Here is a 57671-nt window from a genome sequence, read left to right as displayed (position 1 = left end):
GCCGGCCGGCCAGCGGCTCCAGTCCGAGCCGTGCACCTCCGCCAGCGCGCACCAGGTCGCGTGGTCCTCCAGGGCCTCGCCGCCCTCGGCGAGGTAGTCGGCGTAGGCGGCGCGACGGCCGGGTCCCAGGGGGACCTCGCGGACGAGTTCGAGTGCCTCCCGCTTCAGCTCCCACACCGCGTCCCGGTCGATCAACGCGCCCTTCTCCAGCACCGCTTCACGCAGCCGCTCGGCCCGCTCGCGCAGGGCCCGCAGCCGGTCGGGGTCCGCGACCTGGGCGTACTCGGGGATGTCCTCGATCCGCAGGTGCACCGGGTCGGGGAAGCGGCGCGAGGACGGCCGGTAGGGGGACGGGTCGGTGGGGGCGCCGGGTACCGCCGCGTGCAGCGGGTTGACCTGGACGAAGCCGGCGCCGAGGGCGCGTCCCGCCCAGGAGGTCAGTTCGGCGAGGTCGCCGAGGTCGCCCATGCCCCAGGAGCGGTGCGAGAGCAGGGAGTAGAGCTGGACGAGCAGGCCGTACGACCGCCCGGGCGGCGCCGGCAGCCGGGGCGGGGCCACGATCAGGTGGGCGTCTGCGGTACGGCCGTCGGGAGCGGTGGCGGTCAGCCGGTGGACGCCGGGCGGGAGTTGGTCGGCGGCGGAGCGGGTCTCGCCCTGCTCGGTCGCGATACGCAGCCGGGTGCCCTCGGGCAGGTCGGCCACGAAGGCGGGCGGGCTGCCGCTCCAGCACACCACCGTCGGCGGCAGCAGGCGCTCACGCAGCTCACGCTCACGGGTGGCGAGCGCGGCGGCCGGGTCGCCCGCGTCGACGCCGAGGGCGGCCAGGGCCAGCGTGACGGCGGTGGCGGAGGCGGCGACCGTACGGTCCGGGGAGGGCTGGTAGGAGGTGGCGACGCCGTACGACTCGGCGAGGCGGGACAGCTCCGGACCGGGGGGCGCCGTCATCTACGGCTCCATGAATGCGTCGGACTCGCTGATCAGGTGGGCGGCGTCGGCGAGCGGCGGTTCGCTGGTGAGGGGCTCGGCGTCGGGCAGGGGCGGTTCGCTGGTGAGCGGGGTCTCTGTGCAGGCGCCCTCGGCGCTGAAGACACAGAAGTGTTCAGCGGGCGCCTCGGGTTTGGACAGGGCCGAGAGCAGAAGGTGTGCCGATGCGGCCACGGGGGCCTCCTTGTCGAGTACGACGACGGGGGTTACCGCAGGCCTACCCACAGGACGCGACGGCAGACGTACCGGAGGGGAGAACGTGCTTTTCATCATGGTGTGCTGATCACTATTCACTCAATACATATACGTGATGCATACTGATCGCCATGAGCACCCGCCACATCCTGCTGGGGCTGCTCGCCGGAGGGCCGAGCCATGGCTACGACCTCAAGCGACGCCACGACGACCGTTTTCCCGAGGCCCGTCCACTGGCCTACGGGCAGGTCTACACGACCCTGCAGCGCCTGGTCCGGGACGGCCTCGCGGAGGTCGACGGCACCGACTCGGACGGCGGCCCGGAGCGCACCAGGTACCGCTCGACCGAGGCGGGGACGCGTGAACTGGACCGGTGGGCCGGGCAGATCGCCCCGCCCGCGCCCTTCGTGACCAACGAGATCTTCGCCAAGGTCGTCGTCTCGATCCTGGCCGGCGGCGACCCGGAGGCCTATCTCCGGGCCCAGCGCGCCGCACACATGGCCCGGATGCGGGAGCTCACGGCGGTCAAGACCGCCCACGGGGCCGACCTCGCGACCGTGCTCTCGGCGGACTACGCCCTCAACCACCTTGACGCCGACCTCCGCTGGATGAACACGACGGCGGCCCGGCTCACCACTTTGACCGCGGAGGTCGACTCAGCATGAACACAACGGGGGACAACCCGGAGCCGCTCCTCGCGGCCCGCGACCTCGTCAAGGCGTACGGCAGGTCCGAGGCCCTGCGGGGCGCCTCGGTCGGGCTGGCCGCCGGCGAGATCCTCGCCGTCACCGGCACCAGCGGCAGCGGGAAGTCGACGCTGCTGCACTGCCTGGCCGGGATCGTGCGGCCGGACGCCGGTTCGGTGTCCTACGGCGGTGAGCGCCTCGACGAGCTGCCCGAGAAGCGGCTGAGCGAGCTGCGCCGCACGGAGTTCGGCGTGGTGTTCCAGTTCGGGCAGCTCATCCCCGAGCTGACGGCGGTCGACAACGTGGCGCTGCCGCTGCTGCTCGCGGGCCTCTCCCGCGCCGACGCCCACACCCGGGCCGGTGAGTGGCTGGAGCGGTTCGGAGTGCGCGGCCAGGCGGGTCTCCGGCCCGGCGAGATGAGCGGCGGCCAGGCCCAGCGGACCGCGCTGGCCCGCGCCCTGATCACCGGGCCGAAGGTCGTCTTCGCGGACGAGCCGACCGGCGCACTGGACTCCCTGGCGACCGAGCAGGTCATGACGGCCCTGGTCCACACGGCCCGCGAGTCCGGCACGGCGGTCCTGCTGATCACCCATGACGCCCAGGTGGCGGCGTACGCGGACCGCGAGGTGCGGATGGCCGACGGAGCCGTGGCCCCGGCGGGGGTGACGGCATGACGACCGCCCTCGATGCACGGACCGGCAGCCCCCTGGCCGCCGATCTCCGCCTGGCCTGGCTGCTCACCCGCGGTTCCGACCGGCGGGAGTGGTGGCGTATCGGGCTCACGGCTGTCGGGGCGGCGCTCACGACGGGGATCGGGCTGGCGGTCGCCGCGCTGAACTCCCTGGACGGGTACTACTCCGTGTCCTTCGGGGCCGGACTGCTCGACTCCGCGAGCGACCGGCGGAACGTGAGTCTCGTCATGGCGCTGTTGCTCGTCCCGGTGCTCGGGTTCCTCGGGCAGTGCGCGCGCATCGGCGCGGTGCACCGGGACCGGCGGCTGGCCGCGCTGCGGCTGGCGGGGGCCGGTGCGTGGCAGGTCCGGCGGATCGCGGCGCTGGAGTCGGGGCCGGCCTGCCTGGCGGGTTCGCTGACGGCCACGGCCGGGTTCGTACCGCTGCTGCTGCACCTGTGGGCGCGGCCCACCGCGCTCGCCTGGACCGGTATCGCCCTGGTCGCCGTGGCCGTACCGGTGCTGGGCGCGGCCGTGAGCGCGCTGTCGCTGCGGCGCGTGGTGGCCTCACCGCTGGGCTGGGTCCGGCGGGTACGGCCCGTGTGGGGTCCGGGGCGGACCCTGCGGGCGGTGATCGTCCCGCTCGGGGTCATGGCGCTGTTCCTCGGCCTGTCGTCGGTCACCGGCGGCCCGGTGCGTCTCGCCCAGGGCCCGCTCGCGCTGTTCGCCGTCGTCCTGGTCGTCGGGGCCGCGACGGTGTCGCTGGCCGGTACGGCGGCCCGGCGGCTGGGCGGGGTCCTCGCGGCCCGCGCCCAGAGCCCCGCGGTACTGATCGCGGCGGAACGGCTGCGGGACGACCCGTGGGCCGCGGCCCGCACGCACGCCGCGGTGCTGCTGGTGACGGTCGTGGGGGCCGGATTCGTGGGCGTGCGTCAGGTGCTGCTGACGATCCTGGACACCATGCACCGCGAGGGGACGCTGGGGACGGACATGGCGTACTACACGACCGGCATCGACCTGACGGCCGCCGCGATCCTCGTCGCCCTCGCACTGACCGTCACGGGGCTGGCCGTCGGCACCGTCGAGTCCCTCGCCACCCGGCGCCGGGGCCTGGCCGCCCAGGTCGCCGCCGGGGTGCCGTACCGGGTGCTGGCCAGGGCGCTGCTCCTGGAGACCGCGCTGCCGCTGGCCCCCGCGGTCGCGGTGGCGGGCGTGGGCGGTACGGCGATCGGCGCCTGGTACGCCTCGCTGACCACGCACCACTCGGACACGGGCCTGCCGTACGCGGCTCTCCTGGTCCCCGTCGCGGTGTACGCGGCCTGCCTCCTGGCCGCCGCCACCTCACTGCCGCTGCTGCGCCGCTCGGTACGCCCGGCGGAACTCAGGCAGACGTGACCAGGTGATACTCCGGTCCCGGAGGTACGGGGGGCCTCCGGGACCGGTAGCCGCGTGCGGCAACACAAAGGCCCGGATCGTCGTCAGGCAGAGATGCCGTCGATCCGGGCCATGGCGTCCTCGGCGCCGTACGGTTGCAAGTACGGCAACCAGCGTGGGTCCCTGTGCCCGGTGCCGATGATGCGCCAGGCGAGACCGGTGGGCGGGGCGGGTTTGTGGCGCAGCCGCCAGCCGATCTCGAACAGATGTCGGTCGGCCTTCACGTGGTTGCAGCGCCGGCAGGACGCCACCACGTTGTCCCAGACGTGCTTGCCCCCGCGGCTGCGCGGGATGACGTGGTCGACGCTGGTTGCGACGCCACCGCAGTACATGCACCGGCCCCCGTCGCGGGCGAAGAGCGCCCTGCGGGTGAGAGGAACGGGCCCCCGATAGGGAACCCGGACGAATCGCTTGAGCCGGACCACGCTGGGTACGGGGACTGTGACGGTCGCGCTGTGCATGAAGGCGCCGGATTCCTCGAGGGAGACCGCCTTGTTCTCCAGGACGAGGACGAGCGCGCGACGAAGCGGTACGACGCCGAGGGGCTCGTACGACGCGTTGAGTACCAGGACATGCGGCACGGATGCCTCCTTGGGCGTCGGCGGCACGTGGCTCGCGCCGGGACGAACTGAGGTCAGTCTCCCCTCTCAGCCGGGAGAAACGCCACCATGTGCCGGTAACGGGCTGGGAGTGTTTTCGACCACACCTTTCTTCATCCCCAGGTGAGAGCCGTCTCTCCCCCGAACATTGCAACGATCCACACACGATGCACCGTTAGTGTGGTGAGCCTGCTTTACCGGTGACCTTTTCGTGACCTTGACCGCCGTACCGGAAGGCAGACGCAGCACCTGGAGGTACCTGCCGTGTCCTTGTCCGCCGTCCTACTGGCCGCGAGTCCGTCGCCGTCGCCGTCCCCCTCGGACACCTCGACGCCGGCCGTGCCGAGTCTCCAGGACGCCCAGGAGAGCGCGACCAACGCCGCGAGCTGGGTCGAGCAGAACTGGTCGACCTGGCTCGCGATCAGCCTGCGGGTCCTGCTGATCCTGGTGATCGCCGGGGTGCTGAGACTGGTCGTGCGGCGGGCCATCACCAAGCTCATAGACCGGATGAACCGCACCGCCCAGGCGGTCGACGGCACCGCGATCGGCGGTCTGCTCGTCAACAACGAGCGCCGCCGGCAGCGCTCACAGGCCATCGGCTCGGTGCTGCGCTCGGTGGCGAGCTTCATCATCATGGGCACCGCCGCCCTGATGGTCCTGGGCGCCTTCGAGATCAACCTGGCCCCGCTGCTCGCGTCGGCCGGTGTCGCGGGTGTGGCGATCGGTTTCGGCGCCCGCAACCTCGTCACAGACTTCCTCTCCGGGGTGTTCATGATCCTGGAGGACCAGTACGGCGTCGGCGACACCATCGACGCGGGCGTGGCCTCCGGCGAGGTCATCGAGGTCGGCCTCAGGGTGACCAAGCTGCGCGGCGACAACGGCGAGATCTGGTACGTCCGCAACGGCGAGGTCAAGCGCATCGGCAACCTCTCCCAGGGCTGGGCGACGGCCGGCGTGGACGTGACCGTCCGGGCCTCCGAGGACCTCGACAAGGTGAAGCGGGTGCTGAGCGAGGTCGCCGAGAAGATGAGCAAGGAGGAGCCCTGGAACGAGCTCCTGTGGAGCCCGATCGAGGTGCTCGGCCTGGACAGCGTCCTGCTGGACTCCATGGTCGTGCGGGTCTCCGCCAAGACGATGCCCGGCAAGTCCCTCACGGTCGAGCGTGAGCTGCGCTGGCGCATCAAGCGTGCCTTCGACGCGGCGGACATCCGCATCGTCGGCGGCGCGGCCGTCGCCACCGACGAGGAGGCCGCGGACCCGACCGCGGCGGTCGCGGCCCCGTCGGTCTTCGCCAACTCCGAGTCCCCGCAGGCCGCGGCGGCCTCCCCGCTCTCGTCGGCACCGGCTCAGCGTCCGGCGGCGAAGTGACGACCGGCGGTGCTGCGGCGAACTCTCACCGTCTTCACGTGAACTCCACACTCCGGCCGCGGATGTGATCATCTAGCGTCGCCCCCACAGCGGGCCCTTGTTCTGGAGCGCAACGCCCAGGGGCCCGCTTCGAATGTGGGGAAACGCATGAGAAAGCTCGCCATAGGCATCGCCGCGTCCGGCGCCCTGGCACTGACCGGCCTGGTCGCGCCCGCCGCGTCCGCGGACACCTCGCCCGACCTGGTCTTCTCCGCCGTCACGGTCAACAGCGGCAAGGCCATCGTCGTCGGCACCGCCACCGTGAACGTGCCGGTGACGTACACCCTCACCCGCCCCTCCGACCTGACGGTCGACTACAAGACCAAATTCTCGGGCGTCATGCTCTACCGGGGCACGCTCAGCAGGATGGCGAACGAGATCGACCCCGAGGACGCGCCCACCTGCACCACGACCGCGACGACGGACACCACCGTCACCGAGTCGTGCAAGGAGACCCTGGCGTTCGAACCGGGCTACCTGTACACGGCCTCGGACGCCACCACCTGGAAGGCGGCCGGCGTCTACAGCAAGCTCGACCAGGACGACGACGACTCGGACGGTCACATCAGCTTCACTTCCAGCTACGACGCCTGGGGCCCCCTCGGCAGCGGAGCCCGGATCAAGCGCGCCGCCAGGCTCACCGTCAACGCGTCGCCCGAGCCGGTGAAGAAGGGCGGGACCGTCACGGTCACCGGCAAGCTGACCCGGGCGAACTGGGAGACCGGCACGTACACGGGTTACATCTCCCAGAACGCCACCCTTCAGTTCCGCGCCAAGGGCTCCAACAGCTACACCACCGTCAAGACGGTGATCTCCGGGACCGGCGGCGCGCTGAAGACGACGACGAAGGCCACCGAGGACGGCTACTACCGCTACGTCTTCGCGGGGACGACCACCACCGGCTCGGCGACGGCCGCCGGCGACTACATCGACGTCCAGTAGGCGCTCACTCCGGCCCTCGCGACCGCCCCCGCAGGTAACGACTCCGTTTCCTGCGGGGGCGGTTTGTCGTTCCCCCCTTGACGGACAGGTGGTCCAGACCTATGTTCCGTGCATCCGATAGGAAACCTTCCTAACAGTCGCTGGACAGTAAAGTCGTCCGGCAGTCACGGAGAGGGGCACCCATGGCAGGCACACCACGCACACTCCGCGCCATGAACGACCGTGCCGCGCTCGACCTCCTGCTGGAGCACGGTCCCCTCTCCCGTACGCGGATCGGCAAGCTCACCGGCCTCTCCAAGCCGACCGCGTCCCAGCTCCTGGCCCGCCTGGAGGCGTCGGGCCTCGTCCTCGCCACCGGTACCACCGAGGGCAGGCCAGGTCCCAACGCCCAGCTGTACGAGGTCGACCCGACCGCCGCGTACGCCGCCGGGCTCGACGTCACCCCCGAACGCATCCTCGCCGCGGTCGCCGACATCACCGGCCGCACGGTCGGCTCCTTCGAACTGCCGACCCCGGGACGCAGACCCGCCCAGCCCGTCGTCCGGCAGGTCACCGACGCCCTCGACGGCGCGGTCAAGGCGGCGGGACTCGCCCGCGGTGACGTCCACCGGCTCGTGATCGGCACCCCGGGCGCCTTCGACCCGGGCACGGGCCGGCTGCGCTACGCCTCCCACCTGCCGGGCTGGCACACCCCCGCCCTCCTCGGCGAACTCGCCGCCGCCCTGCCCATGCCGGTCGAGTACGAGAACGACGTCAACCTCGTGGCCGTGGCCGAACAACGGCTCGGTGCGGCCCGCGGGCACGAGGACTTCGTGCTGCTGTGGAACGAGGGCGGTCTCGGTGCCGCCCTGGTCCTCGGCGGACGGCTGCACCGCGGCTGGACCGGCGGCGCGGGAGAGGTAGGTTTCCTGCCGGTTCCCGGAGCACCGCTGGTGCGGCAGGTGAGGAAAGCCAACAGTGGTGGCTATCAGGAGCTGGCGGGCTCCCAGGCCATCCCCCACCTCGCCCGTGAGCTCGGCATGACGGACATCCCCTCGGGGCCGTACGCCGAGGTCGCCGCCGCCCTCGTCGAGCGGGCCGCCACCGAGGACACCGTCCTGAACCGGCTGCTCCTGGAGACCTACGCCACCCGGCTGGCCACCGGTCTCGCCTCCCTCGTCTCCGTCCTCGACCCCGAACTCGTCGTCCTCAGCGGCGCCTCGCTCACCGCCGGCGGCGACACCCTGCGCGCCCTCGTCCAGGCCGAGCTGGAGGAACTGGCAGCCTCCCGCCCCCGGCTGGTCGTCGGCGACGTCCATGAACACCCCGTGCTGCGCGGCGCGCTGGAGAGCGCGCTCGCGGCCACCCGCGACGAGGTCTTCGACACCTCGCGCTGAACCCCCGTACCCACCCCCCTCTTCCACGCCGTCCCGTCCCTGGGAGACCCCGTCATGCGCACAGCCATACCCTCAGTCGCCCGAAAAGCGGCCTTTGCCCTGACCGTGTCCGCGGTGCTCGTCACCACCGCCTGTACCGGCCAGTCCTCCTCCGGCGCCGAGGACGACGCCTCGAAGGAGACGACCATCAACTTCTGGCACGCCTGGAGCGCGGACTCCGAGGTCAAGGCCGTGAAGACGCTGGTCGCCGGTTTCGAGAAGGCGCACCCCAACATCCACGTCAACGTCGTCGGCAACATGACCGACGACAAGATCAACCAGGCGCTGCGCACGGGCGGCGGCAAGGCCCCGGACGTCATCTCGTCGTTCACCACGAACAACGTGGGCAAGTTCTGCTCCTCGGGTGCGCTGGTCGACCTCAACCCGTTCTTCAAGAAGTCGGGCGTCGACCCGGAGAAGACCTTCCCGGCCGCGATGAACGAGTACACGCAGTTCAACGGCGACCGCTGTGCCGTGCCGCTGCTGGGCGACGCGTACGGGCTCTACTACAACAAGACCGCGTTCGAGAAGGCCGGCATCACCTCGCCGCCCAAGACCTGGTCCGAGTTCGAGGCCGACGCCAAGAAGCTGACGATCACGCAGGGCAGCACGTACAAGCAGCTCGGCTTCATGCCGAACTACCACGGCTGGGAGACGACGACCGAGCACTACCTGGGCCAGTTCTCGCCGACGTACTTCGACTCCAGCGGCAAGTCCAACGTCGCCAAGGACCCCGCGTTCAAGGCGGCGTTCACCCTCCAGAAGAAGCTCGTCGGTGACCTCGGCGGTTATCAGAAGCTGGAGAAGTTCCGCGCCACGCTGGGCGACGAGTGGGGCCCCAAGCACCCCTTCCAGACCGGCCAGGTCGCCATGCAGCTCGACGGTGAGTGGCGGCTGGGCATGGCCCTGGACGCCAAGCCCGGCTTCGAGATCGGTGTCGCCCCGCTGCCCGTCCCCGACGACCAGGCGGACCAGTACGGCAAGGGCTACATCACCGGCACGATCGCCGGCATCGCCGCGAACAGCACCAAGCAGAACGCGGCCTGGGAGTTCGTCAAGTACATCACCACGGACACGGACGCGGTCGTCGGCTTCTCGAACGACATCCACAACGTGCCGTCCACGCTGGCCGCCCTCAAGTCGCCGAAGCTGAAGTACGACCCGCGCTTCAAGACGTTCCTGGACATCGCGGCGAACCCGAACTCGTCCTCGTCCCCGGCGTCGATCAACGGCGGTGTCTACCTCGCCACGATCCAGAATTTCGGCTACGACTACGAGAGCGGCAAGGCCACCGACCTGGACAAGGGCCTCGCCGACACGGCCCAGCAGATCGACACGGACATCGCGCAGGCGAAGTAGCGATGAGCACCGTCACGCTGGCGTCGAAGCGCCGCAGGTCGGCGCTTCGTACGGCCGCCTTCATGTCGCCCTGGTTGATCGGCTTCACGGTCTTCTTCGCCTATCCGCTGCTCTCGACCGTCTACTTCTCGTTCATGCACTACGACGGCTTCAAGCCGCCGACCTGGAGCGGGACGAAGAACTGGACCTACGTCTTCGAGCACTACCCCTTCTTCTGGCCGGCCCTGCGCAACACCCTGTGGCTGGTCGTGGTGATGGTCTCCCTCCGGGTCGTCTTCGGCCTGGGGGTCGGTCTGCTCATCACGAAGATCAAGACAGGTACGGGGGTCTTCCGGACGCTCTTCTACCTGCCGTATCTGGCCCCGCCCGTCGCGGCCACCATGGCCTTCGCGTTCCTCCTCAACCCCGGTACGGGACCGGTCAACTCGGTCCTGGAGAAGGTCGGCATCCCGGCCCCCGGCTGGTTCAACGACCCCACCTGGTCGAAACCGGCCCTGACCCTGCTCGCCCTGTGGGGCATCGGCGACCTGATGGTCATCTTCATGGCCGCGCTGCTCGACGTGCCGCAGGAGCAGTACGAGGCCGCGGAGCTGGACGGGGCGTCGGCGTGGCAGCGGTTCCGGTTCGTCACCCTTCCCAACATCTCGCCGATCGTGATGTTCGCCGTGGTCACCGGCGTGATCCAGACGATGCAGTACTACACACAGCCACTCATCGCCGGAAAGGTCGCCTCGGGTGTGATCCAGGGCGCGGGCACGCAGTTCGAGCCCGGCTATCCGGAGAAGTCCACGCTGACCCTTCCCCAGCTCGTCTACAACCTCGGCTTCCAGCGCTTCGACTACGGCTCCGCGTGTGTCGTCGCCCTCGTCCTCTTCGCCCTGTCGATGGTGTTCACCGCGTTCCTGATGCGGCGCCGGGGCGGTCTCATCCAGGCAGGTGACTGACCATGACCCAAGTACTGGACCGGCCGGTGGAGTTGAAGACCCCGGCCTCGCCCGCCGAGCGCACCGCCCGACGCAAGGCCGCCCTGGAGTGGATCGCGATCCACTCCCTCGGCCTGGCCGCGGCCCTCTTCTTCACGCTGCCCTTCGTCTTCGTGTTCCTGACCTCGCTGATGAGCGACTCCCAGGCCCTCAGCCGCGATCTGATCCCGCACACCTGGGAATGGGGCAACTACCAGCGGGTCTTCGACACCCCGGGCTTTCTGACCTGGTGGCGCAACACGCTGATCTACGCGGGACTGGGAACAGTCCTTACGGTCGTGTCGTCGATCCCGGTGGCGTACGCGCTCGCCAAGTTCCGCTTCCGGGGCCGCAATCTCTCCCTGATGCTGGTGATCTCGATGATGATGCTGCCGCCACAGGTCGTCATCATCCCGATGTACCTCTTCTGGGCGAAGCAGCTGGACCTGTCGGGCACCCTGTGGCCGCTGATCATCCCGATGGCGTTCGGTGACGCGTTCTCGATCTTCCTGCTCCGGCAGTTTTTGATGACGATCCCGAACGAGTACGTGGACGCGGCGAAGGTCGACGGCTGCGGTGACTTCCGCACCCTGGTACGGGTCGTGATCCCCATGGCGAGGCCCGGGATCGCCGCGGTGGCCCTCTTCCAGTTCTTCTACGCCTGGAACGACTACTTCGGCCCGCAGATCTACGCCTCGGAGAACCAGAACGCCTGGACGCTGAGTTACGGCCTGGAGTCCTTCAAGGGCATGCACCACACCGACTGGAACCTCACCATGGCCGCGACCGTGCTGGTCATGGCCCCCGTGATCCTCGTGTTCTTCTTCGCGCAGAAGGCGTTCGTCGAGGGCGTCACGCTGACCGGAGTGAAGGGTTAACCACGCATGCTGCATCTCCCCGGGGGCCAACCCCCGGACCCCCGGCCGACCGACGCCGTCCCCGGCACCCGGAAGCGAGGGAACCTCCAGTGAAACTCACCGTGGTCGGCGGAGGCTCGACCTACACCCCCGAACTCATCGACGGTTTCGCGCGCCTGCGGGACACCCTGCCCGTCGAGGAACTCGTCCTGGTCGACCCGGCCGCCGAGCGTCTGGAGCTGGTCGGCGGGCTCGCCCGGCGCATCTTCGCCAAGCAGGGCCACCCCGGCCGGATCACGACGACGGACGACCTGGACGCGGGCGTGGACGGCGCCGACGCGGTGCTCCTGCAGCTCCGCGTCGGCGGCCAGGCCGCCCGCGAGCGGGACGAGACGTGGCCCCTGGAGTGCGGCTGCGTCGGCCAGGAGACGACCGGCGCGGGCGGCCTCGCCAAGGCGCTGCGCACGGTCCCGGTGGTCCTCGACATCGCCGAAAGGGTCCGCCGCACCAACCCGGACGCCTGGATCATCGACTTCACCAACCCGGTCGGGATCGTCACCCGCGCCCTCCTCCAGGCCGGGCACAAGGCGGTCGGGCTGTGCAACGTGGCGATCGGCTTCCAGCGGAAGTTCGCCCGGCTCCTCGGCGTCACCCCCACCGACATCCACCTCGACCACGTGGGCCTCAACCACCTCACCTGGGAGACCGCGGTACGGCTCGGCGGCCCCGAGGGCGAGGACGCCCTGCCCGAGCTGCTCACCGAGCACGGCGACACCATCGCCGGCGACCTGCACCTGCCGCGCCCCCTACTGGACCGGCTCGGCGTGGTCCCGTCGTACTACCTGCGCTACTTCTACGCACACGACGAGGTCGTGCGGGAACTCGGCAACAAGCCGTCCCGTGCCGCCGAAGTGGCGGAGATGGAACGGCAGTTGCTCACGATGTACGGCGACCCGGCCCTGGACGAGAAACCGGAGCTGCTCGCCAAGCGGGGCGGTGCCTACTACTCGGAGGCGGCCGTCGACCTGGCCGCCGGGCTGCTCGGCGGGGGCGGCAGCCCCTACCAGGTGGTCAACACCCTCAACCGGGGCACGCTGCCGTTCCTGCCCGACGACGCGGTGATCGAGGTCCAGGCGGCGGTGGGCCCGAAGGGGCCGACCCCGCTGGCGGTGCCCGCCGTGGACCCGCTGTACGCGGGCCTGATGGCGAACGTGACGGCGTACGAGGACCTGGCGCTGACGGCGGCCCTGCGCGGTGGCCGGGACCGGGTCTTCAGGGCGCTGCTGGCACACCCCCTCGTCGGCCAGTACGCGTACGCCGAGGGCCTCACCGACCGACTGATCGCACACAACCGGGAGCATCTCGCGTGGGCCTGACCGCATGTGTCCTCGCCGTCGACGCGGGCAACAGCAAGACCGACGTCGCGGTCGTCGCGGCCGACGGCAGTGTCCTCGCCACGGCCCGCGGCGGTGGGTTCCGGCCGCCGGTGGTGGGCGTCGAGGCGGCGGTGGACGTGATCGCCGACGCGGTGGGACAGGCGTTCACCGCCGCCGGGGTCGGGTCGGTGGACCATGTCTCGGCCTGTCTGGCCAACGCCGACTTCCCCGTCGAGGAGCAGCAGTTGGCGGCCGCCCTGCACGCGCGCGCGTGGGGCGCGGAGGTGGAGGTCCGCAACGACACCTTCGCGATCCTGCGGGCCGGTGTCACCGAACCGCGCGGGGTCGCCGTGGTGTGCGGCGCGGGCATCAACTGCGTCGGCATGCGCCCCGACGGACGTACCGCCCGCTTCCCCGCGCTCGGCCGGATCTCCGGCGACTGGGGCGGCGGCTGGGGCCTCGCGGAGGAGGCCCTGTGGCACGCGGCCCGCGCGGAGGACGGGCGGGGCGTCGACACCGACCTCGCGCGCGTGCTCCCGCGGCACTTCGGGCTGCCGTCCATGTACGCCCTCATCGAGGCCCTGCACCTGGAGGACATCGCCCCCGCCCGCCGCCACGAGCTGACGCCGGTGCTCTTCGCCACGGCCGCCGCCGGGGACCCGGTGGCCCGCTCGCTCGTCGACCGCCTGGCCGACGAGGTGGTGTCCATGGCGACGGTGGCCCTGACCCGTCTCGACCTCCTCGACGAGGAGACGCCGGTGCTGCTCGGCGGCAGTGTCCTGGCCGCCCGGCACCCCCGGCTGGACGACGGCGTGCGGGAACTCCTGGCCGTGCGCGCCCCGAAGGCCGTACCCCGGGTGGTGACGGCGAGTCCGGTCCTGGGCGCCGCACTCCTCGGCCTCGACCGGGCCGGGGCGTCCGCGGAGGTACAGGCGCGGACGCGGGCCTACTACGAGGCCTGAGCGAGCACCGCGTCGGCCACCCCGGAGACGGACATGTCCTTCCCGACGCCGACGCGGGCCAGCCCCAGCCGGTCCACGTCCTCCACCATCAGCGACTGGTAACGCACGCTGCGGGCCAGGAACTTGTCCATCAGGAACCGTTCCTGCTCCGTGGCCGCGTCGTAGCGCCCGGCCGCACGGATCCGGGCGCGTACGACGTCCTCGTCGGCGGTGAGCCATACGGCGGCCGTGTGCGGCACGTCCAGCGTCGCGACCCGTTCCGGCCAGAGCGCCGAGCCCTCCAGGACCAGGCCCGGTCCACCGGCGTGCGTCCTGACCAGTTCCTCGATGCGGGGCCAGAGCCGCTCGTAGTGGGCGAGGACCGAGTCGATCAACTCGTCGACGGCGAGCGTCCCGTAGTGCTCGGCGACATGCGGCGGCACCTCACGCTCCGGCGTGCGCCAGGGCCGCCCCGGGTGTCTCGCCAGCAGGTCCGTCGACCGGTGCTCGAAGCCGAGCCGGTCGGCCAGCGCCCCCGCGACCGTGGACTTGCCGGTATGGGACGTTCCGCCGATCATCACCACTCGCACCCCGCGCACGAGGGCGACCCTACGCGCCCCCGGGGGAACCGAACCGATTCCGGTGGCGTATTCATGGGCAAGGGGTGGTGCGGGGGCACGACCGAGCCGTCGCAGGCGATCCGCTGCGGTTCGATCAAGATCCAGTGAAGCCCGGTGCGGATGTCGGTCCCGGCAGCGATACTTGCGGCGAGGGATGACCATGGGGGAGGTCAAACAGTGACACACCCGCCGAAGAGCAGCGCGGCACCACCGGATTCCGGTGTGCCCACGATGCCGGCCGTACCACCGCAGCCGGGACCCCCGGCCCAGCCGGCCCCGCCCGCCCCGGTGTTGCCCGCGGCGCCCGCCCGTCGTACGGCCTTCGCGGAAGGTCTCGACCAGGTGCGCGCGGCCGCCACCACCGAACCGGGCCGGCTGCGCATCATCGGCGCGGCGCTCGCCCTGCTCGTCGTCCTCTTCGGCGCGGTGACCGCCTGGCAGACCAACGACCGGGCCGCCGCCGCGGACGACGTGCTGCACAAGAGCCAGCCGCTCAGCAGCGCCGCCGCCGACATCTACCGCTACCTGGCCGACGCCAACACCGCGGCCTCCAGCGGCTTCCTCGCCGGCGGCCAGGAGACGGCGGACTCCCGCGAGCGGTACGAGGAGGACATCGACCTGGCCGCGGCCGGTCTGGTCAGGGCGGCCTCGAACTCCGACCCGGACTCCCCCGCCGCGAAGACCGTGGCCGAGCTCAACACCCTGCTGCCGGAGTACAAGGGTCTGGTGGAGCGGGCCCGTACGTACAACCGCCAGGGCTTCCCGGTCGGCGGCGCCTATCTGCGGTACGCCAACGAGAAGATGCAGGAGGAGATGCTCCCGAAGGCGCAGAACCTCTACACCAGCGAGAACCAGCGGCTGCGCGCCGACTACGCCGACGCCACGCCCTACCCGTGGGCCGCGATCGGCCTCGGCGTCCTGGCCCTCGCCGGGCTCGCCTGGGCCCAGCACCGCAACTACCGGCGCACCAACCGGGTACTCAACCACGGCCTGGTCGCGGCCACCGCGACGGCGACCGTGGTGCTGCTGTGGCTGGTCGTCGGCCACACCGTCGCGCGCGCGGGGCTCAACGACTCCTACGACCACGGAGTGCGCTCGCTCAACGTGCTGCACGACGCCCGGATCGCCTCCCTCAAGGCCCGCGGCAACGAGAACCTCACCCTCGTGGCCCGCGGCGCCGAGACGGTCACCAAGAAGAACGCCCAGGGCGTGGACGTCACCTACGACGCCTACGACTTCGACTTCGACAAGGACATGGACACCCTCGGCAAGGGCCTCGCCGAGGCGTCGAAGCTCGCCGACGACAGCAGCGGCAAGACGCCGGTGACCGCCGCCGAGGGCAACATGACGGTGTGGAAGCAGCGCCACACCGCGGCCCGCGCGCAGGACGACAACGGCAACTACGAAGAGGCGCTGAACCGGGTCATAGGACCCAAGGGGGCGACGGGAGAGTGCTTCGACAGCGTCGACGCCAACCTCGCCAAGGCCCTGGTCCACGAGGAGGCCGAGTTCGAGCGCTCGGCCGGTGACGGTCTCGGCGCCATGACCGGCCTGTCGGCGGGCGCCGCCGTGCTGGCCGTCCTGGGAGCGGCGGGCGCGGTGCTCGGCATCGGGCGCAGGCTGTCGGAGTACCGGTGAGAGGGGGCGTGACGATGCGGATGCGTGGACGTGTACGGGCCGGTCTCAGGGGCTGGGGCGGTGTCGGGGCGATGGCGGTCGTCTGCGGCCTGGTACTCGCCTTCGCACTCCTGCTGCCGGTGGCCCAGTCGCGCGGCGACGGCAGCACGGGCACCGGCGGGCCGGGTGTGACCCGAGCCGATCAGGTGGCGGACGACGGCCCCTGTACGAATCCGGCGATCAAGGCGGCCCCGGAGAAGCAGACGCTGTCCCCCTCGGGTGCCGACGGCCCGACCATAGACAAGATCAAGGCCCGGCAGGGCGAGAAGCGCAAGCTGATCGTCGGCGTCGACCAGAACAGCTACCGCTGGGGCTACCGCAACCCCAACGGCGGCCCGACGGCCGACCTGGAGGGTTTCGACATCGACCTGGTGCACCGGATCGCGCAGGACATCCTCGGTGACCCGAACGCCGTGCAGTTCAAGGCGATCCCCACCAACCAGCGCATCCCGGCGATCCAGAAAGGCCGGGTCGACATGGTGGTGCGCACGATGACGATCAACTGCAAGCGCCTGGCCGACGTGGCGTTCTCCGCGCCGTACTTCAAGACGGGGCAGCAGGTCCTCGCCCCCAAGTCCTCGGGCATCAAGGGCTACAACGGCACGCTGGCGAAACAGAAGATCTGCACGGCGGAGGGTTCGACCGCCTTCAGCCAGCTGGACGAGGACAGGAAGTCGGGGAAGCTCGTCGCCTCCGCGGACATCAGGACCACCGTCCCCAACCAACTCGACTGTCTCGTCAGGCTCCAGCTCGGCGAGGTCGACGCCGTGGTCACCGACGGCGCCCTCGCCGCCAGCCAGGCCGCCCAGGACCCCACGGTCGAACTGAAGGGCTCCCCCTTCACCACCGAGTACTACGGCGTGGCGATGAAGAAGGACGCCGACGATCTGGTACGCCGGGTCAACCAGATTCTGGTGGACTACCGCAAGGACACCACCGACGGCTGGCAGGCGTCGTACAACAGGTGGCTGTCGGCCACACTGGACAAGGACTCGGCGAAGTCGGAGCCGCCCGCACCGCAGTACCTGCGCAAGAGCTGACGACCGCCGACAACAGTGTTCACAACCACGCAGCAACCCTTCAGCAGCGAGAGGTGATCGATGGGCGTCACGGGACCCCCCGGGCCGGTGATGGACCGGGACGAGGTGGACCGTGCGCTGGCGCGGCTCGGCGCGGAGCACGAGGCGATAGAGACCTCGCTCCTCGCCCTGCAGGACCACGCGGGCCGCAGGCTCCTGGAGGGCGCCGAACTCACCGGTGTCACCAAGGAGCGCTGGACGTCCGCCGACGCCTCGATCACCCTGCTGTGGGCGTACTTCGACGCGTACTCGGACGCGTTGCGCTCGGCCCGCGACATCCGCTCCCGCCGCCGCTGGTCCAGCCGCGAGGACCTGGTGGAGCTGACCGAGCTGCTGCGCGGCGAGTCGGTCACCGTCGCGGGCTCGGCGACCGCCACGGCCAACGCGCCCACCCTGCACGGCAATTCGGGCAAGCTGAGCGAGCGGTTCTCGCTGGTGACGCTCGTCGAGCGGATGAACGACCTGTACGCGTCGAGCCTGGACATGGTCGTCGCCGCCGACGCGGTGTGGTCGGCGCTGCCCGCGCGGATAGATCTACTGGCCGCCGAACTCCAGCGCACCCGCCGGCTCGCGCACTCAGTCGGCGTGCGCCCCGGGGAACACCCGGCCGGCGACGACCTGGAGCGCATCACCGGCGCGCTCACCTCACTGCGCGAGCGGGTGATCTCCGATCCGCTCGCCTTCTGGCGGCAGGCGCAGGGCAGTTCGGCGCCCGGCGGCGGAAAGCCGGACACCACGGCGTACGACCGTGAGGCGCGCGCCCTGGAGGACGTGCGCCGGGAGATCGACGCCGTGCTCACCGTCCGGCAGGACGCGGAGGCCCGGCTGGTCAAGCTGCGGGACGTGCTCTCCCGCGCGGACCGTACGCTCGCCGAGGCCCGCACCGCGCGCGGCGAGGTCCTCGCGAAGATCGCCGCCACGGAGGTGCCGGTCGTCAGCGGACCGCCGACCGTGCTGCAGGAGCAGCTGGCGACGGCCGCCGAGTACCGCAGACACGCCCAGTGGCACCGCCTGTCACCGCTCCTGGAGTCCCTGGAGGAGAAGGCGGAGGACGAACTGCTGCGCGCCCGCGAGTCGTTGACCGCGGTCACCGCGCCGCTGGCGGTCCGCGCGGAGCTGCGCGGCCGTCTCGACGCGTACAAGGCGAAGGTCGCACGGCACGGCCTGGCCGAGGACCCGTTCTTGATCGAGCGCTACGACGCGGCCCGGCGGATGCTGTGGAGCGCGCCCTGCGACCTGCGGGTCGCCGAACAGGCCGTGCTGCGCTACCAGCACGCGGCCGCCGAACTGCTGGGAGCCCCGCGAGTACCGCAGCAGAGCGGTCCCGAAGACCGTGGGGGCCCGGAACGTGAGTGACCAAGGGGGTGCGGCGACGTCATGAGTCAGGAACAGCAGCCCTGCCAGCGGCCCGGCTGCGACGGTACGTACGAGGACATGGGCGGCGGCGAGCTGTACTGCGACACGTGCGGCCTCGCGCCGGTCGTCCCGGCCGGGGAAGGCCGGGCCGGTTCGGCGTCCACGGGCAGGGGCTCGCAGGGCAGCAGCGGCACTTCGCGCGCCACCGGCCGCGCTTCCTCGCGTACGTCCTCGCAGTCGTCGAAGTCCCGGCGCTCGGTGTCGGGACGGCTGTCGCGCTCGGTCTCGGGGAAGTCCACGGGCCGCTCGGTGTCGGTGCGCAGCTCCGGCTCCGGCACCGGCTCGAGCGGGCGCGGCCGGCTCGGAGCGGGCCTCGTCGAGGTGCCCGGGGTGCCGCGGCCCGACCCGCGCGAGATGGTCCTGGAGAACCCCGAGGTGCCCGAGCGCAAGCGGTTCTGCTCGCGCTCCGACTGCGGGGCCCCGGTGGGGCGTTCGCGCGGGGAGAAGTCCGGGCGCACGGAAGGCTTCTGCACGAAGTGCGGCCACCCCTACTCGTTCGTGCCGAAGCTGAAGTCCGGTGACATCGTGCACGGCCAGTACGAGGTCGCGGGCTGTCTCGCGCACGGCGGCCTCGGCTGGGTCTACCTCGCCGTGGACCGCGCGGTGTCCGACCGCTGGGTGGTCCTCAAGGGTCTGCTGGACACCGGCGACCAGGACGCGATGGCCGCCGCGATCTCCGAGCGGCGCTTCCTCGCGGAGATCGAGCACGCCAACATCGTGCGGATCTACAACTTCGTGGAGCACCTCGACCAGCGCACCGGCTCGCTCGACGGCTACATCGTCATGGAGTACGTCGGCGGCAAGTCGCTCAAGGAGATCGCCAACGGCCGCCGCTCGGCGGCCGGGAAGCGGGACCCGCTGCCGGTCGAGCAGGCGTGCGCGTACGGCATCGAGGCCCTGGAGGCGCTCGGCCACCTCCACAGCCGCAACCTCCTGTACTGCGACTTCAAGGTCGACAACGCCATCCAGACCGAGGACCAGCTCAAGCTCATCGACATGGGCGCGGTGCGCAGGATGGACGACGAGGAGTCGGCCATCTACGGCACGGTGGGCTACCAGGCCCCGGAGGTCGCGGAGGTGGGCCCGTCGGTCGCCTCCGACCTGTACACGGTCGCCCGCACCCTGGCGGTGCTGACCTTCGACTTCCAGGGCTACACCAACGTCTTCGTCGACTCGCTGCCCGACCCCGACCACATCGAGGTCTTCCGCCAGTACGAGTCGTTCTACCGGTTGCTGGTCCGGGCGACCGATCCGGATCCGGCCCGCCGTTTCGCCTCGGCGCAGGAGATGTCGGAACAGCTGACCGGGGTCCTGCGCGAGGTCGTCTCCCTGCAGACGGGCCGTGCCAGGCCCTCCCTGTCGACGCTCTTCGGCCCCGAAGTCCGCGTCACCGACACGGAGTTGTTCCCGAAGCTGGACGGGGAGGTGTCACGGCTGGGGACTCGGGTGCCTCCGGCGGGGCGGCGGATTCTCAAGGCTGCCGCCCCCGCATCCGCTGTTCTACCGGTCGGCACCCCGGGTCCCGAGCGGCTCGGTGGCGGAGCCGTCAAGGCCGTCGTCAAGTCGGCCGACGCCCCCGCCGCCGCACTGGCGCTGCCCGTCCCCCACGTCGACCCCTCCGACCCCAACGCCGGTTTCCTCGCCGGGCTCATGACCACCGCGCCCGGCGAGCTGCTCGGCGCCCTCGCGGCCGCGCCGGCGGCATCCGCGGAGACCCGCCTGCGGCAGGTGCGGGCCTGGCTGGAGAACGGCGACGCGCACACCGCGGACGAGTCGTTGCGGCGGCTGGAGGAGGAACGGCCCGACGACTGGCGGGTGGTGTGGTACCGGGGCGTCGCCGCCCTGGTGACCGGCGACCACGAGGCCGCCGCGCTCGCCTTCGACGCGATCTACGACGCCTTCCCCGGCGAACCCGCCCCCAAGCTCGCCCTCGGCCTGTGCGCGGAGGTGCTCGGACAGCTCGACAACGCCGCCGAGTACTACCGCCTGGTCTGGTCGACCGACCCCAGCTATGTGAGTTCCGCGTTCGGCCTCGCGCGCGTGCAGCTCGCGACCGGGGACCACCGTGGCGCGGTGAACACGCTGGAGTCGGTGCCGGAGTCCTCCATCCACTACACCGCCGCCCGCGTGGCCGCCGTCCGCGCGCGGCTGCGTGGACGCACCGCGACCGCGGGCGACGTACCCTTCCTGGACGACCTGACCGCCGCCGCCGGTCAGGTCGAGGCGCTGGACGCGTACGGTCTGGATCCGGCGCGCCGCGAGCAGCTGTCGGCGGAGGTGCTGGGCGCGGCCCTGGACTGGATACTCTCCGGTGGCCAGGACTCCGTCGCCCCCGCCGCCGCGGGACGGGCGCTGCTCGGCAGCGGACTGGACGAGCGAGGACTGCGCTTCGGCCTGGAGCGTTCGTACCGCACGCTGGCCCGGCTCGCGCAGGGCGGCGAGGAGAGGATCGACCTGGTGGAACGAGCCAACCGTTACCGCCCCCGGACGTGGGTGTAGTTGATGTCGCAGATGCCCCAGCTGTCCGCCTGCCCCAGCTGCGAGTGGCCGCTCGAATCGGGCGACCGTTTCTGCGGTGCGTGCGGATACGACCTGTCCGCCGTGCCGGCACGGCCGGACGACAGCCCGACCATCGCCATGAACGGCGCGCCCCCCGGCGGCCCCTGGCCCGAGGTCCCGCACCCGCCGGCGGAGGTCCATCTGCCGGCCGACCTGCGGGGCACCGAGTCGGGCGGGCACGAAGCGCCTCCGTCGGGACCGGTCGTGGGCTCGCCGGTCTCCCCCGTCTCCGGCGTGCGCTTCGACCGCTCGCCGGAGCCCGACGAGTACGTCCTGCAGGCGCCCGACCCGCGGGTGGCCGCCGGACCGCCCACCCCGGCCGAGGGCACCGCACCGTCGACGGTCTGCGTGGCCTGCCGCGCGGGCCGGGTCGACGACGACGGCTACTGCGAGAACTGCGGGCACGCCCAGCCGCGTGAGCGCGACCACATGGAGCAGGAGGCCGGTCCGATCGCCGCCGTCAGCGACCGCGGCCTGCGCCATCACCGCAACGAGGACGCCTTCACCCTCGGCACCAGCGTGCTGCCCGACGGCTCGCCGGCCACCTTCGCGGTCGTCTGCGACGGCGTGTCCTCCGCGACCCGCCCCGACGACGCCTCCCTGGCCGCGTCCCGGGCTGCGGCCGAGGCGCTGCTGGCCGCGCTGCCGCAGGGCACGCACCCCCAGCAGGCGATGCACGAGGCGATCGTCGCCGCCTCCCGGGCGGTCAACTCGCTCGCCGCGGAGCCCGCCACCGCCCGCGAGCACCAGCCGCACCAGAACGCCCCGGCGTGCACGATCGTCGCCTCGATCGTCACCCCGAGCCTGCTGGTCGTCGGCTGGGTCGGCGACAGCCGGGTCTACTGGGTGCCGACGGACCGCAGTTCACCCCCGGCCCGGCTCACCGAGGACGACTCCTGGGCCGCCCAGATGGTCGCCGCGGGGCTGATGAACGAGGCCGAGGCGTACGCCGACGAGCGCGCCCACGCGATCACCGGCTGGCTCGGCGCGGACGCCTACGAACTCGACCCCCACACCGCTTCCTTCAAGCCGGACCGGCCTGGTGTGGTGGTGGTGTGCACCGACGGCCTGTGGAACTACGCGGAGGCGGCCGACGAGATGGCGGAGGCCGTACCGGCCGACGCCACCGCGCGCCCGCTGCACACCGCCCGGGTCCTGGTCGGCCACGCCCTGGACGGCGGGGGCCACGACAACGTAACAGTGGCCGTCGTGCCGTTCCCCACCCCTCCGCAGGGGGCAGGATCGGCCTGAGGCCGCGCACGGGGATGCCTCGGCGGACCGGAGGGGACCGGTCCGCAATCAGTCATCGCCCCACGGATGTGGGGTTCGCGAGGGGGATTTGAGTAGGCATGGCCAATTTCTCGAAGTCGAACGCACCGCAGTTCTCGATGGACGTCTACCAGAACGAGTACCTGCCGGAGGGCGGCCGCGAGGTCAACGCGATCGTCACGGTGACCTCGACCGGGGGCGGCACGATCGGAAGCGCGGTCGCGGCCCCGCACCTCTGGTCGGCGGGCCAGGGCCCCTCGGCGGCAGTGGCGATCATGGTCGACTGCTCGGGCTCCATGGACTACCCGCCGACCAAGATGCGCAACGCCCGCGACGCCACCGCCGCCGCGATCGACACCCTGCGCGACGGTGTGCACTTCGCGGTGATCGGCGGCACGCACGTGGCCAAGGAGGTCTATCCGGGCAACGGCCGTCTCGCGGTCGCCGACGCCACCACCCGCGATCAGGCCAAGCAGGCGCTGCGCAAGCTCAGCGCGGGCGGCGGTACCGCCATCGGCACCTGGCTGCGCCTCGCCGACCGGCTGCTGTCCTCGGCGGAGGTCGCCATCCGCCACGGCATCCTGCTCACCGACGGCCGCAACGAACACGAGTCGCCGGAGGACCTCAAGGCCTCCCTCGACGCCTGCGCGGGGCGCTTCACCTGCGACGCCCGGGGCGTGGGTACCGACTGGGAAGTGAAAGAAGTCACAGGGATCGCCTCCGCCCTGCTCGGCACCTCCGACATCGTCGCCGACCCGGCAGGTCTCGCCGCGGACTTCACGCAGATGATGGAGGCGGCCATGGGCAAGGAGGTCGCGGACGTCGCCCTCAGGGTGTGGACCCCGGTCGGCACCGCCATCAAGTTCGTCAAGCAGGTCGCACCCACCGTCGAGGAGCTCACCGGCCGCCGCACCGAGGCCGGTCCCCGTGCCGGGGACTACCCCACCGGCTCCTGGGGAGACGAGTCCCGTGACTACCACGTCTGCGTCGAGGTCCCGGCCGCGAACATCGGCCAGGAGATGCTCGCGGCCCGGGTCTCCCTGGTCGTCCCGCAGCCCGACGGCACGACGCAGAACCTGGGCGCACAGGGTCTCGTCAGGGCCGTGTGGACCGACGACATGGTCGCCTCGACGTCGATCAACCCCCAAGTCGCCCACTACACCGGCCAGGCCGAACTAGCACAAGCCATCCAGCAAGGGCTCGATCTGCGCAAGGCGGGCGATATCGATGGAGCAACGGCCAAACTGGGCCGGGCCGTCCAGCTCGCGAACAACTCCGGGAACGCCGATACTGCGAAACTGCTTTCGAAGGTGGTCGACGTCGTCGACGCCACGACAGGTACTGTGCGACTGAAGGCGAAGGTCCAGGAGGCCGACGAGATGACTCTCGAGACACGGTCGACAAAGACTGTTCGTGTAAAGAAGTGACGTAGTAGTTCCCTGATCCGAGAGGGGGAAGCGCCGACATGCCGACCTGCCCGAACGGACACCAGTCGGGTTCCGACGACTGGTGCGAGGTCTGCGGTCACCGCATGGCCGGTGCCGTACCTCCGCCCCCTCCGCCGCCGCCCGGTCAGGGTGGAGGCGGATACGGCTTCCCGCCGCCCGGTGGCCCCGGTGGACGTCCGCATCTGTCCGCCGTACCGGACGCCGAGCCGGAGCTCTGCCCGCAGTGCCGTACCCCTCGTGAGGGCGGTGCGCCCTTCTGCGAGGAGTGCCGGTGGAATTTCCTGACCAACACGGCGACCTCGTACACCCCGGCCGCCCCGCGCCCGCCGGGCGGCTCCGGCGGCCCGCCCTCGCACTTCCAGCAGCAGGCGGGACCCGGTCCGTCCTTCGGCGGCGGTGACTCGTACCAGGGCTCACGCCCGTCCCAGGTGAACCGCCCCGCAGAACCGATCCCCTTCGGCTCGGAGCCGTCGGGCCGTTCGGGCCCGGGCGGTCCCGGTGGTCCTGGCGGTCCCGGTGGCCCGCAGGGCTTCCCCGGCGATCCGTCGCGCCCCGGCGGCCCCGGCCCTTCCGGCTTCCCCGGTGACCCCTCGCGCCCAGGCGGCCCCGGCGCACCCGGCCCCTCCGGATACCCCGGCGGACCCGGTGGTCCTGGCGGTCCCGGCTCCTCCGGTTTCCCCGGCGATCCGTCGCGGCCCGGCGGTCCCGGCCCCTCCGGCCCCGGTGGTCCGCAGGGCTTCCCGGGCGACCCCGGACGTCCCGGCGCACCCGGTCCTTCCGGTTTCCCCTCGGACCCCTCCCGGCAGGGCGGCCCCGGTCCGTCCGGTTTCCCCGGTGATCCCTCACGCCCCGGCGGTCCCGGGAACCCCGGGCCGGGTGGCTACGGCTACCCGCAGCCCGGCTCCACCCAGGCCCCGCCCGGATCCTCCGGCCCCGGCGGCCCGCAGGGCTACGGCGGCACCCCCACGCAACCCGGTCCCTCGGGCCCGGGCGGTCCCGGCGGCCCGCAGGGCTTCCCCGGCGACCCGTCCCGCCCCGGCGGCAGCCCCGGCGGTCCGCCGAACTTCGGTGCCGATCCCTCCCGCCCGGTCCCGCCGCCCCCCGGACCGACCCCGCCCGCGGGCCCCGGTGCCACGAGCGGCGCCCCGCAGGGCTTCCAGGCGCAGGGCGCACCCGCTCCGCCCGCCTTCCCGCAGGAGACCAACCGGCCCCAGCCGGGCGGCCAGTCCTTCGGCGGCGGCGCCGACGACTGGGTCCTGTCCCCGCCGTCCTCCACCGCCCCCGGCGGTCCCGGCGGCGGCCCCGGTGGTCCTGGTGGCCCCGGCGGCTACGGCTACCCGCAGCCCGGCTCCACCCAGGCCCCGCCCGCGCCCCCCGGCCCGTCCTTCCCGCAGCAGCCGGCGAGCTGGACGGCGACCATCGGCCCGGACCGCGACTACTTCATGGCGATGATGCAGCGCTCCGGCCCCGAGGCCGCGGGCCTGAACCTGCCCGCGTACTCCCCCGAGCAGCAGCGCACGCTCACCGGCAACCAGGTCACCATCGGCCGCCGCCGGCACTCCACCGGCGACACCCCCGACGTCGACCTGTCGGTGCCGCCGGAGGACCCGGGCGTCTCGCACCAGCACGCGGTGCTGGTCCAGCAGCCGGACGGCTCCTGGGCGGTCGTCGACCAGAACTCGACGAACGGCACCACCGTGAACGGCGCCGAGGAACCCATCACGCCGTTCGTGCCGGTGCCGCTCCAGGACGGCGACCGGGTGCACGTCGGCGCCTGGACGACGATCACGATCCGCCGCGGCTAGAGAACGGCCGCGTCACCGGAGGGGCCATGTGTACGGCCCCTCCGGGTCGTCCAGCCACGCCCATTCCCGCTCTCCGCTGATCGTGATGCCGTACCGCTCACGGCGCGGCCGCCCCTCGCGCTCCCACAGCGCGTACGCCTCCCGGGGCTCGACGGTGTCGCGGGTCAGGGTCCGCAGGAAGCGGAACAGCTCGCTCTCCCGGGCCCGGCGCGGCACCCCGTCCCACTCGACGAACCCCTCTTCGTGCCGGTCCGCCCCGCGCAACGGCACGAAGTAGGCGGGCGTGTGCAGGAACCGTCCCTCCGCATGCCCGGCGTCCCGGACGGTCAGGGCGATCAGCCCGGTGGCGAGCGGGCTCAGGATCCGTGCGCCGGGGCGGCACTGGGGAAGCCAGCCGACCGGCACCGACGACAGGGTGCAGGTGGCGATGATCCGGTCGAAGGGGGCGCGTTCGGGCACCCCGCGCGCGCCGTCGCCGGTGACGACGACGGGTCGGTACCCGGCGGCCGCCAGATGTCTGCGCGCCGCCTCGGTGATCTCCGGCTCCAGGTCGACGGTGGTGACGCAGTCGTCGCCGAGCCGGTGCGCGAGCAGGGCCGCGTTGTAGCCCGTACCGGCGCCGATCTCCAGCACCCGGCCGCCGTCCCGTACCTGCAGTGCGGCCAGCATCATCGCCATCAGCGAGGGCTGACTGCTGGAGGAGACCAGTTCGCCGTCGCGCAGCCGGGTGGCCAGCGGGGCGTCGGCGTAGGCCCCGCGTACCCACTTCTCCCGGGCGCGCGGGTCCGGGCTCTCGCCCCAGCGCCGCTCGTAGCCCCCCATGATGCCGACGTAGTAGTACGGCACGAACAGATGCCGGGGCACCGCCTCGAAGGCCTCCCGCCACACCGGGTCGGCGGCCCAGGCCCCGCTCGCGTCGATCTCCCGCACCAGCGCGGCCCGCGCCGAGGCGGCGAGTTCGGCGAGATCCCTGTCGAGAGCGTGTGCGCTCATACCTCCACTCTGCACCCTGGGCGCCGGAGGTCCTAAGCCTTGAGTCCTCCTCCACCCTGTCTGAGACCATGGTTGACGTGAAAGAGATCCGGCGCGGCACGCTTCAGACGCAGACCTTCTACGAGCAGGTCGGCGGGGAGGAGACCTTCCGCCGCCTCGTCCACCGTTTCTACGAGGGAGTCGCCGAGGACCCGGTCCTGCGGCCCATGTACCCGGAGGAGGACCTCGGCCCGGCCGAGGAGCGCCTCGCGCTGTTCCTGATGCAGTACTGGGGCGGCCCCACGACGTACAGCGACAACCGCGGCCACCCTCGGCTGCGTATGCGCCACGCGCCCTTCGTCGTCAATCGCGAGGCGCACGACGCGTGGCTGCGGCACATGCGGGACGCCGTCGACGAACTCGGCCTGTCCGAGGAGCACGAGACACAGCTGTGGAACTACCTGACGTACGCGGCCGCTTCGATGGTGAACACCGCCGACTGATCACGACTCACTGAGTGCCGGATTCCGGTCGCTTTCCGGTTGACCGGCACCGGATTCCGGTCACGATCCGGTCAAGCCCGCGCTACAAGCGCTTACCCGTGACCATCACCTCTGACATCCTCGCCCGGAGATCTGCACAACACGGCGGGGGGCCGGGTGACGGGGTTCGGGGGAATCGCACGTCTTGTGTTCCTGCGTGCGCGGGCGCACCGGCTGCTGCTCGCCGCCGCCTTGCTCACGGTCCTGCTCACCACCGCGGTCCTCGCGACCCTCACCGCCTACTCCGGCGCGATCGGTGACGCGGCCCTGCGCCACTCCCTCCAGGACCCGCGCAACGCCGCCGACACCGCGCTGGTCGTCAAGGCCGACGTACCCGAGGACCGTCGTACGGCCGCCGACACCGCCGTACGCGAAGTGGCGCGGCAGACGTTCGACGGGCTGCCGGTGACCGTGCGGACGTTCCTGCGGTCGGGCCCGTACGCGCTGCCGCGGTCGCTGCAGCCCGAGCGGGAGCGGTCCGGGGACCCGGATCTGACCCACTTCGCGGCACTGGACCGCAGCCGGCTGCGGCTGGTCGAGGGGCGGCTGCCGGGGCGGGCCGACGGTCTGGTCGAGGTGGCGCTCCCGCAGGCCGCCGCCCGCACCCTCGACCTCGGCCCCGGCGCCCGTTTCACCCTCACCGACCGGCTGCGCGGCCCGGCGGTGCGGGTGACGGTGACCGGCGTGTACCGGCCCGTCCGCGCGGACGACCCGTACTGGCTTCTCGACGACCTGCACGGGCGGGGCATCAACAAGCTCGATTTCACGACGTACGGCCCTCTGCTCGCCGATCCCGGTGTGCTGGCCGACGGGACGGTGAGCGTCGGGGCGTCGGGCTGGCTGGCGTCGGCCGACTTCGCGGCGGTGACGACCGCGCGCTCGGACGCGCTGCGGAAGACGGCCGTCGCGGGGAACGCGGCGCTGCGCAAGGAGTCCGCCCTCGGCGGCGCCACGACCGCGTCGACCTCGCTGCCCGAGGTGCTCGACCGCACCGACCGCTCGCTGCTCGTCTCCCGCTCGACCCTGCTGATCGTCGCCCTGCAACTTGTGCTCCTCGCGGGCTGCGCCCTGCTGCTGGTGGCCGGACTGCTGAGCAGTGAGCGCACCGGCGAGAGCCGGCTGCTGCTGGCGCGCGGCGCCTCCCGCGGCCGGATCGCGGGCCTCGCCGCCCTGGAGGCGGCACTGCTCGCGGTGCCCGCGCTGCTGTGCGCGCCGCTGCTGGCGGGCCCGCTGACCCGGACGCTGGCCGGGCGGGGCCCGTTGGCCCGGATCGGGCTGCACCTGGAGGTGCCGGCGGGCGGACGGCCCGGGGTGTGGCTGGTGGCGGCGGCGGTGGCGCTCGGGTGCGCGCTGGCGGTGACCCTGCCCGCGCTGACCTCCTCCTTCGCGCGCGGCCGGGCCCGGGGGCTGCCCGGTCCGGTGCGCGCGGGGGCCGACCTCGGGCTGCTGGCCGTGGCCGGGGTGGCGTACTTCCAGCTCAGTCACCAGACCTCCGGTGCGGTGACCGACGACCGCGCCGGTGTGCTCGGCGTGGACCCGCTGCTGGTGGCGGCCCCCGCGCTCGCACTGCTGGCCGGGACCGTCCTGACGCTGCGTCTGCTGCCGCCGCTGGCCCGGCTCGCCGAACGCCGGGCGACCGGCGGGCGCGGCCTGACCGCGGCCCTGGCGGGCTGGCAGATCGCCCGCCGCCCGATGCGCGGGGCGGGCCCGGTGCTGCTGCTGGTCCTCGCGATGGCCCTGGGCATGCTGGCCATCGGACAGGGCGCCTCCTGGGACCGTTCGCAGTCCGACCAGGCGGACTTCCGCGCCGGGGCACCGGTGCGGGTGCTGACCTCCGGGGACGCGGGGCTCGGCCGCACCGAGGAGTACGCGGCCGTCGCGGGCGTACGGCGGACCGCCCCCGCCGCCCGCTCCGAACTGCCGCTGTCCGGCAGCCAGGTGGCGACGGTGCTCGCCCTCGACACCTCGCGCGCCTCGATGCTGATCCGCCCCGACCTGCACTCCGGACCCTTCCTCCAGGGGCTCGGGCCCAAGGGATCGGTCGCGGGCGTGAAGGTGCCCGCGGACACGGCCCGGCTACGGCTGACGGCGACCCTGCGGGGTTCCGTCCCGAGCACGACGGCACAGGTCGCCCTCACCCTCGAGGACGGCTACGGCACTCCCTATCGGGTCCCCGCAGGCCAACTCCCCTCCGACGGCCGCGCCCACGCGCTGGACGTCTATGTGTCCGGGGGCCCTCTGACCCTCACCGACCTGGAACTGATCGTCTCCGTGCCGAGCGGCGCGGCCGAGCAACACCGTTTCACCGTCACCGGGTTGACGGCCACGAGTGCCGAAGGGACGGCACGGCGGCTGCCGTTGCCCACCACGTGGAAGGTCTCATCGAGGAGCGACGGGGTCGCCTCGACACCGGACCCGAACACCAAACCGTCCCCGCCACACCTGAGTTCGGGGTCCGGACGGCTGACGGTGGACTACGGCACCGGCTTCATCCCGTCCGACGACACCTGGAGCACAGGGACCCTGACGGTCCGGATGAAGGCCCCGCAGCCGAAGCCGGCCGAGGTCACCGCCGTCGCGACCGAGCGCTTCCTCGCCTCGGCGGGCGCCTCCCCGGGAGACAGGCTGGACGTGCCGCTGGGCGGCGAGACGGTGTCGGTGCGGATCGTGCGCTCGATACGGGAGTTGCCCACGGCCTCGGACAGCGACGGGGCCCTGCTGGTCGATCTGCGGTCGGTGAACCGGGAGCTGCAGGCGCAGTACGGCCGCGGCGTGGAGCCGACCGAATGGTGGCTGATGACGGAGCCGGGCGGGTCCGAGAAGGTCGCGGCGGCGCTGCGGGCCCGGCCCGACATGGACCCCGCGCAGGTCGTGGTGCGGGACGAACTCGCCGGGCAGCTGCGCGACGACCCGTTCGGGGCGGGCCCCGAGGCCGCGTTCGCCGCGGCGGCCGGGGTGGCGGCGGCGCTGGCCGCGGTCGGGTTCGCGGTGAGCGCGGCGGGGTCGCTGCGGGAGCGGAGCGCGGAGTTCGCCGTACTGCGCGCCCTGGGGGCTCCACGCCGCCGGCTGGCCCGCGCGGTCGCCGTGGAGCAGGGGGTCCTGGTGGTGCTGGCACTGCTGGTGGGCGCGCTGCTGGGCACGGTTCTGACCCGGGCGGTGGTCCCGCTGATCGTGCTGACGGACGAGGCGACCAGACCGGTCCCGCGGGTCCTGGTGCAACTCCCGCTCCCGCAGGCGGCCGCACTGCTGGCGGCGGTGGCCCTCGCCCCGCTCCTGGTGACGGCGGCGGTGGCACTGCGGCGGGCGGATCCGGCGCGGGCGTTGCGTGAGGGGGGTGAGTGAGGTGAGGTTCTTCAGGACCGGCGAGCCGGCGGACTCCGGGGCGACCGCGCCCTGGGTCCGCACCCGGCTGCGGACCGCGCCCGGCGCCGCGTGCGCGCTCGCGGTGCTGGTCGCGCTGACGGCGTGCCTCGCGGCCGCGTTCCCACGGGCGGTGGACCGCTACGAGGACGCCGGACTGCGCCGGGCCGCCGAGCAGGCCCGCCCCGACCGGACCGGCATAGAGGTGTACGCCCCGGAGCCGTCCGCGATGCTGACACCGAGCCAACGTGAGGACGTCCTGCGCCCCGATCTGCTGGCCGCGCAGTACGCCAAGATCCGCGCTGGGGTCCCGCGCCCGCTCGTCCTGGACGCGGACCAGTCGACGTACGGCGTGCGCACCACCCTGAACATCCCGGTGCCGGACCCGTGGCTGCCGAGGCCGACCGGCAGGCCCGCGGAGGTGACCCTGGTCGCCCAGGCGGGCCTCGGCGCCCACGCCTCGGTCAGCGAGGGGCGTCTGCCGCGAGCGGACGACGACGTGACCGCCACCGCACCCGAGCTGGAGGCGGCGGTCACCGTCGACACCGCCAAGGCCCTCCACATCAAGGTCGGTTCGGTGATCCACTCCTCCGCCGCCGGCCGTACCCTCCCGATCCGTGTCACGGGCATCGTCACCCCGCGCGACCCGAAGGGCGCCTACTGGTCCACCCATTCCATCCTGCGCACCCCGTCCCTGCTCCGCGAGCCCGCGCCGTCCGTGGACATGTACTGGTTCGGCGCCCTGCTCGTCGCCCCCGAGGCGGCCCCGGTCCTGCTGGCCACCCCGGGACGCCCGGAGCGCTACTGGCAGTTGGCGCCCTCCGAACAGACGCTGCGGGCCCGAGACGCCCCGGCCCTGCGGTCCGCGCTCGCCTCCCTGGAGGCCGGTCCGGCACTGCGGAAGCTGCGCCTGGAGATCGACGGTCCGGTGACGGAGCTGACGGCGCTCGACGGCCAGACCGAGATCAGTACCGACCTCGACGAGGTCCTCATCGCCTACGACCGGCTCCGCCAGAGCGTCGCCCCGCTCGTCGCGGTCGCCGCGTCCGGCGCCGGCACGGTCGCCGTCGTCGTCCTCCTGATGGCGGGCGGCCTCACCGCGGACCGCCGGCGCAGCGAACTCGCCCTGCTGCGGGCCCGCGGCGCCTCCATGCCGGGTCTCACCGCCCGCCTCTTCGCCGAGACGGCGGTCGTGGCCGTGCCCGCGGGCGCCCTGGGGCTCGCCGCCGCGCTGCTCGCGGTCCCCGAGGGCCGCTTCCCGTACGCGATCGCGGCAGCCGTGGCGGTCACCGCCGTCACCTGCGTGGCCCTCCCCCTCCGCGCCGCGGCCGTCCACCGCGCGGTCCGCGTCCACACCGGCCGCGAGGACATCTCGTCCGTACGACCGTCCCGGCGCCGTACGGTCGCCGAGCTGACGCTGCTGGTGCTGGCGGCGGGAGCGGTGGAGTCGCTGCGTCGCCGTGGCACCTCGGGCTCTGCCGGCGACCTCGTCTCGCTGGCGCCCGTGCTGGTGGGAGTGGTCGCCGCCCTGGTCCTGGTCCGTCTGTACCCGCTTCCGCTGCGGGGTCTGGCCCGTCCGGCCGCCCGCCTGCGGGGCGCGGTGGCGCACCTGTCCCTGGCCCGGGCGGGCCGCACCTCGGCCTCGGCGGTGCTGCCGCTCCTGGCCTTGCTGACCGCTCTGACCACCGCGGCCTTCGGCGGCTCGGTCCTCGCGGGCGTACAGGAGGCCCGCGACCACGCGGCCCTCCTCGCGGTCGGCGCCGACGCGCGCGTGGAGACGGGGGCGCCGCTCCCGTCCGGGCTGCCGGACCGGCTGCGCCGCTCACCGGGGGTGAGCGCGCTGTCGGCGGTGAGCGTCACCTCCGAGGCGAAACCGGAGAACGGAGCACTGTCGGTACCGCTGGTCGGGGTGAACCCCGCGGACTACGCCGCGCTGTCGTCCCGGACGGACATGGGCGCCTTCGATGCGGCCCGGCTGAGAAAAGGGACCGCCGGGGAGGCTGCGACGGCCCTGGCCTCCACGGCCACCGCCCGGATGTACGGCACCGGCCCCTTCCCGGTCCTCCTCCCGGACGGCAGCACGCTCACCGTCCGCATCACCGCCGTCCTCGACCGCACGCCCGCGGTGCTGGGGTCGGACTTCCTGGTCGTGAACCGCGAGGCGTTGAGCCCGGCGGCGGCGCGGCCGACGACGGTGCTGCTGACGGGGAAGTCGCTGGACGGGACCGCGATACGCAAGGCCGCCCCGAAGGCCGCGTCCGTGCACCTGAGATCCGAGGAACGCGAACGCTACGTCGACTCCCCTCTCCAGACCGGCGCGGAAGGCGTCTACGCGACGGCGGTGGCGGCCGGCACGGGATACGCGGTCCTGGCCCTCTTCCTGTCCCTCCTGCGCACGTCCCCGGACCGTACGGCCCTCCTGGCCCGGCTCCGCACGATGGGCCTGACCCGGGCCGCGGGCCGCCGCCTCCTGGTCCTCGAGTCCCTCCCCCAGGCCGTCCTGGCCGCTGTCGGAGGCACCCTCACGGGCTGGGCCACGATCCACCTCCTGTCCCCGGGGATCGACCTGACGGCCATCGCCCTCCCGTCGGCCGATGCCTCCTCGGCGGGAGCGGAGCTGCGCACCGACGCCCTGTCGCTGGCGATACCGGCGGCGGCTGTGCTGCTGCTGGCGGTGGGAACGGGTATCGGGCAGGCGTGGTGGTCGGGGAGACGGGGGTCGGTGCAGGAGCTCAGGGCGGGAGACGCGAGATGAACGACTTCGTCGCACCCGGCTGCGGGCGGTCGTGCCGCTGGATGAGCTCCCGACCCGCAGCGAGAGGCACCCGACCGGCGGCGAGCGCACCCCACCGTCGACCCGCCCGCACGCCGGACCGCAGTCCAGGAGAAGGCCGATGACCACGAACCCCACCCTCACCGACCTCGCCCACAAGGCGACCCAGGCCCGCAACCGGCCCGCCTACGGCCACGACGCCCTGATCACCTGCGACAGGCTCGTCCGCATCTTCACCACGGACGGCGTGGAGGTCCAAGCCCTCCAGGGCCTCGACCTCCTCGTCCGCGAGGGCGAACTCCTCGCCCTCGTGGGCGCGTCCGGCAGCGGCAAGTCCACCCTCATGAACATCCTCGCCGGCCTGGACACCCCCACCGCCGGCGCGGCCAGAGTCTCGGGCCACGACCTGCTCACCATGACCGCGAAGGACCGCCTGGCCTACCGCCGCGCGACGGTCGGCTTCGTCTGGCAGCAGACCTCCCGCAACCTTCTCCCCTACCTCACCGCGGCCCAGAACATCACCCTCCCCATCCAGCTCTCGGGCGTCAGGACACCCCGCCGCGCCCAGACCGAACGCGCCCTGGAACTCCTGGAGTTGCTGGAGGTGGCCGACTGCCGCAACCGCCGCCCCCATCAGATGTCCGGCGGCCAGCAGCAACGCGTGGCGATAGCGGTGGCGTTGGCCAACAGCCCCGCGGTCCTACTCGCCGACGAGCCGACGGGCGAACTCGACTCCCACACCGCGGAACAGATCTTCGCCGCGTTCCGCACCGCCAACGAACAGCTCGGTACGACGATCGTCATCGTCACCCACGACCAGGCGGTGGCCGGAGAGGTCCGCCGGACGGTGGCCATCAGGGACGGCCGTACGTCCACGGAGGTCCTGCGCCGCAGCGAGGTGGACGCGACGACGGGTCACGAAACCCTGGTCGCCCGGGAGTACGCGATGCTGGACCGCGCGGGCCGCCTCCAGCTCCCGAAGGAGTACACCGAGGCATTGGGCATGCGCGACAGGGTGGCGCTGGAACTGGAACCGGACCACATCGGCGTATGGCCGGACGACAGCGACCGGGACTGACGACCGCTCAGCGCACGCTGACGCCGAGGGTCCCAAGCCCCCCTTGCCGTACGGCGATCGAGCCGTAAGGCGTACGAAGCCGCAGCCACGCCCCCGACGAGAAGAGCGCCAACTCCCCGCCGGAGCGCAGGAATCCCAGTGACTGGGCCGCGTGCACGGCCCGCACTGGAAGCCGCGTGTCTCCCACGGTGCGGGACCAGATCTCCCGCCCGAGCCGGTCGAGTTCGGCCCGGGTACGCGCCTCGGGACCCAACTCCTCGGTACGGGACCGGAATTCGGCGACCCCGGTGTGGACGAGCGCTCGCAGCGCCTCCGGTCCCGGCAGCCCGGCCACCGCCTGCCACCCGCCACGCGGTGGCAGTACTCCGGCCCACGGCGGGCCGGTCACCGCCTGCGGCACGACAGCCGTGCCCGCGCCCTCGTCGACGGACTCGAGGAGCTCCCCGGCGGACACGGTCACGTCGAGCGTGACGTCGAGCCCGTTCTCGTACGGCTTGGCCAGCCGCACCGCCCGGATCGCCAGCACCTCGAAGGACGGCGGACGCCCGAAGACGGCGAGCGCGGTCCCGGCCCCCTGGAGCCGTACCGCGGCCGAGCGGTCGTAGTGGAGCAGCCGGGAGAGGAAGGCGGCGAGATCCGCCGCCTCCCCCTCGTCGGCGAGGTGGAGCACCGTCATGCGGCGACGGCCTCCTCCTCGTCGTCGTCCCGGTACTCCTCGAGGAACTCCCGTTCCTCCGCCGTGATCCGGCGCGGCCGCTGGGCCTCGAAGTCGAACGGCACTATCACCGTCGAGGCCCGGACGTAGACGTCGTCGCCGTCCTTCACCTCGTAGGCGATGGTGAAGGACGCCGCCCGGATCTCGGTGATCCACAGCTCGATGTCCACGGGCGCGTGCCGGTGGACCAGCTGCCGCTTGTAGTCGATCTCATGGCGTGCCACCACGGACCCCTGCTTGAAGTCCTTCTCCGGGCGGAACAGGAAGTCGATACGGGCTTCCTCCAGGTAGCGGAGGAAGACCACGTTGTTGACGTGGCCGTACGCGTCCATGTCCGCCCAGCGCAGCGGGCAGCGGTAGATGTGCCGCAAGATCAGCCCCGGGTCAGCTTCTTGTAGGTGGCGCGGTGCGGACGCGCCGCGTCCGGGCCGAGCCGCTCGATCTTGTTCTTCTCGTACGACTCGAAGTTGCCCTCGAACCAGTACCACTTGGACTCACCCTCGTACGCGAGGATGTGGGTCGCGACCCGGTCCAGGAACCAGCGGTCGTGGGAGATGACCACAGCCGCGCCCGGGAACTCGAGCAGAGCGTTCTCGAGCGAGGACAGGGTCTCGACGTCGAGGTCGTTGGTGGGCTCGTCGAGGAGCAGCAGGTTGCCGCCCTCCTTGAGCGTGAGCGCCAGATTCAGGCGGTTGCGCTCACCACCGGACAGGACGCCGGCCGGCTTCTGCTGGTCCGGACCCTTGAATCCGAAGGCGGAGACGTAGGCCCGCGACGGCATCTCGACCTGGCCCACGTTGATGTAGTCCAGCTCGTCCGACACCACGGCCCAGAGGGTCTTCTTGGGGTCGATGTTGGCGCGGCTCTGGTCGACGTAGCTGATCTTGACCGTGTCGCCGATCTTGACCGTGCCCGAGTCCGCGGGCTCAAGACCCTGGATCATCTTGAACAGCGTGGTCTTGCCCGCGCCGTTCGGGCCGATGATGCCCACGATGCCGTTGCGCGGCAGCGTGAACGAGAGGTCGTCGACCAGGACCTTGTCGCCGAACGCCTTCGAGAGGTTGTTGACCTCGACGACGATGGAGCCCAGACGCGGGCCCGGCGGGATCTGGATCTCCTCGAAGTCCAGCTTCCGCATCTTGTCGGCCTCGGCCGCCATTTCCTCGTAACGAGCCAGGCGGGCCTTGGACTTGGTCTGGCGGCCCTTGGCGTTGGAGCGGACCCACTCCAGCTCTTCCTTGAGGCGCTTGGCGCGCTTCTCGTCCTTGCGGCCCTCGACCTTGAGGCGAGTGGCCTTCTTCTCCAGGTACGTGGAGTAGTTGCCCTCGTAGGGGATCGCGCGACCGCGGTCGAGCTCGAGGATCCACTCGGCGACGTTGTTCAGGAAGTACCGGTCGTGAGTGACGGCGACGACAGCGCCCGCGTACTTCGAGAGGTGCTGCTCCAGCCAGTTCACCGACTCGGCGTCGAGGTGGTTGGTGGGCTCGTCGAGGAGGAGCAGGTCAGGGGCCTCGATCAGCAGCTTGCAGAGCGCGACGCGGCGCTTCTCGCCACCGGAGAGGGTGGTGACGGGCCAGTCGCCGGGCGGGCAGCCCAGCGCCTCCATGGCCTGCTCCAGCTGCGCGTCCAGGTCCCAGGCGTTGGCGTGGTCCAGGTCCTCCTGGAGCTGGCCCATCTCGTCCAGCAGCGCGTCCGAGTAGTCCGTCGCCATGAGCTCGGCGACCTCGTTGAAGCGGTTGAGCTTGCCCATGATCTCGGCGGCGCCGTCCTGGACGTTCTCCAGGACCGTCTTGGACTCGTCGAGCTTCGGCTCCTGCATGAGGATGCCGACGCTGAAGCCGGGCGACAGGAACGCGTCGCCGTTGGACGGCTGCTCCAGACCCGCCATGATCTTGAGAACGGTGGACTTACCGGCACCGTTAGGCCCGACCACACCGATCTTCGCGCCGGGCAGGAAGCTCAGCGTCACGTCGTCAAGGATGACCTTGTCTCCGTGCGCCTTACGCGTCTTGCGCATGGTGTAGATGTACTCAGCCAAGAGAAACCGTCCGGCAACTTGAGATCTGGCAGTGGGCAGATACACCCCATCTTGCCTGAGGTCCACCCTTGGGTGGTAACCCGTTTGGTCGGGGGGCTGTGACCTGGGGGTTCGTCGCTGGCGGCTTTCGCTTGGCTGTCGACGTCGGTCGTCGTTGGTCGGCCTCGGGCGCCCTCGCACGGCCCAGAGACGGCCCAGGATCGGGACTGCTCACTCAAGCGGCTGGGGCGCCACTCGCAGCTGCTCGCTGTGGAGCCAGGTGAAGGTGCGGTCGGGTTCGAGGTGGGCGTCTCCCCAGTGGATGACGTGGATGCCGTTCTCTGGGTCGGCTGTGAAGAACAGGCACACGAGCTTCGTGGAGGCGCCGAGGGCCTCGAAGGTCTCGTGCAGATCCTCGTATTCCTCGGTGGTGAGCTCGTCGCCAAGAGGGAAGAGGACGTCTTGCGGCTCCGGCCCGTGGCTCAGGAGCATCCTCCTGCGCGTGGGGGAAGCATTGGCCGCCAGCCGCGCACGTTCGAGGGGCCTGGGGCGGTCGGCGTATTTAAAGGGGAAGAGCGCGTGGTCGTTGATGACGGCGTACTCGTACCCGCGCACGTCGCGCACGGCTTCGTCCAGCTCACGTGCCGTGTCCGCGAGATTCTCGCGCACTGCCTCGGCCAGGGTGACGCCGTAAGGACTGCGCTTCTTCAGCCTTGCGGTGAGGTGAACGGCATGAGCCCGCGCGTGAGCCCTGGCCAGCTGTTCCGGAATCGCCTCGACCAGCCTGCCGGCATGCCGCCCAAACCGCTTCATGGCCCAGTCCGACGGCTCACCGCGATTGCCACCCGGCACGGACATACGGAGTCCCCTCCCCCAGTCACCCCACTCACCAACTGTGTGACACGTACATGAAGCGCCAACAAGGCCGCGGATCCAGCCACGCGGCGTGAAGGGGCCTGCTGAGGCGCGTCGGGGGGCTTGGAGCGAGGGCGTAGAAGGCGCACTGTTAGTTCCCCGCAAGAGTGCCGCCGACCTGGGCCTGCGTGTGGCTTGCCAGTACCTTGCCAGCCAACTTCGACACGCATTCGACACTGTGACTGCGGGCCGTGCGGGCTGCCGTGACGTTCCGAGCCGACCACGGGTCTGCTGACGATGCCACGTTGGCCGGAGCAATGACGCCGGCCGAGGCTTCCAAGGAGAACGAGGAAGCACCCCCGCTGAGGAAGACGGCCATCATGGGACTGCCGTACCGCTTGATCTACGGAGCCAGCCATGAGCTTGCACGACATTCGCCTTTTTATGTCTCAGATGACTCACGAAATCAGCAGCGAGTATGCGCGATTGCAAGCCAGAGCGGGAGAAGATCCGGGAACCGCTGGAAGCCAAGGTGAAGAAACATGGGCGCAGATTCTACGAAGGTGGGTCCCTTCGGGCTATCACGTTGTTACTGGAGGAAGGGTCATCGATACAGACGGCAACACGAGCCCACAAGTAGATGTACTCATCCTGCACCCTTCTTACCCCCCAGGGCTGCTCGAAATTAAGCACTACCTCGCATCTGCCGTGATCGCTGCTTTCGAGTGCAAGCTGACCCTGACCCGGGCTCACATAACGTTCCAACCCTGCTTACAGAGTGCATCAGGCCCTGTCGGACTACGGAGAGGAGTTCACCAAGCGACCAGGTCAGTGCATCGATGCTCTATGCGTCGCTGATCTCGGAGCTTGGCTTGCAAACATGACCATAATGCAAGGGGAGGTAGAACTCTGCCATCTTGGCCCTCTTGAGTCCCTTGCCCCGAAGAGGGCGTCAAAACCCTGGAATAGCTACTCAAGGCCTGAGCCGATAACCCGCACAATTGCACACCTGCTGGGGAGGATCGGTGACAATCAAAATGGTGTGGATAGGGTCGCCAACTATCTTCGCAAGATTGGTTCGATCGGCACTGAGGCAGGGGTTACAAGAGTATTTGAAGGTCTCGCTGCCGACGAGATACCTCGCTACGCTATTGACATCAGCAACTTGATGGATGACGCAGAGACAGCGGGCTGAGTCCCGGGATCTAAGCCCACCACTGTACGAACGGACGCCATGGGCCGCGTCTGCTCGGCTCTGCCTGGGTACACGGCACACGGGATGGGAGCTCCTGAGCTCCCTGCACTGAGCGCTCGACTTCTTCGCCCCGAAGCAACTGGGGCGCGGATCCTGCCTTGGACTGGTGAGCCCTTCACCTGCGCTGGCCGTCCGCAGACGTCCGTGCTCGTCCGCCGTTGTTCGAGAGCGTTGGCACGCAGTTGGAGACTCAACCGTTGCAGCTCTTAGTACACGGGGTCAGCGCACGTCAGCTCAGTTCTCCGGGCTTCGGCATAACTCTTCCAGTGTCGCAGATCAATAGCACCGGCCCAGGCCAGAGCGGGGTGGGGGCAGCCACTCGTGGGTGCCGACTGTCAGTCCGGTCGCCCTCCTCCGCTTCTTCAGTCCCGCACGAGGCGCGCGGCACGAGCCTTCCCGTGCGCCTCAGTTAGTTGTACCGAGACCGCTCTACAGACTTTTTTCTCGTTTAGCACACGCGTTCTATATACTCCCGATCGACCGCTTCTGGCGAGTTAGAGTGCGAACGATTTCTGAATGCTCGAAGCGCTTGCGTGCGCTACGTCTCGCCACTATCTTCGGTGAACCTGACTCGGCGTGGGTGCTTGTAGGGGGGGCGGCCGACCGATGGTCAAAGAGACTCGAGAGCAAAAGGAAGATGCTCGCGATTTGCTACTACGGGATATGCGAGGGCTGAGGGCCCACTGGCGACGCTCGACCAGGGCTTACGGACTGACTTATTTCGCGAGTCGAATGCTACTGATCGTCTTCAGCTCGATTATTGCAGGCGCCGATAGCCTGCTTGGGAGCCCTCTTGCTGGCGCGGCTAGCTGGACGCCTAGCTTGGCTATTTTAGTGGCAATTCTCGTAGCCGTGGATACTTGGCTTAAACCCCAACAAAGATGGCGCGGATTCATGGAGTCGCGAGACCGGTTAGGTTATCTCATAAATCAAACAGAAGATGGCCTCGAGCTCGATAAGTCCCGATCTGACTTTTTGAAATTGCAATCCGAACATAGGCGTCTCAATGTCTATTAGATACAGTGTCTAGTTCGCTTCCCAGGGCATGGGTGGGATCGGCGCACCGGCAGCGTGATGCTCACCTACCGGCCGCAACACCTCGTAGAGGTCCTCGGCACTGGCACGGTCAAGGAGCAGAACGACGTCGTCAGTCCTGACGGCAAGCTAAGGGCTGTCCCGCAAGTGATCTTGAGGTGCGGTGAACATGGATCGTGGCTGGCATGAGTGCGGCGCCGGAGCCGTTCCGGAGTCCATACACCGGGCTGAGTGGTCTGGCGCTGCCGACCAGTCAGACAGCGGCCAGCAGTCATCCACAGCGTGAGGTTCATCATCGGCTCCTTGATCGAGGATTGCCCGCACCCCTATGACGAAACAGCAACCCCGCCTGTGCATCTCCGAACACCCCGGCAGCAGGGAGACGTGGGTCACACGCGTCCGTGTCACAGGGCTTGGGGCTACCTCGTCTCAGGGGGTGCAGCCACTGACGACCACGGAGGAGCACACGATGGACGCGCGACTGAACTACTTCGCCAGCCCGAACCCCAGCAAGGCCCTCAAGCACCTCATGTCGGCGGGCAGGGCGCTCAAGGAATCCCCGCTGCCGGCCGCGACGCAGGAGTTGGTGGCGCTGCGCGTGAGCCAGATCAACGGCTGCGCCGTCTGCATCGACATGCACACAAAGGAGGCCGCCGCTGCCGGAGAGGCCCCGGTGCGGCTGAACCTGGTGGCGGCGTGGCGGGAGGCCACGGTCTTCACCGAGGCCGAACGCGTCGCGCTGGAGCTGGCGGAGCAGGGGACCCGGGTCGCGGACGCGGCCGATGGGGTCAGCGACGAGGTCTGGGCGCGTGCCGCCGAGCACTACGACGAGGAGCAGCTCACCGCCCTGGTGATCCTGGTGTCCTTCATGAACACGGTGAACCGGCTGAACATCATCACCCAGCAGCCGGCCGGCGACTACGAGGTCGGGCAGTTCCACTGAACGGTCGTCGGCAACCGGCCCGGGCCGCGGGCTCTGGGCCCCCGGCCCGTGGGGGCCTTGCTCTGCGCCGCCGGTGGACCAAATGATCACCAAGAAGATGCCCGCGCCGACGAGTACGGCCGGGCGGGAGGACCACGAGGGGGAGTCGGCGTGAGCAAGGTCGAGGAGTTCGAGGAGCTGCGGCCGCTGCTGTTCTCGATCGCCTACCGGATTCTGGGCAGCGTGGGAGAGGCCGAGGACGCGGTACAGGAGACCTGGCTGCGCTTCGACGCCTCGGCGACCCGGCCCACGTCGACCAAGGCCTTCTTGTCCGCCACGGTGACGCGGATCTCGATCGACGTGCTGCGCTCCGCACGGGTGAGGCGGGAGGAGTACGTCGGGCCGTGGTTCCCCGAGCCGCTGCTCACCGATCCCTATCAGGATCCGGCACGCTCAGCGGAACTGGCCGACTCTGTGTCGATGGCGGCGCTGCTGCTCCTGGAGCGGCTCAGCCCGCTGGAGCGGTCGGTGTTCGTGCTGCGGGAGGTCTTCGGCTTCGGCTTCGACGAGGTCGCCGCGGCGGTGGGGCGGTCGGAGGCGGCGTGCCGGCAGCTGCTGGTACGGGCGCGGCGGCACATGCAGGCCGGACGGCCACGGTTCGAAGCGGACCGTCAGGAGCGGCAGGAACTGGCGACGCGATTCTTCGACGCCCTCCGCGAAGGCGATGTCGTCGGCCTGCGGGATCTACTCGCCGCCGACGTGTCGATGGTCGGGGACGGCGGCGGCAAGGCCCCGCAGCTTGCCAGGGCCGTCATCGGCGCCGAGAACGTGGCCCGGCTGCTCGCCTCCGTCTTCCCCCGGATGGCCCGGATCGACGTGACCTTCGAGCCGCACGAGGTCAACGGCCAGCCCGGAGCGATCTTCCGCGACCGGGACGGCAAGGTGCTCCACACCTTGGCCCTCGAGGTGCTCGATGGGCAGATCCAGACCATCCGCTCGGTGATCAACCCCGACAAGCTCGGCCACCTCGGGCCGGTCGCTGACGCCTGGGCTATCGACCGCGAGGTGAAGCAGGCCCGCCCGCAGACGAAATGACCTCGGGACTGGCGTGGGTCGGCTCGTTCACCAGCAGCTCACGTCAGCGGCCTCCAGGTGGCGGGCGCCTATCCGGCGAGGTTGAGGTTGTGCAGGCGGGCTATGCCGCGCATCGCGTGGTGCACACCGTCGCCGCGGAGGCGGCAGTCACGCAAGATCTTCCAGGTCTTCATGCGGGCAAAGACGTGCTCAACGCGGGCCCGGACCTGCCTGTGGCTCTTGTTGTGCGCCTGCTTCCGGTCGGGGAGTTCTTCGTCCGCGCTGCGACGGCGGTGAGGGATTACCAGTCGCGTTCCGCGGTAGCCGCCGTCGGCGATCGGTTACGGTCTTCCCGACGGCGTCCTTCGCGCCGGACTCGGCCCAGGCCCGGCAGTCATTGCGGTTGCCCGGCAGTGGCCGGCCGAGCACGACCACCAGCCGGATGTCGGCGTCGACGACCACCTGATGGTTGGTCGAGTACCGATAGTTCTTCGACTGCTCAGCGACGGTGTGATCGCGGGTCGGCACCAGGGTGCCGTCCACGATCAGCACGGCGTCCTTGCGGAAGCGGCGCCGCGGCGGGAGCGCGAGCTTCGGTCCGAGGTGGTCGATGACCCGGTCCGCCGCCGACTTCGACACCCCGAACAGGGGCGCCAGTTGCCTCAGCGTCAGGTGGGTGCGCCAGTACGCGGCCACCAACAGCACCCAGTCCTGAAGCGGGAGCTTCCAAGGCCGGCCCAAGACGGCTCTGACGCCGTCATTACACCAGCCACAGTCCAAGACCATCGCACATCAAGATCACTTACGGGACAGCGCTTAGTCGGCCAGCCACAGCACGAGGCCAAGCGCTTTAGAAGGCGCACTTCTGGTTTGCTCGCAGTAGGCCGCTGACCTGGTCAGTTGTACGGCCTGACGGAGCCTCGCATGCCGACTTCGACACGCATTCGACTGGCTTTCACGTGCGGTGAAGCCGGTGGCAGTGCACACTTCTTCGTGATCACGCTTCCTCTTAAATGACAGGACGTGGGGGCGTTTTGTCAGCAGCTATCCAGAGCTCCTGTGGAGACCGGATGGGTTGTGCTGGCGGACCCGGCAGGCAACGAGTTCTGCGGGTTCACCGACTGACGCGATGAGTTGGCGGCCGCTGCCGGGTCTGTCCTCTCGACACACGACGGAGGAGGAACTATGGGCAAGGTCATCGCATCCATCACCATGTCGGTCGACGGCTTCGTCACCGGACCCGATGACGGACCCGAGTACGGCCTGGGCAAGGGCGGAGAGCGCCTGCACTACTGGGTGATGGGCGGCCCGTGGACCTACGACGGCGGACACGACTTCGCGATGCACGGCCCCGACAAGGAGTTCTACGACGAGCTCGTCGCGAGCTTCGGCGCCGGCATCTGCGGCCGGGGGATGTATGACGCCGCGGGCGCGTGGGGAGGCACGAACCCGTTCCCCGGCCCGCTGTTCGTGCTCACCCACCGCACCGGGGACCAGCCGGCGCCGGAGGCGGGGTTCACGTTCGTGTCCGGGCTCGACGAGGCGCTGGCGCAGGCGACCGAGAAGGCCGGTGGCAACGACGTGGCGATCGGCGGCGGTGCGGACGTGATCCGGCAGGCGCTGGCCGCCGGTCGGGTGGACGAGTTGGTGCTCTCGACGGCACCGGTGATCCTCGGCGCCGGCAAGCGGCTGTTCGACGGGTTCGACCGCGACGTCGACCTCGAGGTGGTCAAGGCTGTCAGCTCGCCGTACGCCACGCACGTGCGGTACGCGGTCACGAAATAGGCGGGCGTCCGCAAAGGCAAAATATCCGTCCCGCCAGACCGACGGGCTAGTAGTCGGGTCGCCCGGGGGAGTCTCACCCCCGGGCGACCCGACTACTAACTGAGCAGCACTGCGGCGAGCCGTCGTTGGCCGTGATTGACCGGCCGATGTGGCACAGCTATGGCACACGCCGAGTGGTGAAGGGCAATCGGGCACGGCCGGGGCACGGGCGCCTTTTGATCCGTAGCTCTAGTCGAAAAAGACGTGGTCCCGTTGGCACCACGGTGTGATCATGATCGGATGCTCTTTCGCGCTGCCACCGCAGACCCCGCAGACCTCAACCGCGCCGCCGCCTACCCGGCCGATGGTCCTGTCCCCGCTCTGACCGCGGAAAGGATCCGAGAGGAGCTCGCGAGCAACCAGTTCCGCCCCGAGTGGATCTGGTTCGCTGAGGACGAGGATGGGGAGATCCTGGCTCGCGCTCTGTGGTGGGGCCGTGCCGACAGCGCGCGGCCGATCGCGCTCGATTGCCTCCAGGTGCGCTCCAGCGTCGTCGACCCGGTCGCCATCGCCTCCGGGCTGCTTGCCGCCGGCCATGCCGCCTTCGAGGCTCTTCCTGCTTACAACATCTCGCTGCCCCGAGACTGGCGGAGCAGCCCGGTGTTGGTCGATGCGGTGGCCTGGCGCAGGGAGGCGGCGTGCAGATCGGGACTGAGCAGCGAGATTGAGCGTCTGCGCTACGAGTGGACACCAGCTGCCAAGGTCCCTGTGCCTGCGGGGAAGCTGATCTTCCGGGAGGGTACGGACGAGGAGTTCCTCGACGCGTTCATCCGGCTGTCGGCCGGGAGCCTGGATCTGCACACGCAGAACGAGCTCCGCTCGATGGACGCCGCGCAATTGGCCCGCGAGGACATCGCGTTTTACCTCGACTGTCCTGGTGAGCGCTCCTGGTGGCGCCTTGCCGAACTCCCGGACGGCAACCTGGCGGGCCTGGCCATCCCCTCCGCGACCCCCTACCACCGAAACGTCGGCTACCTGGGTGTTGTCCCAGAGCAGCGCGGACAGGGCCTGATCGACGAAATCCTCGCCGAGATCACCAGGTTCCACGCGAGCGAGGGCGCCGACCGCATTACCGCTACGACGGACACCGTCAACGTTCCGATGGCCGCCGCCTTCGACCGCGCGGGCTATGAGATAACGGAGATCCGCCTCGTCCTAGAAACCCCACCGCAGTGAGCCGACAAGCTCGTCCCCGACGGCCGACGGGGAGCGCACGCCTGGTCGTTGAAGCCTTGGCTCCAGATGGCAGCGCCGATGCCGCTCGTGAAGATGAGGCGGTGTGTCACCTTCGGGCCGGTCGGCGTGAGCCAGGGCAACGTCACCTCGACGGGCGGGAAGCGCTGCATGTGCTCGCGCAGAAGCCCGCTCTGGCATCCGCCGGCATCATCCCGACCCCGGAGAAGGGCGAGCGTTACGCGGCGCCCCGCGAGCACGGCATGCACGCCCTCCGGCACTTCTACGCGTCGGTCCTCCTGGATGCCGGGGAGAACATCAAGGCCCTGAGTCTGTACCTCGGCCACAGCGACGCAGGGTTCACGCTCCGCGTGTACACGCACCTCATGCCGTCCAGCGAGACCCGGACCCGGAAAGCCATGTCAGCGATGTACCGGGCCGCCGGTCACGCCCACGACGGCCCAGAGACGGCCCAGGCTGCCTGACACGGCCCCTCATCGGCGGCAAACCTGCTGGTGAGGGGCTGTTTCATGCCCTCATCCGGTAAGTAACACCCCATTCTTGTCTGAGGTCCACCCTCGGGTGGTAACCCGTTTGGTCGGGGGCTGTGACCTGGGGGTTCGTCGTCGGCGGTCGTAGATCGACTGTCACGGTCGGTCGTCGTCGTGTGATCTCGGCCCCTCCCACTTTCAGTGATGGCGGCTACCTCCGACATGCTGCGGCGCCTCTGTCCGGGCTGCGAGATCGAACCGAGTGAAGGCGCGGAACTCCGGGACGCCGTCCATCCGCCGAAGGGGACGGCCCCACCCGTCACTCGTGACCTGGGCGAACACCCCCCGCCCACCCGTTGTCAGGGATAGCCTGACGTCATGCTAGATGCCGATGACCTCTCCTCCCCCTCGGCCACCCCCGAGCTCCACCGCCTCTCCCCCCGCGACGAGTCCCGAGTCGCCCTCGCGCTCACGCTCCGCCAGCTCGCCGACGCCGTACTCGACGCCGTGCCCGTCGAGCCGGAGACCGAGCCCGGGGATCTGCTGCGTACCGCGCTGAAGCTCCAGCGTCGGACGGAGGACGTGGTGCGGGAGGCCGTGGTCGCCGAGCGGGAGCGTGGTACCACCTGGGCCGAGATCGGGGAGGTCGCCGGCGTCACCCGGCAGTCCGCCCACGAGAAGTGGTACGGCGATGTGCACGCCTGGGCGGCCATCGGCCGTAGCGCCCTGCCACCGCACCTGAAGACACTCGAGGTGGCAGCCGAGGCCGACGCCCGGTACGCCGGGCTGCGTCCCGACCGGCCGCACGCGGTGACCTCAGGGCTGGACGCGGTCCGCTTTCCCGGCTCCCACGCCTACGAGGCCAGCCTGCGGGTCCGCGGTTCCGCCCTGCACACCCGGCGCACGAAGCTGGACGCGCGGGCCACGAAGCTCAACGAGGCGTACAGCGCGCTGCATGAGCACGGCCCCGCCAACGCGCCCATCGCTGACGATCCCCTCGCCCTCGACGCCCACCGCGGACATGCGGACGCCGTCCGCGCCAACCGGCTCGCCATCGCGGCCGTGCACGCGGAGATCGCCACCGTCTACGACCAGCTCGTCACCGCCGAGCCCTCCCTGGCCGAGGAGCACCGCACCCAGTCCGACTGGCACCGCAACGCCTCCGAACAGGCCCGCGGCTACGCCGACCTCCTGAACGATCATTCATGACGCGCCTGCTCATCAGGGCCCCACTCATTCCGAGGCGCGAGCCGCCCCGAAACCCTGACGGGCAGCCCCTAGTCGTCGGAGCCGCCCCGCACCGCCAGCAACACGGCGGCGCCCACAGCCACTGCTCCCACTGCCCCCGCGGACCGCATCAGCCCGTGGGACGTGCGCCACGAGAGCACGGACCACTTGGACTGCGCCGACAGCAGCGACCCCGTGCTCAGCCAGGAACCCGCCGAGATCAGGGAGAGGGCCGAGCCGATCGAGCCGACGGACAGGGCGCTGCCGATCGAGCCGACCGAGAGCGCCGAGCCCACGGAGCCGATGGACAGGACCGAGCCCACCGAGCCGATCGACAGCACCGAGTCCTGCGACCACAGGGACAGCACCGAGTCCGAGGAGGTGTGATGACGCGCCGGTGATGCGGAAGGCTTGGTCATGACGCCATTGTGCCCGTCGCCGACGCGCCGCGGTCAGTCCTGTGCCCGGTTCTGCTTCCTGCCGGTGAGGACCAGGGCCGCGCCCCCGATCACCACCAGGGCGATGGCGGTGCCGGCGATCAGCGGGGTCGTGGCGGAGCCACCGGTCTCGGCGAGGTTGACGTCGGTGGTGGGGACGGCCACCGTGGCGGGGCTGGGCTCGCTGAGCGTCTGGGTCGTGGCCCCCGTCTCGCTGCTGCGGGTGCGGCAGTCGAGGACACCGGTGAAGCGCTTGGCGAGACCGTCGGGACCGTTGATCGTGAAGTCGTACGCCTGGTCCTCCTGGAGCGGGACCATCACCGTGCGGGTCTCGCCCGCCGCGATGGCGTACTCCGTGCCCATCAGCTCGAACGCGAACTCCTCGTCGCCCTGGTTGACCGCGGTGATGTCCAGGCCGCCCTCGGTGCAGTTCCGGGCGGCGGAGAGGGCCGGTACGGCGCCCTCCTTCGCCCAGGTCGCGCTCGCCGCCGCTGAGACCGTCGACTCGCTGGAGCCGGCGAGGATCTGCGTCTGGCTCCGGCTCTCGGAGGCGAACGCACGGCCGACCGGCACAGTGGTCGAGGCCTGCACCGTGAGGTCGGCAGAGCCCGCCGCCGCGTCCTCGGGAACGTCGAAGTAGAGCTCGCTGCCGTTGCTCGCGGAGGTCACCGGCCTGCCGTCCTTGCCGACGATCCGCACGCCGCTCGTGGCCGCGTCCGCCGGCGGGGTGACCGTCGCGCCGGCCGCGTTGGTGTGCACCGTGACCGGGCCGAGCAGCTCGCCGGGGTGGCCGGAGACCGCGGGCGGGTCGAGCGTCAGCGACGCCGCCGGCTCCACGAGGTCGCGGGCGCTCTTCTCCAGGTAGTCCGCGAGCTTCTCGGCCTGCGGGTCGACGGCGTCGACGTCGGCATGGTCCGAGTAGCGCCAGATCGCCACCTGGGTGCCGGCCGCCGCGTCCTGCTCGGTCAGGCCCGAGGCGATACCGGCCTTGTCTGCGAGCGCCGCGAGGTCGTTGACCTGGGGATAGGAGTTCTGCAGGATCCAACGGATCTTGCCCGACCCCTTGTTGGCGCCCAGCGAGGTGCCGCTCCAGTCGGTCTCGTGGTACTTGGCGTCCTTCTGCGTGGGGTTGTAGAGGTCCACGCAGTACGTCTGCAGGGTTCCGCCGCCCTCGACGGACATCTCGAACAGCCCGGCCGGCACCCGCAGATCGCTGTCGGTGTCGTGTATCACCGCGTCGCCGTAGGTCTTCAGGCCCCCTATGGTGGCCGTCGCCCCTCTCTGGTTCTGCGCCGCCTCGTCCGCGGCCGCCGTGTCGGCGACGGCCACCGTCGCACCGGCGGCGAGCAGGCCGGAGACGAACGTGACGGCCGCGAGGCGAGCCGCCCCCCGTCCGCGCACGGACAGCGCAGAGAACGCAGAAAACACGGAATTCCCCTTCGAACAGGACCCGTTGACGAGCGGGGTGGCGGTCCCACCAGCAGAATCAGTAGCCCCGGGAGCTGTGTTCGGCATCCTAGGGACGCGGCCGCCCCCCTCTTCCCGGGGATGCGGTCGGAAGATCGATCCGACTCGGAATCGTTATCGCCAAGCACTTTCACCCGCAGGGCTTATCGACAAATCGACCAGAGATATCCGGAACGCATTCGCCGATAAGCCGCACTTCGGCCAGGGCCTCCGCGCCCTCGGCCGACGTCACGTCACCGCGACGGCCTCCTGCCGGTCCGCGGTCTCACCCGGCGGCGTCTCCCAGGCCGGCTCGGGCTGCGCGGACGAACCCGCAACGGCGTTCTCCGGCCGCTGTGTGCGTCGGAAGGCCGAGGTGCCGCGCGCGAGGTCGTGGCCGATCGCCACCGCGTCGATGTCGGCCGAGGTCCAGGCCGGCTGCCCCTCGCGCCCTTCCGAGCGCACCTTCAACCTGCCGTGGACGACCACCGGATCACCCACGTTGATCGACCCCGACACGTTCGTGGCGAGCTGGCGATTGGCCCACACCGTGAAGAAGTTGGTGTGCCCGTCCGTCCATTCGTTCTTCTCGCGGTCCAGATAGCGCGCGGTCGCCGCCAGCCGGAACCGCACCGACGCGCCCGTGGCCAACTCCCGGTACACCGGCTGTGTCGCCACGTTGCCCACCGCGCAGATCATCGTCTCGTTCATCGCTGGGATCCCCTCCCGGACATGCGTACGGGCCCGTCCCGTACGGCTGCTGTCTGCGTGCCGACCGCGTCACCGCGATCGCCGCGAAGCCAGACTGCCTCCGCCGGGCCGAGCCCGCTGGGCCCTGTGGACCGTCCACGGGTTGTGGAAAACTCCGCCACCCGTATGAGGGACCGGGACCGCATGAACACGCGTCACCCCACCCCGACGACCCTCCCGTACTGCTCCCGGACCTCCCGGTAGCGCAGCAGCTCCGCCGCCACCGGATCCAGCACTCGCGCCCGCCCGCACCCGGACGCCGCCTCCCGCAGCCGCCGTTCCGCCTCCACGCCGTACCGCCGCGCGGGCCCCCGCGCCGCCATCCGGCAGCTCCACTCGACGATCGGGCCGCCGATGATGCCGGCCACCATCAGCAGCACCGGGACTCCCAGGTTCGGCGCCATGACCCCGACGATCTGGCCCACCAGCCAGAGCCCGCCGACGATTTGAAGGAGCGTCATGGATGCCTGCGCCAGTACGGCCACCGGCCACCAGCCCGGACGCGGCGGACGGCCCGGTGGCAGCCCGGCTCGGGCCGTCAGCTGGTCCAGCGCCTCGGGCAGTCCCTGGGAGCCGCGTACGGCCGCCTCGCGCACCGCCTGCGCCCACGGCGCGGGCAGCCCCGCCGAGGCCCGGTCGGCGAGCGTCCGTACGGCCTGCTCCACACGCTGGCGCGCGGTCGCCTCCTCGTCGGGCTGGGCACGCACCGGCAGCCGTCCCGTGGAAGGTTCGCGCCGGTCGTCGAACCAGCGCCACAGCCGCAACCAGGGCGTACCGCACGCACGGTTGGCGTTGCGCAGCCAGGCGCGTTCGGCCGCCTCGCCCGCCGCGGTGGCACCGACCGCGTCCGCGAGCCGGGCGGCGAAGTCGTCGCGCGCCTCCTCGCTCAGCCCGGTGCGCCGGCCCGTCGCGTAGACGGGCCGCAGCCGCCACGCCGCCGCGTCGACGTCGGCCGCGATCCGCCGCGCGGGAGCCCCGCGCTCCGTCACGAAGTGGCCGAGCATCTCCCGCAGTTCACCGACACCGTCCCCGGTGAGCGCCGACACGGCGAGCACCTTGGCACCCGGTTCGCCGTACTCCCCGAGGGCGATCCCGTCCTCGTCCAGCAGCCGCCGCAGATCGTCGAGGACCTGCTCTGCGGCCTCCCCGGGCAGCCGGTCGATCTGGTTGAGGACGACGAACATGACCTCCGCGTGGCCCGCCATGGGCCGCAGATAGCGCTCGTGCAGGATCGCGTCGGCGTACTTCTCGGGGTCGACGACCCAGATGACGGCGTCGACGAGTGCCAGGATCCGGTCCACGTGCTCGCGGTGCTGGACCGCGGCCGAGTCGTGGTCGGGCAGGTCGACCAGGACGAGCCCGCGCAATTGGGCCTCCGACTCGGCGCTCTGCAGCGGGCGCCGCCGCAGCCGGGGCGGGATGCCGAGCCGTTCGATGAGACTCGCCGAACCGTCGCTCCAACTGCACGCGATCGGCGCGGCCGTGGTGGGCCGGCGTACGCCGGTCTCCGAGATGGCCACTCCTGCGAGCGAGTTGAACAGCTGCGACTTGCCGCTGCCCGTCGCGCCGGCGATGGCGACGACGGTGTGCTGCCCGGAGAGCCTGCGCCGGGCGGCCGCCTCGTCCAGGACCTGGCCGGCCTCGGCGAGCGTCCGGCTGTCGAGCCGGGCCCGCGAGAGCCCGACCAGTTCCCGCAGCGCGTCCAGACGGGATCGCAGGGGGCCGTCGTACGTGAGCGGGGCGGCGGGCGGTGCGTTGTGCCCACGGGCCTCCATGACGGCGGCCTGCTCGGTCTCGGCGGTGACCCGGCGCGCGATGAGCCCGTCGTCCCAGGGGTCCGCGGAGTCCTCGTCAGCGGGGGCGGCGGCGCCGACCGGCTCCGGGGAGCCGCTACCGGCGTCCCTGCGCCCGCGCCTCGCCCCCGCACGCGCGTGACCGTCGGCGTGCGCGCGACCCGGATCCTCGCTCACATTCCCCTCCTCGTCCCGCTCAGGACCGCTCTCCGGCCCCGACACCGCCTCCACGCGCGCGTGCTCGTCCTCGCTCTCCGGTTCCACGTCGCCTTCGGCCTCGGGCAAGGCCTCCTCGACCGGCCTCTCCCCGTCTCTCTCCTCGTCCCCCGATTCCCCCGGTACGGCGTTCCCCGCCTGCTCCGTGTGGTCCTGATCCGTGACGGCGGTCATCGGTCACCTCTCCTTCTGCAGTACGGACAGCGCGGCGATGAGTTCGGCCTGGTGCTCGGGGTGTACGTCGAGTGCGTCGAGCGGGGCGAGCCGGCGTTCGCGTTCGGTGTTCACGACCCGGTCGAGATGCTCGGCGAGCAGCCGTCCGCCCCGGTCGCGCAGCCGCAGGGCTCCGTGGGCGCCGATCCGCTCGGCGAGCCCCTCGCCCGCGACCCGCGCCCGGCGTCCGCCGAGCAGCACGGTGGCGACGAGGGCGGCGACCGTCTCCGGGTCGGGCGCGGCCCCGCGGTCGAGGTCGCGGATCTCCTCCTCGGCGTACTCCTCCAGCTCCCGCCGCCAGCGCCGTACCGCCATCCCGATCCGGTGCTCGGCGCTCTCCGGGGTCGGATCGCGGTCCGTCAGTTCCGGTGCGGCGGCGGCCGGTTCGCGCCGCCAGGCCTCGTCGACGCGCTCGTCGGCGGCGGTCACCGAGCACAGCAGGAGGGCGCCCAGGCTCTCCACCAGGGCGTCCAGGAGCTCCGCGGCGGTGCAGTCCAGGGGGAAGGCCCGCCAGCGCTTGAGGGCGTCACCGGCGAGCACGGCACCGGCCTGGAGCCGTCCCCGCACGCGCGCGTACTCGCTGTCGTACGCCCCTTCGACGGCGGTGGTGAGCCGCAGCGCGGCCGCGTACTGGGCGGCGGCCGCGCCGGCCAGCTCCGGCATCCGGGACTTGAGGGAGGCAAGCACACCGCGGGCCGTACGGGCGACGGCGTGGTGCCGGGCCGCGGGGTCCTGCACCTGGTGGACGAGCCAGGTCCGCAGGGACGCCACGGCGGTGGCCGGCAGCAGGCCCCCGCCCCAGGCCGACTCGGGCAGCTCCGGCACCGTGAACCGTGGCACATCGCCGAGACCGGCCTTGGTGAGCAGGGCGCCGTACTGGCGCGAGACCTCGGAGACGACCTGGTGCGGCACCCGGTCCAGGACGGTCACGAGCGTGGCGTCGTACTCCTTGGCGGTGCGCAGGAGATGCCAGGGGACGGCGTCGGCGTAGCGGGCGGCCGTGGTCACCATGATCCAGACGTCGGCCGCGCAGATCAGCTCGGCGGCGAGGACGCGGTTGTCGGCGACCAGGGAGTCGACGTCGGGCGCGTCCAGGAGTGCGAGGCCCGGCGGGAGGGTGTCGGCGGTCTCGATGCGGAGCACGCGCGTGGGGTCCTCGCCGGGCAGCAGGAGCTCGTCCCCCGCCTCCTGTTGAGGCACCCACACGCGCGTGAGGTCGGGCAGTACGCGCATTCCGCTGAACCAGTGATGATCCTCCGGATGGCAGACCAGCACCGGTGTCCGCGTGGTCGGCCGCAGCACGCCCGCCTCGCTCACCCGCCGTCCCACAAGGGAGTTGACGAGGGTCGACTTGCCGGCGCCGGTGGAACCGCCCACCACGGCCAGCAGCGGCGCTTCGGGGTCCCTCAACCGGGGCACCAGATAGTCGTCGAGCTGGGCGAGCAGTTCGTCGCGGTTGGCACGCGCGCGTGGGGCCCCGGGCAGGGGCAGCGGAAAGCGTGCGGCGGCGACACGGTCGCGCAGGGCGGAGAGTGCGTCGAGCAGCTGAGGCCGTACGTCCAAGGTCACCACATGTGAAGAATGCCCAATTTTAGGGGAATTCTGAAGCATATGAGCATGTCTGCGCGCCGACGGAACACATCGGACGGAAGGGGCGACTGGGACACGGGCACAGTCCAGGCATAACGAGTGCACAACACCCGGTGCGCAAGCGGCCAAAAGCGGTGCACGATTCGTACCTGCCTGCGATTATCAGGACCGCTTCACCGAACCTCCACATCGAGCCACGGAGGCGAAGCAACAGGGACAAGGACGCGGGAGCCCTATCCTTGTCCCCGGCAACGTCACGGAACGGCCCACACCCGGGCACCCAAGACAGAGGCCACCACACCCGGCCCCCGTAGCTCAGTGGATAGAGCAGGCGCCTTCTAAGCGCTTGGCCGCAGGTTCGAGTCCTGCCGGGGGCGCAAACACCCTCTCACCAGCAACAACAGGTGGGGGGCTTTCTCATGTCCAGCGCGCACAAGCAGTCTGACCAAGCGCTTCACCGACCACGGACCACGGTTGTTCCGCCTCGCCCGGATGGCTCGTCCGCAGGCCGCCCTCGCCCGGAAGAAGCCGACCATCCCCCCGTAGAGTCGGCCCCGTTGACGACGAAACGGAACCGGAGGGCCCCGACGTGCGGCTGCGCTGTGCTGTGCTGGACGACTTTCAGAACGTGGCGGCCGAGGTCGCCGACTGGTCGCCGCTGGCCGGCGAGGTCGACGTCGTCACCTTCGACACCCACTTCCCCGACGAGGACGCGCTCGCCGCGGCCCTCGCCGACGTCGACATCGTGGTCACCCTGCGCGAACGCGTGGCTTTCCCCGGCTCGTTGATCACCCGCCTGCCCCGGCTGAAGCTGATCGTCGCCTCCGGCATGCGCAACACCGTCATCGACTACACCGCCGCCGAGGCACACGGCGTCACCGTGTGCGGTACGGCGAGCTCCTCCACCCCACCCGTCGAGCTGACCTGGGCGCTGTTGCTCGGCCTCGCCCGGGGGATCGTCGAGGAGAGCGGGGCCCTGCGCGACAACGGCCCCTGGCAGCAGACGGTCGGCGCCGATCTGCACGGCCGTCGGCTCGGGCTGCTCGGCCTCGGGAAGATCGGCAGCCGGGTGGCGCGCGTGGGCCTCGCCTTCGGTATGCAGGTCAGCGCCTGGAGCCAGAACCTCACCAAGGAGCGCGCCGACGAGGCGGGCGTCGATCTGGCCCCCTCCCTGGGCGACCTCCTCGCCACTAGCGACTTCGTCTCCGTCCACCTGGCCCTCGGCGACCGCACCCGCGGCCTGCTCGGCCCGGCCGAACTCGCCCTCCTCAAGTCGACCGCCTACCTGATCAACACCTCGCGCGCCGCCATCGTCGACCAGGACGCCCTCCTCGCCGCCCTGCACGAGGGCCGCATCGCCGGCGCGGGCGTCGACGTCTTCGACACCGAGCCCCTGCCCGCCGACCACCCGATACGCACGGCCCCCCGCCTGCTCGCCACACCCCACCTCGGTTACGTCTCCCGCGCCAACTACACGACGTACTACGGCGAGGCGATCGAGGACATCCGGGCCTTCCTCTCGGGCTCTCCGGTGCGGCGACTGCCCTGACGCCCTCTGCGGCCTTCTGCGTCCTTGTTCAAAACGGGTGATCTGCACCGAAGCGCCGTTACCAGCCGTGACGGGCGGCGTTGAACGGGGAGTGCGACGGCGCGTCCTGCCGTCGTACCCCCCGAACCAAAGGAGAACGTGATGTCTCGCATCGCGAAGGCAGCCGGAGTCGCCCTCGGCACCGGTGCCGTGATGATCGGCGGCGCCGGCCTGGCCATGGCGGACGCGGGCGCCAACGGCGCAGCCGTCCACTCGCCCGGCGTCCTGTCCGGCAACGTCGTCCAGGTGCCGATCCACATCCCGATCAACGTGTGCGGCAACACCGTCAACGTGGTCGGCCTGCTGAACCCGGCGTTCGGCAACCACTGCGAGAACAAGAGTGGCGACCACAAGGAAAAGAAGGACGCCGACAAGAAGAACGGCGGCCACAAGGAGCACCGCGCCGGTGGCCACAAGAACGGCCACGGGCAGGGCTACGGCGGCTGATCGCCCGCACCCACTCCAGAGCCCCGGCACCTTCCAGCGCCGGGGCTCTTGTGTGTCCGGACACCATGTTCCATGCCTCCCTACGGCCTACGCGTACCGGTAGATCCTGCCGTGGTCCTCCAACTCGTCCGGGGTCACGTCCCACGGCGGGAGCTTCTCGTGACGGGCGACGACGCGGCCGCGCTGGCCGCTGCCCGGGCCGGGCGGTCTCGCGGGCAGATAGCGGTGGTCGCGGTGCCGGAGCTGCCAGCGCGACCAGCACAGGTCGACGAAGGCGTGGTGCATCCAGAACACCGGGTCGTTGACGGAGGCACCGCTCACCATCACCCCGCCGACCCAGCGGTGCACCCGGTTGTGGTTGCGCCAGGCGGTCGCGCCCTGGCCGCTCCCCCACCCCTCCAGCTTGTTGCGGAACCCCCCGGTGGACGTCGAGTCCCAGGGCGAGGTGTCGTAGACGGGGTCCCGCAGGGCCCACTCGAGGTCGCTCCGCGTCGGCAGCTCGATCGGATCGCCGGACCGCCCGAGGTCCCGGGTGAGGTACTCCTCGTCGGTGATGCGTTCCTTGAGCGTCCAGTTGCCACTCGCGTAGGCGAAGGGTCCCGTCGTCACCTGACGGTCCGGGAGCCGGCCGGTGCCGCCGAGCAGATCGTCCGTCCAGGGCGCCGCGCTCGACGTGCGGTCGCGGGTCCAGTCCCAGTACGGCACGGTCACCGAGGAGTCGACGCGGCGCAGGGCCCGTTCCAGCTCCAGCAGGAAGCGGCGGTGCCAGGGCAGGAAGGAGGGCGACATGTGCGCCGTACGCAGTCCGTCCTCACCGTCCGAGACGTAGAACTCGATGTGCATCCGTACGAACTCGTCGTACTCGCCGCGTCGTTTCAGCTCCAGCATCGCCTGCACGAACCGCCGCTTCTCGGCCGCGGTCAGCGTGCTGACGTCCCTACGCGTGTACGCCATTGTGTCCCCCCATGTCCGCCCCGTCGTTCCAGGTCTCCCGCAACTGCCGCCCGGGCCCCAGTTGGTCGACGGCCGCCCGGGCGGCGTCCAGAGGAGTGGCGTACGACCGGTAGTGGTCGACCATGCTCAGCCAGGTGCCGTCGGCGCGGCGCATCAGGTGCAGCGGGCGTCCGTCCACGGTCACGTGCCACTGCCCGGCAGCGAGAGCACCGCCGGCGGCGGCCGCGGAGCTGCGGATGCCGCGGATCAGGCGGCCCCGGTACGTCTCGTCGAAGGCGAGGTGGGCGGCTCGTTCGGCCGCGCGCTGCTCCCGCGAGGCGATGACGACCGGCGTGAGCGCCACCGCTACGGCGGCCGGGCCGAAGAGCCCGAGCAGCAGGTCCCGCCTGCTCCGGCGGGCGGGGGTACCTCTCTCCGGGCTCGCCAGGGAGGGATCGGCGCCCACCGGTGTTCGGCCGACGCTCATGACCATCGTGTGCTCCTCGTCTCGTACGCAAGAGGGGTCGGGTTCGGTTGTCCGTACCGGTAACCGCCCGACGGCCTGCGCGGTCACCGTCCGAGGGCCCAAGGGGTGAACTTCCGCGCGCGGAGCGCCGACGGGGCCCGGGCCGTGTCACGGTCCGGGCCCCGTCGGACGGGTCGACGCGCCCTACAGGCCGGGCCCCGCGGTCAGGTCGGCGCCCGGCGCGGCCTGCACCATCGGCAGCAGGACGCCCGCCTCCGGGAGCTTCGGCTGCGGCAGCGCGGCGGTGCCGGGCTTGGGAACGGTCAGCGGGGCGTCCAGGGCCAGGCCCGGCGTCAGCGTGCGCACGTCGGCGGCGGGCGCGTCGAGGCCGAGGTGGTCGAATTCGTCGTCGAGGAGGTGCGGCACCGGCGCGTTCAGGTCGGCGCCGGGCAGCCCGCCGTTGACCGGCACTGGCGGAATCACGCGCTCCGGCATGATCCGTCCCTCGACGAACTTCGGTGCCTCGGGGACGCCCGGCATCAGCAGCGGGACCTTTCCGCCGGCCTCGGGCAGCTCCATGTGGAGAGCGCGCTCGGCGCCCTCCAGCGGCACGGGTACGGGGACCGTGCCCACCGCCGCGGCGGGGGACGCGGCAGCCCCCACCGCGGCCGCGATGCCCGTGATGACGGCGGCAAGGGTTCCTCGGGTGGTCGACCTCATGGCAGATACGGTCCCTTTCAGGTTTCGGCTGGCTCAACGTCCGTACCGGTAACGATCCT

Annotated in this window: 46 protein-coding genes, 1 tRNA gene and 3 pseudogenes (1 of these 50 only partly in view); 31 read left to right on the top strand and 19 right to left on the bottom strand. The window is 71.1% G+C overall.

Annotation, left to right across the window (positions count from 1 at the left end):
• Together malQ and M2157_RS31090 are read right to left on the bottom strand one after the other, a co-directional pair.
• On the bottom strand, positions 1–945 hold the 5' portion of the coding sequence (gene malQ, locus M2157_RS31095; protein ID WP_280866840.1) for a 4-alpha-glucanotransferase. The gene continues 1110 nt to the left of window position 1, outside the view; only the first 945 of its 2055 coding nucleotides appear in the window; the start codon lies at positions 943–945; its stop codon lies beyond the left edge, outside the window.
• Positions 946–1158 carry a hypothetical protein gene (locus M2157_RS31090; protein ID WP_280857669.1) on the bottom strand — a complete coding sequence of 71 codons (213 nt, stop codon included), beginning with the start codon at positions 1156–1158 and terminating at the stop codon, positions 946–948.
• A gap of 152 nt (positions 1159–1310) precedes the next feature.
• Between M2157_RS31090 and M2157_RS31085 the strand changes: the two genes are divergently transcribed.
• Genes M2157_RS31085 through M2157_RS31075 form a run of 3 tightly spaced genes read left to right on the top strand, consistent with a single transcriptional unit; the run spans position 1311 to position 3930 of the window.
• Positions 1311–1844, top strand: coding sequence for a PadR family transcriptional regulator (locus M2157_RS31085; RefSeq protein ID WP_280866839.1), 534 nt, complete (start codon positions 1311–1313; stop codon positions 1842–1844).
• Positions 1841–2539, top strand: coding sequence for an ABC transporter ATP-binding protein (locus M2157_RS31080; RefSeq protein WP_280857671.1), 699 nt, complete (start codon positions 1841–1843; stop codon positions 2537–2539). Before M2157_RS31085 ends, M2157_RS31080 begins: the two co-directional genes overlap by 4 nt.
• A complete protein-coding gene (locus tag M2157_RS31075; RefSeq protein ID WP_280866838.1) occupies positions 2536–3930 on the top strand; it encodes an ABC transporter permease in 1395 nt (464 codons plus the stop codon). The genes M2157_RS31080 and M2157_RS31075 overlap by 4 nt, the downstream gene beginning before the upstream one ends.
• Before the next feature lie 83 nt (positions 3931–4013).
• On the opposite strand, the gene M2157_RS31070 is transcribed toward M2157_RS31075, so the two are convergent.
• Positions 4014–4550 carry an HNH endonuclease gene (locus tag M2157_RS31070; RefSeq protein ID WP_280866837.1) on the bottom strand — a complete coding sequence of 179 codons (537 nt, stop codon included), beginning with the start codon at positions 4548–4550 and terminating at the stop codon, positions 4014–4016.
• A 282-nt stretch (positions 4551–4832) separates the two neighbouring features.
• Here M2157_RS31070 and M2157_RS31065 point away from each other — a divergent pair, with 282 nt between their 5' ends.
• The 8 genes from M2157_RS31065 to M2157_RS31030 all read left to right on the top strand — a co-directional run bounded on the left by M2157_RS31065 (position 4833) and on the right by M2157_RS31030 (position 13848).
• Positions 4833–5936, top strand: a complete 1104-nt coding sequence (locus M2157_RS31065; protein ID WP_280857673.1) for a mechanosensitive ion channel family protein — start codon at positions 4833–4835, stop codon at positions 5934–5936.
• 147 nt (positions 5937–6083) lie between these two features.
• Entirely contained in the window at positions 6084–6917 is an 834-nt protein-coding gene (locus M2157_RS31060; protein ID WP_280866836.1) for a hypothetical protein, read from the top strand.
• Between the two features lie 182 nt (positions 6918–7099).
• Positions 7100–8293, top strand: a complete 1194-nt coding sequence (locus tag M2157_RS31055) for an ROK family transcriptional regulator (RefSeq protein ID WP_266523559.1) — start codon at positions 7100–7102, stop codon at positions 8291–8293.
• 54 nt (positions 8294–8347) lie between these two features.
• The gene (locus tag M2157_RS31050; protein ID WP_280866835.1) at positions 8348–9691 is read left to right on the top strand and encodes an ABC transporter substrate-binding protein; all 1344 of its coding nucleotides are present in this window, start codon (positions 8348–8350) and stop codon (positions 9689–9691) included.
• A 2-nt stretch (positions 9692–9693) separates the two neighbouring features.
• Positions 9694–10635 (top strand): sugar ABC transporter permease, encoded by a 942-nt coding sequence (locus tag M2157_RS31045; RefSeq protein WP_266523563.1) that lies wholly within the window; start codon positions 9694–9696, stop codon positions 10633–10635.
• A gap of 2 nt (positions 10636–10637) precedes the next feature.
• Entirely contained in the window at positions 10638–11531 is an 894-nt protein-coding gene (locus tag M2157_RS31040) for a carbohydrate ABC transporter permease (protein ID WP_280866834.1), read from the top strand.
• Positions 11532–11620: 89 nt separating this feature from the next.
• The gene (locus M2157_RS31035; protein ID WP_280866833.1) at positions 11621–12886 is read left to right on the top strand and encodes a 6-phospho-beta-glucosidase; all 1266 of its coding nucleotides are present in this window, start codon (positions 11621–11623) and stop codon (positions 12884–12886) included.
• Positions 12877–13848 carry a BadF/BadG/BcrA/BcrD ATPase family protein gene (locus M2157_RS31030; RefSeq protein WP_280857679.1) on the top strand — a complete coding sequence of 324 codons (972 nt, stop codon included), beginning with the start codon at positions 12877–12879 and terminating at the stop codon, positions 13846–13848. The genes M2157_RS31035 and M2157_RS31030 overlap by 10 nt, the downstream gene beginning before the upstream one ends.
• Here M2157_RS31030 and M2157_RS31025 read toward each other — a convergent pair.
• A complete protein-coding gene (locus M2157_RS31025) occupies positions 13836–14405 on the bottom strand; it encodes an AAA family ATPase (RefSeq protein WP_280868298.1) in 570 nt (189 codons plus the stop codon). The two genes, M2157_RS31030 and M2157_RS31025, sit on opposite strands and share 13 nt — an antisense overlap.
• Positions 14406–14678: 273 nt before the next feature.
• On the opposite strand from M2157_RS31025, the gene M2157_RS31020 reads away from it, so the two are divergent.
• The 7 genes from M2157_RS31020 (at position 14679) to M2157_RS30990 (ending at position 25700) form a co-directional block, all read left to right on the top strand.
• Positions 14679–16085, top strand: a complete 1407-nt coding sequence (locus M2157_RS31020; protein WP_280868297.1) for a hypothetical protein — start codon at positions 14679–14681, stop codon at positions 16083–16085.
• A 14-nt stretch (positions 16086–16099) separates the two neighbouring features.
• Positions 16100–17164: a glutamate ABC transporter substrate-binding protein gene (locus M2157_RS31015; RefSeq protein ID WP_280866832.1), complete on the top strand. Its 1065-nt coding sequence runs from the start codon at positions 16100–16102 to the stop codon at positions 17162–17164.
• A gap of 60 nt (positions 17165–17224) precedes the next feature.
• Positions 17225–18559 (top strand): hypothetical protein, encoded by a 1335-nt coding sequence (locus M2157_RS31010; RefSeq protein WP_280866831.1) that lies wholly within the window; start codon positions 17225–17227, stop codon positions 18557–18559.
• 21 nt (positions 18560–18580) lie between these two features.
• Positions 18581–21118 carry a serine/threonine-protein kinase gene (locus M2157_RS31005; protein ID WP_280866830.1) on the top strand — a complete coding sequence of 846 codons (2538 nt, stop codon included), beginning with the start codon at positions 18581–18583 and terminating at the stop codon, positions 21116–21118.
• The gene (locus M2157_RS31000) at positions 21119–22429 is read left to right on the top strand and encodes a PP2C family serine/threonine-protein phosphatase (protein WP_280866829.1); all 1311 of its coding nucleotides are present in this window, start codon (positions 21119–21121) and stop codon (positions 22427–22429) included.
• 98 nt (positions 22430–22527) lie between these two features.
• The gene (locus M2157_RS30995) at positions 22528–23874 is read left to right on the top strand and encodes a VWA domain-containing protein (protein WP_280857684.1); all 1347 of its coding nucleotides are present in this window, start codon (positions 22528–22530) and stop codon (positions 23872–23874) included.
• A 38-nt stretch (positions 23875–23912) separates the two neighbouring features.
• Entirely contained in the window at positions 23913–25700 is a 1788-nt protein-coding gene (locus M2157_RS30990; protein WP_280866828.1) for an FHA domain-containing protein, read from the top strand.
• Between the two features lie 12 nt (positions 25701–25712).
• Here the strand turns inward: M2157_RS30990 and M2157_RS30985 are convergent, their stop codons facing one another.
• Positions 25713–26693: a methyltransferase domain-containing protein gene (locus M2157_RS30985; protein WP_280866827.1), complete on the bottom strand. Its 981-nt coding sequence runs from the start codon at positions 26691–26693 to the stop codon at positions 25713–25715.
• A gap of 68 nt (positions 26694–26761) precedes the next feature.
• On the opposite strand from M2157_RS30985, the gene M2157_RS30980 reads away from it, so the two are divergent.
• The 4 genes from M2157_RS30980 (at position 26762) to M2157_RS30965 (ending at position 34425) form a co-directional block, all read left to right on the top strand.
• Positions 26762–27175 (top strand): globin, encoded by a 414-nt coding sequence (locus M2157_RS30980; protein ID WP_266523589.1) that lies wholly within the window; start codon positions 26762–26764, stop codon positions 27173–27175.
• A gap of 186 nt (positions 27176–27361) precedes the next feature.
• The gene (locus M2157_RS30975; protein ID WP_280866826.1) at positions 27362–30556 is read left to right on the top strand and encodes an FtsX-like permease family protein; all 3195 of its coding nucleotides are present in this window, start codon (positions 27362–27364) and stop codon (positions 30554–30556) included.
• Positions 30549–33329 carry an ABC transporter permease gene (locus tag M2157_RS30970; RefSeq protein WP_280866825.1) on the top strand — a complete coding sequence of 927 codons (2781 nt, stop codon included), beginning with the start codon at positions 30549–30551 and terminating at the stop codon, positions 33327–33329. Before M2157_RS30975 ends, M2157_RS30970 begins: the two co-directional genes overlap by 8 nt.
• A gap of 139 nt (positions 33330–33468) precedes the next feature.
• The gene (locus M2157_RS30965) at positions 33469–34425 is read left to right on the top strand and encodes an ABC transporter ATP-binding protein (RefSeq protein WP_280857689.1); all 957 of its coding nucleotides are present in this window, start codon (positions 33469–33471) and stop codon (positions 34423–34425) included.
• Positions 34426–34432: 7 nt separating this feature from the next.
• On the opposite strand, the gene M2157_RS30960 is transcribed toward M2157_RS30965, so the two are convergent.
• The 4 genes from M2157_RS30960 to M2157_RS30945 all read right to left on the bottom strand — a co-directional run bounded on the left by M2157_RS30960 (position 34433) and on the right by M2157_RS30945 (position 38015).
• Positions 34433–35101, bottom strand: a complete 669-nt coding sequence (locus M2157_RS30960; RefSeq protein WP_280866824.1) for a hypothetical protein — start codon at positions 35099–35101, stop codon at positions 34433–34435.
• On the bottom strand, positions 35098–35511 hold the full coding sequence (locus tag M2157_RS30955) for a thioesterase family protein (protein ID WP_057609559.1): 414 nt from the start codon (positions 35509–35511) through the stop codon (positions 35098–35100). The genes M2157_RS30960 and M2157_RS30955 overlap by 4 nt, the downstream gene beginning before the upstream one ends.
• A 2-nt stretch (positions 35512–35513) precedes the next feature.
• Positions 35514–37178 (bottom strand): energy-dependent translational throttle protein EttA, encoded by a 1665-nt coding sequence (ettA, locus tag M2157_RS30950; protein ID WP_280866823.1) that lies wholly within the window; start codon positions 37176–37178, stop codon positions 35514–35516.
• A gap of 210 nt (positions 37179–37388) precedes the next feature.
• The gene (locus tag M2157_RS30945; protein ID WP_280857691.1) at positions 37389–38015 is read right to left on the bottom strand and encodes a hypothetical protein; all 627 of its coding nucleotides are present in this window, start codon (positions 38013–38015) and stop codon (positions 37389–37391) included.
• Positions 38016–40771: 2756 nt separating this feature from the next.
• On the opposite strand from M2157_RS30945, the gene M2157_RS30940 reads away from it, so the two are divergent.
• Positions 40772–41245 carry a carboxymuconolactone decarboxylase family protein gene (locus M2157_RS30940; RefSeq protein WP_280857692.1) on the top strand — a complete coding sequence of 158 codons (474 nt, stop codon included), beginning with the start codon at positions 40772–40774 and terminating at the stop codon, positions 41243–41245.
• 150 nt (positions 41246–41395) lie between these two features.
• A complete protein-coding gene (locus tag M2157_RS30935) occupies positions 41396–42319 on the top strand; it encodes an RNA polymerase sigma-70 factor (protein ID WP_280857693.1) in 924 nt (307 codons plus the stop codon).
• A gap of 68 nt (positions 42320–42387) precedes the next feature.
• Here the strand turns inward: M2157_RS30935 and M2157_RS30930 are convergent.
• Positions 42388–43036, bottom strand: a pseudogene (locus tag M2157_RS30930) (transposase); the annotation flags it as partial.
• 447 nt (positions 43037–43483) lie between these two features.
• Here M2157_RS30930 and M2157_RS30925 point away from each other — a divergent pair.
• Entirely contained in the window at positions 43484–44083 is a 600-nt protein-coding gene (locus tag M2157_RS30925) for a dihydrofolate reductase family protein (protein ID WP_057609561.1), read from the top strand.
• A 279-nt stretch (positions 44084–44362) separates the two neighbouring features.
• A complete protein-coding gene (locus M2157_RS30920; RefSeq protein ID WP_280866822.1) occupies positions 44363–45298 on the top strand; it encodes a GNAT family N-acetyltransferase in 936 nt (311 codons plus the stop codon).
• Positions 45299–45360: 62 nt separating this feature from the next.
• Here the strand turns inward: M2157_RS30920 and M2157_RS30915 are convergent.
• Positions 45361–45480 (bottom strand): annotated as a pseudogene (locus tag M2157_RS30915) (integrase); the annotation flags it as partial.
• Here M2157_RS30915 and M2157_RS30910 point away from each other — a divergent pair.
• A pseudogene (locus M2157_RS30910) lies at positions 45481–45780 on the top strand (tyrosine-type recombinase/integrase); the annotation flags it as partial.
• Positions 45781–46164: 384 nt separating this feature from the next.
• The gene (locus M2157_RS30905) at positions 46165–46995 is read left to right on the top strand and encodes a hypothetical protein (protein WP_280866821.1); all 831 of its coding nucleotides are present in this window, start codon (positions 46165–46167) and stop codon (positions 46993–46995) included.
• A 68-nt stretch (positions 46996–47063) separates the two neighbouring features.
• Here M2157_RS30905 and M2157_RS30900 read toward each other — a convergent pair whose 3' ends face one another.
• The 5 genes from M2157_RS30900 to M2157_RS30880 form a co-directional block, all read right to left on the bottom strand.
• On the bottom strand, positions 47064–47432 hold the full coding sequence (locus tag M2157_RS30900; protein WP_280857696.1) for a hypothetical protein: 369 nt from the start codon (positions 47430–47432) through the stop codon (positions 47064–47066).
• A gap of 33 nt (positions 47433–47465) precedes the next feature.
• On the bottom strand, positions 47466–48878 hold the full coding sequence (locus M2157_RS30895) for a TQXA domain-containing protein (RefSeq protein ID WP_280866820.1): 1413 nt from the start codon (positions 48876–48878) through the stop codon (positions 47466–47468).
• Positions 48879–49145: 267 nt separating this feature from the next.
• Positions 49146–49607 (bottom strand): single-stranded DNA-binding protein, encoded by a 462-nt coding sequence (locus M2157_RS30890; RefSeq protein ID WP_280857698.1) that lies wholly within the window; start codon positions 49605–49607, stop codon positions 49146–49148.
• A 194-nt stretch (positions 49608–49801) separates the two neighbouring features.
• Complete coding sequence (locus M2157_RS30885; protein ID WP_280857699.1) at positions 49802–51829, bottom strand: YfjP family GTPase; 2028 nt, start codon at positions 51827–51829, stop codon at positions 49802–49804.
• A 3-nt stretch (positions 51830–51832) separates the two neighbouring features.
• The gene (locus M2157_RS30880) at positions 51833–53440 is read right to left on the bottom strand and encodes a dynamin family protein (protein WP_280857700.1); all 1608 of its coding nucleotides are present in this window, start codon (positions 53438–53440) and stop codon (positions 51833–51835) included.
• A gap of 322 nt (positions 53441–53762) precedes the next feature.
• Between M2157_RS30880 and M2157_RS30875 the strand changes: the two genes are divergently transcribed.
• The 3 genes from M2157_RS30875 to M2157_RS30865 all read left to right on the top strand — a co-directional run bounded on the left by M2157_RS30875 (position 53763) and on the right by M2157_RS30865 (position 55493).
• Positions 53763–53835: transfer RNA gene (locus tag M2157_RS30875), tRNA-Arg, on the top strand.
• 212 nt (positions 53836–54047) lie between these two features.
• Positions 54048–55007, top strand: a complete 960-nt coding sequence (locus tag M2157_RS30870) for a D-2-hydroxyacid dehydrogenase family protein (protein WP_280857701.1) — start codon at positions 54048–54050, stop codon at positions 55005–55007.
• Between the two features lie 141 nt (positions 55008–55148).
• A complete protein-coding gene (locus M2157_RS30865; RefSeq protein WP_280857702.1) occupies positions 55149–55493 on the top strand; it encodes a chaplin in 345 nt (114 codons plus the stop codon).
• 87 nt (positions 55494–55580) lie between these two features.
• Here M2157_RS30865 and M2157_RS30860 read toward each other — a convergent pair whose 3' ends face one another.
• The 3 genes from M2157_RS30860 to M2157_RS30850 all read right to left on the bottom strand — a co-directional run bounded on the left by M2157_RS30860 (position 55581) and on the right by M2157_RS30850 (position 57612).
• Complete coding sequence (locus M2157_RS30860; protein ID WP_280857703.1) at positions 55581–56447, bottom strand: tyrosinase family protein; 867 nt, start codon at positions 56445–56447, stop codon at positions 55581–55583.
• Positions 56431–56919 (bottom strand): tyrosinase cofactor, encoded by a 489-nt coding sequence (locus M2157_RS30855; protein ID WP_280857704.1) that lies wholly within the window; start codon positions 56917–56919, stop codon positions 56431–56433. Before M2157_RS30855 ends, M2157_RS30860 begins: the two co-directional genes overlap by 17 nt.
• A gap of 177 nt (positions 56920–57096) precedes the next feature.
• Positions 57097–57612 carry a hypothetical protein gene (locus M2157_RS30850; RefSeq protein ID WP_280857705.1) on the bottom strand — a complete coding sequence of 172 codons (516 nt, stop codon included), beginning with the start codon at positions 57610–57612 and terminating at the stop codon, positions 57097–57099.
• Positions 57613–57671: the final 59 nt, after the last annotated feature.

The sequence above is a fragment of the Streptomyces sp. SAI-127 genome (genome assembly GCF_029894425.1).
In the GTDB taxonomy this organism is placed as follows: Bacteria; Actinomycetota; Actinomycetes; order Streptomycetales; family Streptomycetaceae; genus Streptomyces.
Note: the sequence above shows the minus strand (reverse complement) of the source record. Positions and strands in the feature narration are given on the sequence as shown.

What these genes read in the sequence shown, in the direction of transcription:
- M2157_RS31025 (WP_280868298.1), bottom strand. Translation starts at nt 14,405, where the DNA reads ATGATCGGCGGAACGTCCCATACCGGCAAGTCCACGGTCGCGGGGGCG.
- M2157_RS30860 (WP_280857703.1), bottom strand. Translation starts at nt 56,447, where the DNA reads ATGGCGTACACGCGTAGGGACGTCAGCACGCTGACCGCGGCCGAGAAG.
- M2157_RS30885 (WP_280857699.1), bottom strand. Translation starts at nt 51,829, where the DNA reads ATGACCGCCGTCACGGATCAGGACCACACGGAGCAGGCGGGGAACGCC.
- M2157_RS30960 (WP_280866824.1), bottom strand. Translation starts at nt 35,101, where the DNA reads ATGACGGTGCTCCACCTCGCCGACGAGGGGGAGGCGGCGGATCTCGCC.
- M2157_RS31080 (WP_280857671.1), top strand. Translation starts at nt 1,841, where the DNA reads ATGAACACAACGGGGGACAACCCGGAGCCGCTCCTCGCGGCCCGCGAC.
- M2157_RS30985 (WP_280866827.1), bottom strand. Translation starts at nt 26,693, where the DNA reads ATGAGCGCACACGCTCTCGACAGGGATCTCGCCGAACTCGCCGCCTCG.
- M2157_RS30890 (WP_280857698.1), bottom strand. Translation starts at nt 49,607, where the DNA reads ATGAACGAGACGATGATCTGCGCGGTGGGCAACGTGGCGACACAGCCG.
- M2157_RS31045 (WP_266523563.1), top strand. Translation starts at nt 9,694, where the DNA reads ATGAGCACCGTCACGCTGGCGTCGAAGCGCCGCAGGTCGGCGCTTCGT.
- M2157_RS30945 (WP_280857691.1), bottom strand. Translation starts at nt 38,015, where the DNA reads ATGTCCGTGCCGGGTGGCAATCGCGGTGAGCCGTCGGACTGGGCCATG.
- M2157_RS30940 (WP_280857692.1), top strand. Translation starts at nt 40,772, where the DNA reads ATGGACGCGCGACTGAACTACTTCGCCAGCCCGAACCCCAGCAAGGCC.
- M2157_RS30850 (WP_280857705.1), bottom strand. Translation starts at nt 57,612, where the DNA reads ATGAGGTCGACCACCCGAGGAACCCTTGCCGCCGTCATCACGGGCATC.
- M2157_RS30855 (WP_280857704.1), bottom strand. Translation starts at nt 56,919, where the DNA reads ATGGTCATGAGCGTCGGCCGAACACCGGTGGGCGCCGATCCCTCCCTG.
- M2157_RS31060 (WP_280866836.1), top strand. Translation starts at nt 6,084, where the DNA reads ATGAGAAAGCTCGCCATAGGCATCGCCGCGTCCGGCGCCCTGGCACTG.
- M2157_RS31075 (WP_280866838.1), top strand. Translation starts at nt 2,536, where the DNA reads ATGACGACCGCCCTCGATGCACGGACCGGCAGCCCCCTGGCCGCCGAT.
- M2157_RS31085 (WP_280866839.1), top strand. Translation starts at nt 1,311, where the DNA reads ATGAGCACCCGCCACATCCTGCTGGGGCTGCTCGCCGGAGGGCCGAGC.
- M2157_RS30865 (WP_280857702.1), top strand. Translation starts at nt 55,149, where the DNA reads ATGTCTCGCATCGCGAAGGCAGCCGGAGTCGCCCTCGGCACCGGTGCC.
- M2157_RS31005 (WP_280866830.1), top strand. Translation starts at nt 18,581, where the DNA reads ATGAGTCAGGAACAGCAGCCCTGCCAGCGGCCCGGCTGCGACGGTACG.
- M2157_RS31015 (WP_280866832.1), top strand. Translation starts at nt 16,100, where the DNA reads ATGCGGATGCGTGGACGTGTACGGGCCGGTCTCAGGGGCTGGGGCGGT.
- M2157_RS31050 (WP_280866835.1), top strand. Translation starts at nt 8,348, where the DNA reads ATGCGCACAGCCATACCCTCAGTCGCCCGAAAAGCGGCCTTTGCCCTG.
- M2157_RS30965 (WP_280857689.1), top strand. Translation starts at nt 33,469, where the DNA reads ATGACCACGAACCCCACCCTCACCGACCTCGCCCACAAGGCGACCCAG.
- M2157_RS31020 (WP_280868297.1), top strand. Translation starts at nt 14,679, where the DNA reads ATGCCGGCCGTACCACCGCAGCCGGGACCCCCGGCCCAGCCGGCCCCG.
- M2157_RS31055 (WP_266523559.1), top strand. Translation starts at nt 7,100, where the DNA reads ATGGCAGGCACACCACGCACACTCCGCGCCATGAACGACCGTGCCGCG.
- M2157_RS30995 (WP_280857684.1), top strand. Translation starts at nt 22,528, where the DNA reads ATGGCCAATTTCTCGAAGTCGAACGCACCGCAGTTCTCGATGGACGTC.
- M2157_RS30905 (WP_280866821.1), top strand. Translation starts at nt 46,165, where the DNA reads ATGCTAGATGCCGATGACCTCTCCTCCCCCTCGGCCACCCCCGAGCTC.
- M2157_RS30980 (WP_266523589.1), top strand. Translation starts at nt 26,762, where the DNA reads ATGGTTGACGTGAAAGAGATCCGGCGCGGCACGCTTCAGACGCAGACC.
- M2157_RS30990 (WP_280866828.1), top strand. Translation starts at nt 23,913, where the DNA reads ATGCCGACCTGCCCGAACGGACACCAGTCGGGTTCCGACGACTGGTGC.
- M2157_RS31040 (WP_280866834.1), top strand. Translation starts at nt 10,638, where the DNA reads ATGACCCAAGTACTGGACCGGCCGGTGGAGTTGAAGACCCCGGCCTCG.
- M2157_RS30920 (WP_280866822.1), top strand. Translation starts at nt 44,363, where the DNA reads ATGCTCTTTCGCGCTGCCACCGCAGACCCCGCAGACCTCAACCGCGCC.
- M2157_RS30900 (WP_280857696.1), bottom strand. Translation starts at nt 47,432, where the DNA reads ATGACCAAGCCTTCCGCATCACCGGCGCGTCATCACACCTCCTCGGAC.
- M2157_RS30925 (WP_057609561.1), top strand. Translation starts at nt 43,484, where the DNA reads ATGGGCAAGGTCATCGCATCCATCACCATGTCGGTCGACGGCTTCGTC.
- M2157_RS31010 (WP_280866831.1), top strand. Translation starts at nt 17,225, where the DNA reads ATGGGCGTCACGGGACCCCCCGGGCCGGTGATGGACCGGGACGAGGTG.